The 57,671-nt window shown below is 52.0% G+C and carries 53 protein-coding genes (2 of these 53 cut by a window edge); 30 read left to right on the top strand and 23 right to left on the bottom strand.

The window, feature by feature from the left end; translation table 11 throughout:
* The 5 genes from M0P74_00240 to M0P74_00260 all read left to right on the top strand — a co-directional run.
* Positions 1-293: the 3' portion of a chemotaxis protein CheW gene (locus M0P74_00240; GenBank protein MCK9362022.1), read on the top strand. It extends 211 nt beyond the left edge of the window; the window shows 293 of its 504 coding nt (coding positions 212-504); its start codon lies off the left edge, out of view; the stop codon is at positions 291-293.
* 337 nt (positions 294-630) lie between these two features.
* Positions 631-813, top strand: a complete 183-nt coding sequence (locus M0P74_00245) for a hypothetical protein (GenBank protein MCK9362023.1) — start codon at positions 631-633, stop codon at positions 811-813.
* Positions 810-2,432 carry a methyl-accepting chemotaxis protein gene (locus M0P74_00250; protein MCK9362024.1) on the top strand — a complete coding sequence of 541 codons (1,623 nt, stop codon included), beginning with the start codon at positions 810-812 and terminating at the stop codon, positions 2,430-2,432. Before M0P74_00245 ends, M0P74_00250 begins: the two co-directional genes overlap by 4 nt.
* 196 nt (positions 2,433-2,628) lie before the next feature.
* The gene (locus M0P74_00255) at positions 2,629-3,090 is read left to right on the top strand and encodes a cache domain-containing protein (protein ID MCK9362025.1); all 462 of its coding nucleotides are present in this window, start codon (positions 2,629-2,631) and stop codon (positions 3,088-3,090) included.
* An 84-nt stretch (positions 3,091-3,174) separates the two neighbouring features.
* Complete coding sequence (locus tag M0P74_00260) at positions 3,175-4,692, top strand: methyl-accepting chemotaxis protein (GenBank protein MCK9362026.1); 1,518 nt, start codon at positions 3,175-3,177, stop codon at positions 4,690-4,692.
* Between the two features lie 172 nt (positions 4,693-4,864).
* Here M0P74_00260 and recO read toward each other — a convergent pair whose 3' ends face one another.
* From recO to M0P74_00295, 7 genes are all read right to left on the bottom strand, one after another.
* Positions 4,865-5,638, bottom strand: a complete 774-nt coding sequence (gene recO / locus M0P74_00265) for a DNA repair protein RecO (protein MCK9362027.1) — start codon at positions 5,636-5,638, stop codon at positions 4,865-4,867.
* 51 nt (positions 5,639-5,689) lie between these two features.
* Positions 5,690-6,973 (bottom strand): dihydroorotase, encoded by a 1,284-nt coding sequence (locus M0P74_00270; protein MCK9362028.1) that lies wholly within the window; start codon positions 6,971-6,973, stop codon positions 5,690-5,692.
* 31 nt (positions 6,974-7,004) lie between these two features.
* On the bottom strand, positions 7,005-7,952 hold the full coding sequence (locus M0P74_00275; GenBank protein MCK9362029.1) for an aspartate carbamoyltransferase catalytic subunit: 948 nt from the start codon (positions 7,950-7,952) through the stop codon (positions 7,005-7,007).
* 29 nt (positions 7,953-7,981) lie between these two features.
* The gene (gene pyrR / locus M0P74_00280; protein MCK9362030.1) at positions 7,982-8,518 is read right to left on the bottom strand and encodes a bifunctional pyr operon transcriptional regulator/uracil phosphoribosyltransferase PyrR; all 537 of its coding nucleotides are present in this window, start codon (positions 8,516-8,518) and stop codon (positions 7,982-7,984) included.
* Between the two features lie 268 nt (positions 8,519-8,786).
* Positions 8,787-10,103 (bottom strand): ribosome biogenesis GTPase Der, encoded by a 1,317-nt coding sequence (gene der / locus M0P74_00285; GenBank protein MCK9362031.1) that lies wholly within the window; start codon positions 10,101-10,103, stop codon positions 8,787-8,789.
* A gap of 85 nt (positions 10,104-10,188) precedes the next feature.
* Positions 10,189-10,539, bottom strand: coding sequence for a four helix bundle protein (locus M0P74_00290; protein ID MCK9362032.1), 351 nt, complete (start codon positions 10,537-10,539; stop codon positions 10,189-10,191).
* A gap of 182 nt (positions 10,540-10,721) precedes the next feature.
* Complete coding sequence (locus M0P74_00295) at positions 10,722-11,837, bottom strand: recombination-associated protein RdgC (protein ID MCK9362033.1); 1,116 nt, start codon at positions 11,835-11,837, stop codon at positions 10,722-10,724.
* Between the two features lie 143 nt (positions 11,838-11,980).
* Here M0P74_00295 and M0P74_00300 point away from each other — a divergent pair, with 143 nt between their 5' ends.
* The 9 genes from M0P74_00300 to M0P74_00340 all read left to right on the top strand — a co-directional run bounded on the left by M0P74_00300 (position 11,981) and on the right by M0P74_00340 (position 19,844).
* Complete coding sequence (locus M0P74_00300) at positions 11,981-12,874, top strand: NAD(+)/NADH kinase (protein MCK9362034.1); 894 nt, start codon at positions 11,981-11,983, stop codon at positions 12,872-12,874.
* Complete coding sequence (gene recN, locus M0P74_00305) at positions 12,864-14,543, top strand: DNA repair protein RecN (GenBank protein ID MCK9362035.1); 1,680 nt, start codon at positions 12,864-12,866, stop codon at positions 14,541-14,543. Before M0P74_00300 ends, recN begins: the two co-directional genes overlap by 11 nt.
* Positions 14,544-14,572: 29 nt before the next feature.
* Positions 14,573-15,031, top strand: a complete 459-nt coding sequence (locus tag M0P74_00310; GenBank protein MCK9362036.1) for an N-acetyltransferase — start codon at positions 14,573-14,575, stop codon at positions 15,029-15,031.
* A 622-nt stretch (positions 15,032-15,653) separates the two neighbouring features.
* The gene (locus tag M0P74_00315) at positions 15,654-15,926 is read left to right on the top strand and encodes an HU family DNA-binding protein (GenBank protein ID MCK9362037.1); all 273 of its coding nucleotides are present in this window, start codon (positions 15,654-15,656) and stop codon (positions 15,924-15,926) included.
* Positions 15,927-16,138: 212 nt separating this feature from the next.
* Positions 16,139-17,140 (top strand): tryptophan--tRNA ligase, encoded by a 1,002-nt coding sequence (gene trpS / locus M0P74_00320; GenBank protein ID MCK9362038.1) that lies wholly within the window; start codon positions 16,139-16,141, stop codon positions 17,138-17,140.
* Positions 17,130-17,897 (top strand): segregation/condensation protein A, encoded by a 768-nt coding sequence (locus M0P74_00325; GenBank protein ID MCK9362039.1) that lies wholly within the window; start codon positions 17,130-17,132, stop codon positions 17,895-17,897. The genes trpS and M0P74_00325 overlap by 11 nt, the downstream gene beginning before the upstream one ends.
* A complete protein-coding gene (gene scpB, locus M0P74_00330) occupies positions 17,897-18,436 on the top strand; it encodes an SMC-Scp complex subunit ScpB (GenBank protein MCK9362040.1) in 540 nt (179 codons plus the stop codon). The genes M0P74_00325 and scpB overlap by 1 nt, the downstream gene beginning before the upstream one ends.
* 251 nt (positions 18,437-18,687) lie before the next feature.
* On the top strand, positions 18,688-19,434 hold the full coding sequence (locus M0P74_00335) for an rRNA pseudouridine synthase (protein MCK9362041.1): 747 nt from the start codon (positions 18,688-18,690) through the stop codon (positions 19,432-19,434).
* Positions 19,435-19,562: 128 nt separating this feature from the next.
* Positions 19,563-19,844, top strand: coding sequence for an integration host factor subunit beta (locus M0P74_00340; GenBank protein MCK9362042.1), 282 nt, complete (start codon positions 19,563-19,565; stop codon positions 19,842-19,844).
* A 127-nt stretch (positions 19,845-19,971) separates the two neighbouring features.
* On the opposite strand, the gene radC is transcribed toward M0P74_00340, so the two are convergent.
* From radC to M0P74_00375, 7 genes are all read right to left on the bottom strand, one after another.
* Positions 19,972-20,667, bottom strand: coding sequence for a DNA repair protein RadC (gene radC, locus M0P74_00345; GenBank protein ID MCK9362043.1), 696 nt, complete (start codon positions 20,665-20,667; stop codon positions 19,972-19,974).
* Between the two features lie 44 nt (positions 20,668-20,711).
* On the bottom strand, positions 20,712-22,343 hold the full coding sequence (locus M0P74_00350; GenBank protein ID MCK9362044.1) for a long-chain fatty acid--CoA ligase: 1,632 nt from the start codon (positions 22,341-22,343) through the stop codon (positions 20,712-20,714).
* A 40-nt stretch (positions 22,344-22,383) separates the two neighbouring features.
* Positions 22,384-23,358 carry a hypothetical protein gene (locus M0P74_00355; GenBank protein ID MCK9362045.1) on the bottom strand — a complete coding sequence of 325 codons (975 nt, stop codon included), beginning with the start codon at positions 23,356-23,358 and terminating at the stop codon, positions 22,384-22,386.
* Positions 23,359-23,449: 91 nt separating this feature from the next.
* The gene (locus M0P74_00360; GenBank protein MCK9362046.1) at positions 23,450-24,277 is read right to left on the bottom strand and encodes a metal ABC transporter permease; all 828 of its coding nucleotides are present in this window, start codon (positions 24,275-24,277) and stop codon (positions 23,450-23,452) included.
* Complete coding sequence (locus M0P74_00365) at positions 24,274-25,029, bottom strand: metal ABC transporter ATP-binding protein (protein ID MCK9362047.1); 756 nt, start codon at positions 25,027-25,029, stop codon at positions 24,274-24,276. Before M0P74_00365 ends, M0P74_00360 begins: the two co-directional genes overlap by 4 nt.
* A 13-nt stretch (positions 25,030-25,042) precedes the next feature.
* Positions 25,043-25,885, bottom strand: coding sequence for a zinc ABC transporter substrate-binding protein (locus M0P74_00370; GenBank protein MCK9362048.1), 843 nt, complete (start codon positions 25,883-25,885; stop codon positions 25,043-25,045).
* Between the two features lie 13 nt (positions 25,886-25,898).
* On the bottom strand, positions 25,899-26,384 hold the full coding sequence (locus M0P74_00375) for a transcriptional repressor (protein ID MCK9362049.1): 486 nt from the start codon (positions 26,382-26,384) through the stop codon (positions 25,899-25,901).
* Between the two features lie 167 nt (positions 26,385-26,551).
* On the opposite strand from M0P74_00375, the gene M0P74_00380 reads away from it, so the two are divergent.
* Positions 26,552-30,841 (top strand): acyl-CoA dehydratase activase, encoded by a 4,290-nt coding sequence (locus M0P74_00380; protein MCK9362050.1) that lies wholly within the window; start codon positions 26,552-26,554, stop codon positions 30,839-30,841.
* 72 nt (positions 30,842-30,913) lie between these two features.
* Positions 30,914-31,849 carry a patatin-like phospholipase family protein gene (locus M0P74_00385; GenBank protein MCK9362051.1) on the top strand — a complete coding sequence of 312 codons (936 nt, stop codon included), beginning with the start codon at positions 30,914-30,916 and terminating at the stop codon, positions 31,847-31,849.
* 61 nt (positions 31,850-31,910) lie between these two features.
* Here the strand turns inward: M0P74_00385 and M0P74_00390 are convergent, their stop codons facing one another.
* Positions 31,911-32,654 carry a ribonuclease Z gene (locus M0P74_00390; GenBank protein ID MCK9362052.1) on the bottom strand — a complete coding sequence of 248 codons (744 nt, stop codon included), beginning with the start codon at positions 32,652-32,654 and terminating at the stop codon, positions 31,911-31,913.
* 348 nt (positions 32,655-33,002) lie between these two features.
* Between M0P74_00390 and M0P74_00395 the strand changes: the two genes are divergently transcribed.
* Together M0P74_00395 and M0P74_00400 are read left to right on the top strand one after the other, a co-directional pair.
* A complete protein-coding gene (locus M0P74_00395; GenBank protein ID MCK9362053.1) occupies positions 33,003-33,836 on the top strand; it encodes a type 1 glutamine amidotransferase domain-containing protein in 834 nt (277 codons plus the stop codon).
* The gene (locus M0P74_00400; protein ID MCK9362054.1) at positions 33,833-35,377 is read left to right on the top strand and encodes an MBL fold metallo-hydrolase; all 1,545 of its coding nucleotides are present in this window, start codon (positions 33,833-33,835) and stop codon (positions 35,375-35,377) included. Before M0P74_00395 ends, M0P74_00400 begins: the two co-directional genes overlap by 4 nt.
* 601 nt (positions 35,378-35,978) lie before the next feature.
* Here the strand turns inward: M0P74_00400 and M0P74_00405 are convergent.
* Positions 35,979-36,662 carry a TetR/AcrR family transcriptional regulator gene (locus M0P74_00405; protein MCK9362055.1) on the bottom strand — a complete coding sequence of 228 codons (684 nt, stop codon included), beginning with the start codon at positions 36,660-36,662 and terminating at the stop codon, positions 35,979-35,981.
* A 231-nt stretch (positions 36,663-36,893) separates the two neighbouring features.
* Here M0P74_00405 and M0P74_00410 point away from each other — a divergent pair, with 231 nt between their 5' ends.
* Positions 36,894-37,838, top strand: a complete 945-nt coding sequence (locus M0P74_00410; GenBank protein MCK9362056.1) for a haloalkane dehalogenase — start codon at positions 36,894-36,896, stop codon at positions 37,836-37,838.
* A gap of 149 nt (positions 37,839-37,987) precedes the next feature.
* Here the strand turns inward: M0P74_00410 and M0P74_00415 are convergent, their stop codons facing one another.
* The 5 genes from M0P74_00415 to M0P74_00435 form a co-directional block, all read right to left on the bottom strand.
* On the bottom strand, positions 37,988-38,710 hold the full coding sequence (locus tag M0P74_00415; protein MCK9362057.1) for a glycine cleavage system protein H: 723 nt from the start codon (positions 38,708-38,710) through the stop codon (positions 37,988-37,990).
* Positions 38,711-38,812: 102 nt separating this feature from the next.
* On the bottom strand, positions 38,813-39,508 hold the full coding sequence (locus tag M0P74_00420) for a glycine cleavage system protein H (protein ID MCK9362058.1): 696 nt from the start codon (positions 39,506-39,508) through the stop codon (positions 38,813-38,815).
* A 21-nt stretch (positions 39,509-39,529) separates the two neighbouring features.
* Complete coding sequence (nrfD, locus tag M0P74_00425; protein MCK9362059.1) at positions 39,530-40,873, bottom strand: polysulfide reductase NrfD; 1,344 nt, start codon at positions 40,871-40,873, stop codon at positions 39,530-39,532.
* Positions 40,870-41,751: a 4Fe-4S dicluster domain-containing protein gene (locus M0P74_00430; GenBank protein MCK9362060.1), complete on the bottom strand. Its 882-nt coding sequence runs from the start codon at positions 41,749-41,751 to the stop codon at positions 40,870-40,872. The genes nrfD and M0P74_00430 overlap by 4 nt, the downstream gene beginning before the upstream one ends.
* Positions 41,752-41,895: 144 nt before the next feature.
* Positions 41,896-42,129 carry a hypothetical protein gene (locus tag M0P74_00435; GenBank protein MCK9362061.1) on the bottom strand — a complete coding sequence of 78 codons (234 nt, stop codon included), beginning with the start codon at positions 42,127-42,129 and terminating at the stop codon, positions 41,896-41,898.
* 916 nt (positions 42,130-43,045) lie between these two features.
* Here M0P74_00435 and M0P74_00440 point away from each other — a divergent pair.
* The 7 genes from M0P74_00440 to M0P74_00470 all read left to right on the top strand — a co-directional run bounded on the left by M0P74_00440 (position 43,046) and on the right by M0P74_00470 (position 49,373).
* Positions 43,046-43,900, top strand: a complete 855-nt coding sequence (locus tag M0P74_00440) for an ABC transporter permease (protein ID MCK9362062.1) — start codon at positions 43,046-43,048, stop codon at positions 43,898-43,900.
* Positions 43,901-43,904: 4 nt separating this feature from the next.
* Positions 43,905-45,140, top strand: coding sequence for an ATP-binding cassette domain-containing protein (locus M0P74_00445; protein MCK9362063.1), 1,236 nt, complete (start codon positions 43,905-43,907; stop codon positions 45,138-45,140).
* Positions 45,141-45,144: 4 nt separating this feature from the next.
* A complete protein-coding gene (locus M0P74_00450) occupies positions 45,145-45,600 on the top strand; it encodes an MlaD family protein (GenBank protein MCK9362064.1) in 456 nt (151 codons plus the stop codon).
* 30 nt (positions 45,601-45,630) lie between these two features.
* Complete coding sequence (locus tag M0P74_00455) at positions 45,631-46,227, top strand: ABC transporter substrate-binding protein (protein ID MCK9362065.1); 597 nt, start codon at positions 45,631-45,633, stop codon at positions 46,225-46,227.
* 65 nt (positions 46,228-46,292) lie between these two features.
* On the top strand, positions 46,293-47,318 hold the full coding sequence (locus M0P74_00460; protein ID MCK9362066.1) for a VacJ family lipoprotein: 1,026 nt from the start codon (positions 46,293-46,295) through the stop codon (positions 47,316-47,318).
* A gap of 323 nt (positions 47,319-47,641) precedes the next feature.
* Positions 47,642-48,412: a UDP-2,3-diacylglucosamine diphosphatase gene (locus M0P74_00465; GenBank protein ID MCK9362067.1), complete on the top strand. Its 771-nt coding sequence runs from the start codon at positions 47,642-47,644 to the stop codon at positions 48,410-48,412.
* 64 nt (positions 48,413-48,476) lie between these two features.
* Positions 48,477-49,373: a radical SAM protein gene (locus M0P74_00470; protein MCK9362068.1), complete on the top strand. Its 897-nt coding sequence runs from the start codon at positions 48,477-48,479 to the stop codon at positions 49,371-49,373.
* Between the two features lie 6 nt (positions 49,374-49,379).
* Here the strand turns inward: M0P74_00470 and M0P74_00475 are convergent, their stop codons facing one another.
* Entirely contained in the window at positions 49,380-49,880 is a 501-nt protein-coding gene (locus M0P74_00475; protein MCK9362069.1) for a MogA/MoaB family molybdenum cofactor biosynthesis protein, read from the bottom strand.
* Positions 49,867-51,951 (bottom strand): elongation factor G, encoded by a 2,085-nt coding sequence (gene fusA, locus M0P74_00480; protein MCK9362070.1) that lies wholly within the window; start codon positions 51,949-51,951, stop codon positions 49,867-49,869. The genes M0P74_00475 and fusA overlap by 14 nt, the downstream gene beginning before the upstream one ends.
* Before the next feature lie 250 nt (positions 51,952-52,201).
* Between fusA and secA the strand changes: the two genes are divergently transcribed.
* From secA to tsf, 4 genes are all read left to right on the top strand, one after another.
* On the top strand, positions 52,202-54,727 hold the full coding sequence (secA, locus tag M0P74_00485) for a preprotein translocase subunit SecA (GenBank protein MCK9362071.1): 2,526 nt from the start codon (positions 52,202-52,204) through the stop codon (positions 54,725-54,727).
* Positions 54,669-55,976, top strand: coding sequence for a bifunctional glutamate N-acetyltransferase/amino-acid acetyltransferase ArgJ (argJ, locus tag M0P74_00490; protein MCK9362072.1), 1,308 nt, complete (start codon positions 54,669-54,671; stop codon positions 55,974-55,976). Before secA ends, argJ begins: the two co-directional genes overlap by 59 nt.
* 186 nt (positions 55,977-56,162) lie before the next feature.
* Positions 56,163-57,005 (top strand): 30S ribosomal protein S2, encoded by an 843-nt coding sequence (gene rpsB / locus M0P74_00495; GenBank protein ID MCK9362073.1) that lies wholly within the window; start codon positions 56,163-56,165, stop codon positions 57,003-57,005.
* A gap of 135 nt (positions 57,006-57,140) precedes the next feature.
* Positions 57,141-57,671, top strand: the 5' portion of a protein-coding gene (tsf, locus tag M0P74_00500) for a translation elongation factor Ts (GenBank protein MCK9362074.1). The gene runs 69 nt beyond the window's last position; only the first 531 of its 600 coding nucleotides appear in the window; its start codon is at positions 57,141-57,143; its stop codon lies beyond the right edge, outside the window.

Genomic DNA, 57,671 nt, shown 5'->3' on the forward strand with positions numbered 1-57,671 from the left:
TGCGGCTGAAATTCGCAATGGCGGAGGCTGAATACACGGAGCGCACCTGCATAATCGTGGTCGAGGTATCCGGGGCTGCGGGACGCCTTTTGGTCGGAATCATCGTTGATTCCGTATCGGAGGTCTTAAACGTAAAGGGCGCCGACATTGAAGACACCCCGTCCTTCGGGGCAAAGCTCGATACGGAGTATATCCTGGGTATGGCGAAAATCGGAGGCAGGGTGAAGATACTCCTCGATATTGACCGTGTCTTAAGCAGCGAGGAGTTGGTAATGATGGAAAAGGCCGCGTAAATGGTTAGCGGAGTCTTCCCGCTGGGAACATTACAGGTATTAAGGTTAACTTTTGGATGTAGAGGTAATTGCAAAACTCCCCATTCTTGTCATTCCCGCAACGATTCTGAGCGGGAAAGCGGAGCTTAATGTTCATAAAACGAAGTTTAATGTTCATAATCTGGTTCTAACTGCTTGAAAAACCATATTATGAACATTAAGCTTCGCTTTCCCGATAGAGACATTATGAACATTAAGCTTCGCTTTCGGGAATGACAAATGGTTTTGCAATTGCCTCTGTAGAGATATCATTGTGAAATATCTGCGCTTAAGCAGATACTGAAGAGGGGAGAAAGTCATGAAGAAATACAGCATCAGCGTGAAATTGGGGATAGCGAAGACCTTCGCCCCGTTGAGGATACTACTTGACATCAATAAAGTTTTGAACAGCGGAGAGCTGGACATCATGAGAGGGGCGGCATGGGTTTGCCGTCCTGGCGAGCGAGTGGATAAACAAAGCAAATGGGGAGAAGCGAAATGAAGAATTACAGTATGGGCGTTAAGTTGATGGGTGGATTTATCATTGTCGTCTTGATTGCCGTTTTTGTCGGCATTTTCGGCATCGTCAAGCTCAAACAGGTCGATAAACTCGGTACCGTACTGTTTGAAAACGGGGTAAAACCGATGGGGGAGATCGCCCAACTTTCCACGGCATATCAGCAAACACGCTTCAATGTGCTGGATATTATCCTGACTTCATACGATCTTCGCGATCCGTCAGTCGATATCCAGCAACTTGCCGAGTTGGATTCGGCGATGGATGGTTATGTAAAAAATTATGCAAAGACGCTGGTGTCTGAAGAGGGGAAGAAGGACTTTGCCAATCTGATGGAGGCGATAAAAAAGTATGCCCCGCTGAGGGCAAAAATGATAGAACTCGCCAAAATGGGACATAACCAGGAGGCGGTTGATCTAATGACCGGCGAAGCGGGTGCTGTCGCTAAGCAAATAAGTGATACTATAATTAAAATCAATAAGAAAACCATAGATTCTTCGCAAAAAATATCCGCAGGAAACACCGCCACGGCCAATGCCGCCGTTACGGTGACGATTATCGTAACTGTTTTAGGCACCATCATCGCCTTTTTGTTGGGATTCTTTCTATCACGCTCCATAACCGGGTCGGTGAAGCGGGTTGCCGTGGGACTCTCGGAGGGCTCGGATCAGGTCGCTGCGGCCTCCGGTCAGGTGTCGGCGGCAAGCCAGTCTCTCGCGGAGGGGGCGTCGGAGCAGGCATCGGCGCTGGAGGAGACGTCGGCGTCAATCGAAGAGCTTTCGGCGATGACGTCCCAGAACGCCGAAAATGCCAATCAGGCCAATAACTTGATGGCTGAGACCGGCCGGGTGGTCAATGAGGCGAATGGCTCGATGCAGGAACTGACCGGGGCGATGCAGGAGATCACCACGGGAAGCGAGGACATGGCAAAGATCATCAAGACGATTGACGAGATCGCGTTTCAGACGAACCTCTTGGCCTTGAACGCGGCGGTTGAGGCGGCCCGTGCTGGGGAAGCGGGAGCGGGTTTTGCCGTCGTTGCCGACGAGGTGAGAAACCTCGCGCTGCGCTCGGCGGAATCGGCAAAAAGTACGGCGAATCTGATCGACGAGTCGATCAAGCGGATCAAGAACGGCTCGACGATTGTTGAAAAAACGAACGGGGCGTTCGAACGGGTTTTGAGCGGGGCAAAAAAGGTGGGCGAACTGGTGGGCGAGATCGCCGCTGCATCCAACGAGCAGGCGCAGGGAATATCGCAAATCAGCAAGGCGATCGCCGAGATGGACAAGGTCGTTCAGCAGAACGCCGCCAACGCCGAGGAGTCAGCCTCGGCCTCCGAGGAGCTGAGCGCCCAGGCGCTGCAGATGAAGGAATTTGTCGGCGACATGATAACCGTCATTCAGGGAAACGACGCCAAAGGCGTCAGCGCCTCCACCGGTCATATCGAGACGCTGCACCGGCAGAGAACGGCCCTGACTAACAAAAAGGCCGTGAAGTCAATTGTTTCCAGAAAGACGGGGGAAATATCCGCCTCCGGGGCCAGGATCGTCAACCCCGAGCAAGTGATCCCGATGGGTGATCGCGACGAATTTAAGGATTTTTAGAAGAAACGCAAAATATATTAACAGGAACAGAACTTATCCAATAAAAACGGTTTTTGGATATAAAAATAAAAGAGTGAAGGGGGTGATCTGTTTCAAATGACGAATAGTTGTCCCTGGCGGACACAGTCTTGGGATAAATGAGTGACAGGCAAGCAACTGATTAATGACATCAACATTCACATAAAAAGGAGAGAAAATGAAGAAGACCATTACAGCAATATTTGTGGCAGTTTTCATGTTGGCGGTAAGCCATGTCGCGGTTGCCGCCGAGTTCGGAACGCCGGCGGAAGCGGAAGCTCTGGTCAAAAAGGCCGTAGCCGAGATCAAGGCTGTAGGGAAGGACAAGGCTTTTACGCAAATAAACGACAAAAAAGGGAAATTCACGGACAGGGACCTCTATGTTTTTGTTTATGATATGAACGGCAAGTGCGTGGCCCACGGCTTTAATCCGAAGATGATCGGCAAGGATCTGATCGACATGAAGGACCCGGATGGGGTATTTTACGTCAAAGAGAGAATTGCCATCAGCAAGACCAAGGGAAAGGGCTGGCAGGATTATAAATTTACAAATCCTTTAACGAAGAAAATCGAGGCTAAGCGGGCCTATGTTGAAAAGGTTGACGATTTCATAGTCGGTTCAGGCGCATACAAAAAATAAATTGGCTGGGGAGTAAATTGGCTGGGGAGTCAAGCGGATTTGTTTCTGCTTGGCTCCTGTTAATGCAATTAATAAAGGAAACCAATGATGAAAAGCCTATTGATGAATTTGAAATTGTCGAAAAAGATCATGATTGCGCCGGCGGCAGTTATCGTTTTTCTCCTTATCTCCGGGATCGTATCCTACCTGAGCCTGTCACAGCAAAAGTCCGCTATTGAAGAAATTTTTGGCACGAGGTTCAAAAGCTACCAGGTGAGCGCACGGCTCAGCAAGGATGTCACAAGCGTCCATGCCAATCTTTACAAGGTGCTCAGCTGGGCGACGGCCAATTACGACGTCAAGAAGATCGATACGCTTGGCAGCGAGCAGTTAAAAACATTGGGCGATGCCGTGAAGGAAGTGGAACAGGTTCTGAAAACCGCCCGCCTTACCAAGGATGAAGGTGCTGCGTACAGAACCACCCTGGCTGCTCTGACGGCCTACCAGAAGGATGCCTCTGAAGCGATCGATCTGGCAAGTTCGGATGTGAATTATGCAACCACGTTCATGGAAAAGGCCGAAGACAAATTCCAAATTCTCTATAAGCAGCTAAACAACCTTCTGGAACTGGAAACGGCTTTGGGGAAGGTCACTTACGATGGGTCTCTCAAGAATTTTAACGCCTCGCTCCAGATTTCCGTCTTTGTTCTGGTGATCGCGATCGTCGTCTCGATCCTGTTGAGCCTGCTCATCGCCAGGATTATCACAGCCCCTGTTGATAAAGCGATCGAGGTCATTCAGAAGATCGCGGACGGCGATTTGACTCAGACGATTGAATTAAACTCACACGACGAGATCGGAATGCTGGCCCAAGCGGTCGATACGATGCGCCAAAAGATGGGGGAAGCCGTGGGCGTTGCGGTTGAGACTTCCCAAGCGCTCTCGGACGCGGCCTCAGAACAGGCTGCCTCCATTGAAGAAACCTCTTCTTCTCTGGAGGAGATGGCATCGATGATCAAAAGCAATGCGGACAGCACTGAAACGGCCAACGCGTTGATGACTGGCGCAAAGGAAACTATCGAAAAGGCGGATGGCTCGATGAACCAACTGACGGTTTCGATGAAAGAGATTGCCAGCGCCAGCGAACAGACTCAAAAGATAGTCAAGACCATCGATGAAATAGCCTTTCAGACTAATCTGCTGGCGCTGAATGCTGCGGTCGAGGCGGCCCGGGCCGGGGAAGCGGGAGCGGGCTTTGCAGTGGTTGCGGGGGAGGTGAGAAATCTGGCCCTGCGGGCCGCAGAGGCCGCGAAGAATACCGCCAGTCTGATGGGAGACATTGTGGGGAAAGTACACGGTGGCGAGAAGCTTGTTGCCGCAACAAGTAACGATTTTTTTGCAATGAAGGAGAACTCCAATAAAGTCGTAGATTTGGTGAGCGGAATCGCCTCTGCCTCCAGGGAGCAATCTGTCGGGATTGAACAGATCAACCAGGCCATCTTGCATTTAAACCAGGCCACTCAGCAGAATGCGTCAAGCTCTGAGGAACTGGCCGCCATCATGTCAATCTTTATAACTGATAGCGCCCGCATCCATGAAAAGCGTGAATATTTACCAATCTGATGAGGTAATTGCAAAACTCCCCATTCTTGTCATTCCCGCAACGATTCTGAGCGGGAATCTGGTTCTAACTGCTTGAAAAACCATATTCCCGATAGAGACATTCGGGAATGACAAATGGTTTTGCAATTGCCTCTGATTATGAGATTTTTACCATGGGATTGCATATAACTTGTTATCCCTGCAGGCGGTTTATTTCATTCAGGACGCGCAGGGATTTCAGTTCGCGGCCCAGGATATGGCGGATGAAATGGCTGAGGATGCGGCGGCTCTCCTCCGCGGATTGAGCTGTTAAAAGCAAACGCCCCAGGTTGTCGGTTTCCAGCTCCCGTCCCATAAGCAGGGTTTTAATCGTTCCCAGCGACACGGGGATTGCGTCGGCATTGCCCGTCTTACAGGAGTTGCAGACAATACCGCCTTTTACGGAGTCAAAACGGTAGGTTGTCCCATTTGCAAGCGGCATCCTGCAGCAGAGGCAGTAATCAAGAACCGGGTCATATCCGGCTACTCTCAGCAGGCGGATCTCGAAAAAGCGCAACAGAGTGTCTGAGGGGGACCTCTTTTCCAAAAGAACGAGAAAATCGTGCAGCAGTTGAAATGAACTCTCGCTTTTTTTATTTTCCGGTGTGAACTGATCCATCAATTCAATCAGGTAAGAGGCGGCAAGGGTTTTTTCGAGGTTGGAGCGTATTTCCGGAAAGTGGCAAGACACGTCGCATCCATCGATAAAATCAAGATGCTCGGGGTTTTGTCGTGAAAAGTTTATTTCCGAGCAGGAAAACGGTTCCAGGGCGTTTACGAAGCGTTTTTTGCTGCGGCGCGCCCCTTTGGCGATCCCTTTGATCTTTCCGTATTCGCGGGTATAGAAGGTAACGATTTGATCCGATTCGCCATAGTCGATGGTCTTGAGGACAATGGCCTCGGTGCGGCACTGGATGCGGACATTCATTAATTGTAAATGCCTTAAATAATAAGGTTGTTTTTAAAACACTTAAGCTTCTCAGAGATCACGAAAACGTATTTCGCCGCCGACAATGGTCAGAACGGCCTTCCCCCGAAGCTGCTGGCCCTGAAAGGGGGTGTTTTTACCGCGGGAGCGAAACATCCGGGGATCGACGAGCCATTCCTTTTCAGTGTCGATGACGGTAATATCCGCGTCCGCGTCGGCGGCGAGCGTTCCCTTGGGGATATGCAGAATTCGGGCGGGATTGATCGTCATTTTCTTGATCAATTCCGGCAAGGTGAGGATTCCCTCCTGAACCAGTGAGAGCGAAAGGGAAAGCGAGGTCTCCAGCCCGGTGATGCCGTTTGCCGCGTAGTCGAACTCCAGCTCCTTGTCGGTGCGGGCGTGGGGGGCGTGGTCGGAGGCGATCGTGTCGATGGTGCCATCGTTCATTCCCTCGCGGATGGCTTCCCGATCCTTTGCCCCGCGCAGGGGCGGGTAAACCTTGGCGAAGGTGTCGAAGTTGCGCAGCGCCTCATCGGTCAGCATGAAGTAATGGGGGGCCGTCTCCGCGGTGACGCGGATTCCCCTGGCCTTTGCCTCGTGGATAAGGCGAACCGAGCCCTTTGTGCTGACATGGGCGATATGGATGTGGGCGCCGGTATATTCGGCAAGCAGGATATCCCTGGCGACCATTATCTCTTCCGCCGCCGCGGGAATGCCGACGAGCCCGATTTCCGCGGAGACGGCGCCTTCGTGCATTACCCCTCCCGCCGAGAGGTTGACATCTTCGCAGTGCGAGATGATCGGCATGTCGAGGGAAGAGGCGTATTCGAGGGCTCTGCGCATCAAGGCGGAGTTCATGACCGGTTTGCCGTCATCGGAAAAACCGACCGCGCCGGCTTCCTTGAGATCCCAGAATTCGGAAAGTATTGCGCCTTCGGATTTCAGGCTGATCGCCGCAATCGGATAGACATTCACAAGTCCGCATTCCGCCGCCCTTTTCAGAATGAATTCCGTTGTGGAGCGGTTGTCGTTGACGGGGTGCGTGTTCGGCATGCAGGCAATCGAGGTGAAGCCGCCGGCCGCCGCCGCTTCGCTTCCCGAGGCAATGGTTTCCTTGTACTCGTCCCCCGGTTCGCGTAGATGGGTGTGCATGTCAATCAGGCCCGGAACCAATATTTTCCCGGAAATGTCTATAACGTCAAGTTCTGGATCATTCAGGGCCTGCCCTTCCTCAACCCTTCCGGCGATCTTGCCGTTTTTGATCAGCAGGTTTTGAACCTGATCCACCCCGGTGGAGGGATCGATAACCCGGCCGCCTTTAAGCAATAAGTTCATAAGTTCCCAACCTCTTGAAAAGTATTAATATTCAGGTGTTGCTGCCCCCTGCGAGCAGATAGAGAAGCGCCATGCGCACCGCCACGCCGTTTGTCACCTGATCAAGTATCACCGAGTTTGCGCAGTCGGCCAGATCGGGGGAGATTTCCACACCCCGGTTGACCGGGCCGGGATGCATGATCATGACATCCTTGCGGGCCAGAGAGATATTTCTTTTATTGAGCGAGAAATGCTGCGCGTATTCTCTCAAGGATGGGAAAATGCACTGTTTTTCCCGCTCTGTCTGGATGCGCAGGGCCATTACGACATCCGCGTCCCGGATGGCCTCCTCGATCCGGGTGTGCACCGTTACCCCCATCTTTTCTATATCATACGGAATCATGGTCGGTGGGCCCGCAATAAAGACCCGGGCGCCCATCTTTGTCAGGCCGTGGATGTTGGAACGGGCGACGCGGCTGTGGGCGATGTCCCCTATTATCGCCACCTTCAGTCCGGCGATGCCGCCTTTTCTGCTTTTTATCGTCATCATGTCCAAAAGCGCCTGCGTCGGGTGTTCATGGGCCCCGTCGCCGGCGTTGATAATCGACTGGCGCAGAATCCGGGCCAGCATCTGGGGAGCGCCGGCGGCGCTGTGCCGGATCACGATGATGTCGGGGTTCATCGATTCGAGGTTTCTGGCCGTGTCGATCAGCGTCTCCCCCTTGACGACGCTGCTGGTCGATGCGGATATGTTTACCGTGTCGGCGCTCAGCCGTTTTCCTGCTATTTCAAAGGAGGTTCTTGTTCTGGTGCTTGCTTCGTAGAAGAGGTTGATAATCGTCTTGCCGCGGAGGGTCGGCACCTTCTTGATTTCCCGGGTGGAGACCTCGACGAACGAGTCTGCCGTTTCGAGAATCAGGTTTATCTCCTCTACGGACAGTTCCTTTATTCCCAGAATGTCTTTTCGGTCAAGCTTGCGAACATTAAGCGGCGTTTCCATGTCAAAAGCCTCTAATTAAAGGTTTTTGTTTATTTTATTTCCACTGTAACATTGTCGCTGCCATCCTTCTCGACAAGATGGACGTTGATGGCCTCCCATAACGACGAGGGGAGGCTTTTGCCGACGAAATCGGCCCGGATGGGAAGCTCGCGGTGTCCCCGGTCGATCAGTACGGCAAGCTGGATCATTTTGGGCCTGCCGAAGTCGATCAAGGCGTCCATCGCCGCCCGGATGGTGCGTCCGGTGAAGAGGACGTCGTCAACAAGGACGACTTTCTGGCCGTCTATTGAGAAGGGAATCTCTGTCTTTCCCAAAACCGGTTTCGGGTGGGAGGACTGCAGGTCGTCCCGGTAAAGGGTTATATCGAGGATGCCGAGCGGTATCTCCCTTTTTTCGATCGCGGCGAGCTTATCCTTAAGCCGCCGTGCCAAAAAGACTCCGCGGCTCCGGATCCCGATCAGCGCCAGTTCTTCACCCCCCTTGTTCTTTTCGAGTATCTCGTAGGCGATGCGGGTCAGGGAGCGGTCTATTCCTTCGGCGTCCATAACTGTCTTGCTGTTTTCCATTACTTCCTCACATGATTTAAATGTCTTAAAAACGGTTTACAGTTTACGGTTTACAGTTAAAGACGATAAATATTTATCTTCCCTGTTTAGCCTTGCAACATGAACCTTGTTAATGTTCCTGGTTCAATCTGCACGATTGAACCAGCATGCGGACGCGACGGAGCGCGTCCCTCCAATTTTTATTGTCAATCTCTTGCCGGTTCAGGCTTGCACATCCCGTAAACCGTGAACCGTGAACCGTGAACCGTAAACCGTAAACCGTAAACCGTCATCCATCCTTCTTCCGGAAATAGAGGCGAATCGGGATTTCGGAGAAGCCGAACGTTTCCCGAATCCGGTTGACAAGATAGCGTTCGTAGGAGAAGTGCAGGCTTCCCTTGTTCTGCAGAAAAAGGATAAAGGTCGGCGGTTTTACCGAGACCTGGGTTATGTATTTGAAGAGGCGCGGCTGGTCGCCCATCCCCGGGGGGGGGTGCATTTCGATAATCTGACGCATTTTTCTGTTTAACTCGCCCGTTTCAACTCTCTGGGAATACTGGGCGTAAATTTTCTCGACAAGGGGAAAAATTTTTTCAACCCTTTGGCCGGAGGTAGCCGAGACGAAAATAATGGGGGCAAAATCCAGAAACTTGGCCTTGTAACGGATGTCTTCGGTATATTCGGGAACGCTGCTGTTGTCCTTTTTTATCGTGTCCCATTTGTTGACGACGATAATGCAGGCGGTCCCTCGCTCGAGCACAAGGCCGGCTATTTTCAGTTCCTGATCGCTGATTCCATCTACGGCATCGATCATCAGCAGGGCGATGTCGGCCCGTTCGATTGCCTTGATGGCCTGAACGATCGAATATTTTTCCAGATTCAGGCTGATCCGGCTTTTGCGGCGGATGCCGGCCGTGTCGATCAGCAGAAATTTTCTGCCGTTTCTGGTAAACTCGGTGTCGATGGCGTCCCGGGTCGTTCCAGGCAGCGGATTGACTATCGTTCGTTCATAGCCGAGTATCCGGTTGACCAGCGACGACTTGCCGGCATTGGGCTTGCCGATTACGGCGATCCGGATGACATCTTCATCACTCGGCGGCGGCTCAGTTCCTTTGGGAATGAACTTGACGACGTCGTCCATCAATTCGTCAATGCCAACGCCATGTTGCGCGGAGACAGCGTAAAGCTGCTCGATTCCGAGACGGTAGAAGTCGGCGATCAGGGTTTCGTACCGGGGGCCGTCGATTTTATTGACAGCGTAAAAGACCAGCTTGTCCGTTGTTCTCAGCAGTTTTGCGATCTCCTGATCTGCGGGCGCAAGGCCGTCCCGGCTGTCCATCAAAAAGATGATGATGTCGGCTTCCTCAATGGCAAGCATGGTCTGCTCGCGCATCTGGGTCAGAATCTCCGTAGTCGAGGCGGGTTCAAAACCGCCGGTGTCGATCAGGATGAAAGGGTGGTCCAGCCAGTTGCAATCGGCATAGTTTCTGTCGCGAGTGGCCCCCGGTTCGTCGATAACGATGGCCTTCCCCCGGCGATGCAGGCGGTTGAACAGGGTTGATTTGCCGACGTTGGGTCGGCCAATGATCGCGATTACTGGTTTCATAGTACGGTTCACAGCTCACAGCTCATAGTTTACGGTTGCCGGTTGCCGGTTTACGGTTGCCGGTTGCCGGTTGACGGTTTACGGTTCAGAGTTTTTTCAACGAACCATGCAATGATTGAAGCATTTTCGATATTGATTTCAACTCTTGAATTAATTCTTCAGCATCTGAATCAGAAAATATATGAACCTCACGTGAAATATAAATCTGTGTTCTCAGTTCCGCAGCCGATCCTTGTGCAATATTTACAAACCTTTGGAAATCCGGGATGCTCTTTCTTTCGCTTCCTTCCGCTATATTTGATGGAATAGATATGGATGAGCGCAGCATTTGATCTCTTATTCCATAATCGCGGCAATCTCTTAATAATTTATAAAGACGTACTGATAATCTGCAAGACATTTTCCAAACTTCTAAATCTTCAAAAGAGGATCCCACAAGCTTCCGCTCCCTCGCGCTTTTTCAACCGTCAACCGTCAACCGTCAACCGTTAACCGTCAACCGTCAACCGTCAACCGTCAACCGTTAACCGTCAACCGTCAACCATCAACCGTCAACCGTCAACCGTTAACCGTTAACCGTCAACCGTCAACCGTTAACCGTCAACCGTCAACCGTTTTTCACGGTTGGGAAATCCATTTTTCCAGCCGTTCCTGCTCCTTTGCCCAGTCTGCTGTTTGCCGCAGATTCAAAAACGAGTGGAAAAGGTTGTCCATTGTTGCCGCGGCCTTTTCAATCAGATAAATCCTCTCCAGGATTTGTCCCTCCCGGTCTTCCTCATCGTCCTCGGAAAGGGCGGGGAGCTTCATCGACTGAAAATGAAAACGGTCGGCCTTGAAGGTAAATTCCCACTCATCCTGGTCATGGGAGACCCGGAGCCGGGCCGTGGTGATCTTCTTTCCCTGCCGAAGCGCCTCTTTTCCCTCTTTAAGGTCGGCGTGCAGTCCCTGACAGATAATCGTTTCGGCGTACTCGCCCTCTCCTGATTCCAGAACCAGCCGCCGCAGAAAAATTATCTCGTCTTCCCCGCCGGCCGCGTTGCCGATAATGCCGTTTCGCTCCTCGCTTTTAAACCAGAGCCAGGTGAGAAACTCTCTGCCGATGGTCAGTGGATCGATGCCCGCCGGAAGCGATGGCGACGGCGCATCAAGGGTTTGAGACAGTGCGGGCGTTTCTTTTTGGGTAAGGCTTTTTTCTTCGCTGTTCCAGGGCGCATGGGGAAACAGCGACAATCCAAATGATTCCCGAAACATTTCCTGTAGTTCGCTGCCGATTTTGTCGGAGAGGGTGCAGAAAGTCAGCAGCCGGTCGGAGACCGACCAGCAGATTTCATAAAAGGCTGGGACAGGCAGGGTTTTTGCAAGCAATTCAAGTCTGACCGACTCACGGATCGCCTCGCGCTGTTCCCGGTAAAGCTTTTGCTGCCCACTTTCGGCAAGCGCTTTTCGCTCGGCCTCCATTACCCGGATTCGGAAGAGCGAGGGGGGAACAGACTTGCGGTCTATCCGGAGTGAAAAGAGCATGTATTTGCCCTGTGCATAAGCTGCGTAGGGGAAATCGGTGTCAAGACAGTTTTCAATCGCAATCCAGCCGGCTATCTTTTCGTCCGCCGTGCGCCAACTGTCCTGAAAGGCAAAGCGTTTTATCCGTTCGTCAAAGAAATCATTAAAGCCGTCCGGCAGCGGACCGGTGATACGATACCGTGAAAAAGTTACTGTTCCCTTCAAAAAACCCATAAACGTCTCCTCTATTTGCAAGGGACACTAACCTACTTGTCGGGATGATGTCAAGGTCTGTCTGGCGGAATTTCGATAATGCGGTTGGACAAAAGCGTTGTATTATGGTAGGAAAGCGCCCGAAATTATTTTATGGGAATCCGATGACTATAAATAAGGTGGGAATAATCGCGAATACTGCCAAGGAAGGGTCAAGCGGTTATACGGTCGATCTGCGGAAATGGCTGCTCAAACGCGGTCTGGAGGTTTATCTCGAAGAGGGAATTGCCGCGGAAATAGGCCTTCTGGAACCTGAGAAAAGCAGGCTTTGGCTGCAGGCGGATCTGATCGTCGTGTTTGGCGGCGATGGAACGATACTGCGGACGGCCCGTTTGCTGTCGGAACACGATATCCCCATTGTCGGCGTCAACCTCGGCGTTTTTGGGTACCTCACCGAGGTGAACCTCGACGAGATGTACAGCGCGCTGGAGGAGATTCTTTCCGGAAGATTTCAGATCGAAACGCGGATGATGCTGCATGCGGAGATTCTGAAAGGCGATGCGCTTTTGCACGGGGGCTCGGTGCTCAATGACGTTGTCATCAATCGGGGCAATCTTTCCCGACTGGTGGAGCTGGAGACGTCGGTTGACGGCAGTTATCTGACGACCTTCAAGGCGGACGGCCTGATTGTGGCAACCCCGACCGGCTCCACTGCCTACTCTCTTGCCGCGGGGGGACCAATTGTTTTTCCGGAGCTGGGGTCCATCATCATAAATCCCATCTGTCCCCACACGCTGACAAACAGGCCGGTGATCCTGCCGGAAGATGCTGTCGTGGAGGTGATCCTCAATACCCAGGAATCGGGGGCGACGGTCACCATGGACGGGCAGATATCTTTTCCGATAAATTATAAGGACAGGGTTTTAATTAAAAGATCAGAACAGGTAACGAAACTGGTTTCCTCTCCCCAGCGAGGCTATCTGGAAATTTTGAGGACTAAATTGGGATGGGGCGGCTCCCAGACAGGACTCTCCCGCAAAGAAACCGATGCTATCTGAGTTGAATATCCGCGATTTCGCCATTATCGACGAACTGCAGGTGAGATTCACCGAAGGTCTGACCGTTATTTCCGGGGAGACGGGGGCGGGGAAGTCGATTCTTATCGGTGCGGTGGGGCTCCTTCTGGGGGAGAGGGCGAGCGCCGACATGATCCGTTCCCTGAAGGACGAGGCGGTTGTCGAGGCTCTTTTTGATATTCGCGGGCAAAAGACCCTGCAGGCAAGGATTAGCGAAATGGGGTTTGGAGAAGCAGACGAGATAATTATTCGTCGGGTGGTTTCCCGTTCCGGAAAGAACCGTGTTTATATCAACGGCCGGATCGGGGCGCTGTCTTCGCTGGCCGAAATCGGGGAATCGCTGATCAATATCTGCTCTCAGAATGCCCATCAAACGATCCTGCAGACGGATAACCAGATAGATATACTTGATGAATTTGGCAGCCTTTTGCCGCTACGCGAGGAATATCGAAAAATCTACGACTATTATCGCCTGCTGGGAGGCGAATTGCGTCTCCTTGAGGAGAAACAGGGCAAGCGGGCCGAGCGGGAGGAACTGCTGCGCTATCAAATTGAGGAGATCGGCCGCGCCGAGATCCTGGCCGGCGAAGATGCGGCCCTCTCCGAGGAAAAGAATATCCTCATCAATATTCAGAAGCTTTCGAATCTGTCGCAGTCAGCTTATGAATCACTTTATTCTAAAGAGGAATCAGTGCTTGCCGGGCTGCACGAGGTAGTTGCCGCGGTTAAGGAAATAAGAAAGATCGATCCTTCCCTGGGATTGTCAGGGCAGGAAATGGATGAATTTTATTACCGGATTGAGGAGGCGGCCCTGACGCTTCGCGATTACGCCAATCATCTTGCGTTCGATCCACTCCGGCTGGAGGCGATTGAAGAGCGACTGGAGCTTTTGGGGAACTTGAAAAGGAAATACGGGGGAACCCTCTTGGCTGTTTTGGAAAAATTTGGTGATGCGAAGAAGGAGATAGAAGCGATTTCGACGGTGGAGGATGAGATAACAGTACTGGCGGGCCGCATCGCTGAGGAAAAGAAACGGTTATGGGCGGCGGCGGCGGAGCTTTCCGCGCAGAGACGACAGGCCGCGTCGGTATTGATGAGTTCAGTCGAGGATGAGATCAGATCCTTGAGAATGGACAATGCCAGATTTGCGGTTGTTTTTCATGAACGCGAAAAAAGTAACGGTGAGGACGCTCCCCATGAGAAGGGGAACGATTTCCCGGAATTTTACCTGGCGGCGAATGTCGGCGAAGAGCTGAAACCACTGCGGAATGTGGCATCCGGCGGAGAGCTTTCCCGGATCATGCTCGCCTTTAAAAAGGTTTTGGCGACGACCGGTTCAGTAGGAACGATCGTTTTCGATGAGGTGGACAGCGGAATCGGCGGGGCGACAGCGGAGATCGTCGGCAAAAGACTTCAGGAAGTTGCCCGTAGTCATCAGGTCATCTGTATAACGCATCTCCCCCAGATTGCCTGCCGCGGGGAGCGTCATTATCTGGCAGCCAAACATGTTATTGAAAACCGAACGAGTACCAGTGTCTCCATTCTTTCTGATGATGAACGCGTCGAAGAGATAGCCCGAATGTTGGGCGGGGTGGAGTTGACTAAAAAAACGAGAGAGCACGCCCGGGAGATGCTTTTTACCGCCCGGTAAATTATTGAAAAGATGACAAGGGATGAAAAATGCTTAGAAAAGCGCGCATAGGCGACGTAAAGACCATTCACAGGCTGATCAATATCTCCGCCGGCAAGGGGGAGATGCTGCCCCGTTCGCTAATGGACATATACGGAAGCCTGAGGGATTTTTTTGTCTATTACAACGAAAGAGACGGTGAGATTGTCGGCACCTGCGCAATGAACATAACCTGGGAAAACCTCGCCGAAATTAGATCCCTTAACGTTGCAGAAGAGCGGAGACGAGAGGGGATTGGACGCAAACTGGTCGAAGCCTGCATATCCGAGGCGGTTACGCTGGAACTCTATCGGATATTCGCGCTTACATACCAGCGGGAGTTCTTTCTGAAGCTGGGTTTTCAGTATGTAGATCGCGATACCCTGCCGCAAAAGGTATGGTCGGACTGTTTGCGTTGTCCCAAATATCCCGATTTCTGCGATGAAATATCAATGATATTGGAGCTTTGACATGTTTGAACGGCTGTATCGAACTGTGCTGCGGCAGCGTTGGGGAGGTAGAAAGGGTCTCTTCAAAAGGGGAAATCTATTTTTTCCTTGCCGAAATTTCATCGACCTTGCGGTTTGGGGCCTGTCCACAAATAACCTGAACATCTTGCATCTCATCTTTGGGCCATCTTTGGCTGTGGCTCAATCACAAAATCCTCAACGTAGCGCTGCTACGTCTGCGGTTTTGTTCACTCGCCGCAACCAAATCCAACCCAAATCTGAGCGCAATTTTGCCCAGGTTATTTGTGGACAGGCCCTTATTGACTAAGTTGCAGGGAGATATTTGGCGCAACCGACGAAATATTTATTAAAAAATTCATTTTTTTCTTGATTCCTGTATCTCTTTGTGTTAGCAGGCAGGCAAACTATCAGCATTCTTTCGTTCCTTTTTTTATTGAGATAATAAGAGTTTGAAATTTGGGCTTGTTACAGCACAGCATTTGAAACGTTTCCCTGCTTATTTTAGCAGGCAAGGATGGTTCAGGGCGTTAGTCTTACAAGCGCTTCGCGGCAGTTATTAACCCACCAGAGGGGTGGTGACATTGTAATCCATCAAACCATTATTGAAAGGGGGAAAACAGGGATGACAAAAGCGGAATTGATTGCGGTAATAGCGGAAGAGGCTGAAATCACCAAAGCTGCGGCGGCAAAGGCTCTTGAGGCCTACGTGGGAACGGTAGCAAAGGAACTCAAGAAAAACGGCAAGATCGGACTGGTCGGATTTGGCGCTTTTTCGGTTGTCAAGAGGAAGGCGCGCGAAGGCAGAAACCCGCAGACCGGCAAGAAGATCAAGATCCCGGCCAAGAAGGTGGTTAAGTTCAAGGTTGGCAAGGATCTGGCCAGCAAAGTAAAGTAGTTTTCGTAACTAAAAAAAATTAAAAGAGGCTCCCATCGCGGCAAGGGGGCCTTTTTTATTTGGGGACAGATTTGCAATCTGTCCCCATTCATTGACACGACCGGACATTTCTGCTATGAACCCCACGGTTTTTAATCATTTTGATAGTATTTCCCCAGTGTTCATCGGCGATTATCAGCGAAAGGGAAACAGCTAACACAAAGGAGGTTTTTTTGTCTCGGAAAAGAATATTGAGCGGCATGCGGCCTACAGGGAAACTTCATCTCGGCAATCTTCACGGGGCGCTTGCTAACTGGGTAAATTTGCAGAATCATGGCGATTACGAATGTTTTTATTTTGTTGCCGATTGGCACGCGCTTACCAGCGACTACGCGACGACCGAAAATATAAGGGCCAATACAATTGATATGGTTATCGATTGGCTGGCCGCCGGCCTTGACCCGCGCCTAAGCACGCTGTTCATCCAGTCCTCGGTCAAGGAACATGCGGAACTCTTCCTCCTTTTATCCATGATCACCCCGCTGGCCTGGTTAGAGAGGAATCCCACCTACAAGGAGGTCAAGGAAGAGCTTGCCCAAAAGGATCTTTCGACATTCGGCTTTCTTGGATACCCGGTCCTGCAGGCAGCGGATATCATCATGTACAAGGCTTTCGGCGTTCCGGTCGGCATCGATCAGCTTCCCCACGTCGAGCTGACCCGCGAGATCGCCCGCCGTTTTAACTTTCTCTATGGCGAGATATTCCCGATTCCGGAGCCGCTCATGGCAGAGGTGCCGAAGCTTTTGGGTACGGACGGGCGAAAGATGAGCAAGTCTTACGACAACTCGATATTCATGAGTGACAAGGGCGCGGAGCTGAAAAAGAAGGTTGCGTCCATGTTCACCGATCCGCAGCGGCAGCGCAAAAGCGATCCCGGGCGCCCTGAACTCTGCAATGTTTATACCTTGCACGGGTTATATTCAGCGCCAGCAGAGGTGCTGGAGATAGCTGCCGCCTGCCGAAGTGCCGCCATTGGCTGCATCGAATGCAAAAGGCGGCTGGCTGAGGCTATCGCCGATGGCATGGGGCCCATTCACGAAAGACGGGAACACTATCTTGCCCACCCCCAAGAGGTGCGGGAAATTATTGAGGACGGCAACATTCGGGCAGGTTGCATCGCCGCTTCGACCTTGGCCGAGGTGCGCGAAGCCATGAAGATAAAACATGAGTTATGAGATCAAACTCGATGTCTTTGAAGGTCCGCTCGATCTTTTGCTTTATTTGATCCGGAAGAACGAGATTGACATCTACAATATCCCGGTAGCCCTCATTACCAGTCAGTATCTCGGATATCTTGGCGAAATGCGTTCCCTGAATCTCGATCTGGCCGGAGAATATCTGGTAATGGCGGCGACGCTTGCCCATATCAAATCACGGATGCTGCTGCCTGTGACAGATGAGGGCGGCGATGAGGAGGAAGGGGGGGAGGACCCCCGCGCGGAACTGGTCAAACAGCTTCTGGAGTATCAGGTTTACAAGGAAGCTGCCGGGCTTCTTTCCGCCCGGCCTCTTCTCGAAAGGGATGTGTTTAAACTGGGCGCTTATCCGGAGATGCTTCCCGCTCCGGAAAAAATGGAGATGGGCGTGCTGGAGGTCGATCTTTTTGAACTTGTGGAGGCTTTCCGCCGGATTGTTGCCGGTCTCGAAGTCGGGGAAGGGCTCGAGTTCAGCACCGAAAAACTTTCTCTGGCCGAGCGGATCAACGAAATTATGGAGATTCTGGCTAGGGAGGGGCAGATTTCCTTTTCTGAACTGGTCATAGACAAAACCCATAGAAAAATGGTAGTTTATACATTCCTTGCCATTCTGGAGCTTATAAAATTACGGATGGCAAAGGTGCGCCAGGCAGCGCCGTTTGGCGAGATAAGGCTTTTTCTGGCTGTCAAAGAGGAACTGGAAGCACCGAAGATGTTGGAAAATGCCGAGGTGTGATGGAAGAGAAAATCGCTATCCTGGAGGCGTTGATTTTTGCCTCGGAAACACCCCTTGCCGTCGAGAGGGTCGTCGAGATTTTCCCCGCTCTCAAGAAGCCTGAAATACTCAGTCTTTTTCAGGAACTGGCGGGGGAATATGAGAGGCGGGAAGGGGGCATCTCGCTTCAGGAGGTGGCAGGGGGTTTTCGTTTTCAGACAAGAATAGAAATGGCGCCCTGGGTCGGTAAATTGAAGGTGGTTCGTCCCACTTCCCTTTCTCCTTCCGCTCTGGAGACCCTGGCGATTATCGCCTATCGGCAGCCGGTTATGAAAGTGGAAATAGACCGGATCAGGGGCGTTGATACGGGCGGTGCACTGAAGGGGCTTTTAGAAAAAAAACTGGCAAGGATAGTAGGGAGAAAGGACGTTCCCGGAAAACCAATTATTTACGGAACATCGAAGAAATTCCTTGAGGTATTCAATTTGAAGGACCTTGCCGAATTGCCGACGCTTCGGGAAATGAAGGATTTTCGCCCTGCCGGGGAAACCGAAGGTTAGGGGTAAAAGCTCAGGCGGAAGACGGAACAAAGGGCCTGTCCACAAATAACCTGGGCAAGATTGCGCTCAGATTTGGGTTGGATTTGGTTGTGGCGATTGAACAAAACCGCAGACGTAGCAGCGCTACGTTGAGGATTTTGTAATTGAGCCACAGCCAAAGATGGCCCAAAGATGAGATGCAAGATGTTCAGGTTATTTGTGGACAGGCCCAAAGGTAGCGGTAGCGGGTTTTTGAGGGAAGGGTGTTCATCATGGAAGAACGATTGCAGAAGATTCTTGCCGGCGCCGGTGTCTCATCGCGACGCGCGGCGGAAAGAATGATCTCCGATGGCAGAATATCGGTAAACGGCGTAGTTGTACGCCAACAGGGAACGAAGGCTGATGCCGATCGTGATGAAATACGGGTGGACGGCAAGCTTATCTCCTGCGAAACGGAAAAGGTGTATATCGTTCTGAATAAACCGAGCGGGTATGTCACCACCCTGAGCGATCCGGAGGGAAGGCCGATCGTGACGGATCTGCTCAGTGGGGTTGCCGAGCGGGTGTTCCCGGTGGGACGTCTCGACTATGACTCAGAGGGGCTGCTCCTTTTGACCAATGATGGCGATTTTGCCCAGTGCCTTCAGCATCCCCGCTTCAAGGTTCCCAAAACCTACCGCGTCAAGATCGAAGGGCGTCTGAACAGGCTTGAACTGCAAAGCCTGGAAAAGGGAATGGAGCTTCCCGATGGGAAGTTTGCCCCGTCATCAGTCATTATGGAAAAGGTCAATCCGAAAAGCACCTGGCTGCTGCTTACCATCCATGATGGAAGAAATCGTGTAATAAGACGGGCCTTTGATTCGCTTGGCCATTCCGTTACCCGTCTGATCCGCGTCTCTTTTGGCGATCTTACCCTCGATTCTCTCGGCGAAGGCGAGTGGCGAGCCCTGCGTCATGGAGAAGTAGGACAGTTGATGGCCCAGTCCCAAGCGCAAAAAAACAGCAAAAAATTAGCTTGACATTAACTGTAAAATAAATATAGTCCCCGAAAAACAAAGGTGTTTTACCAATTTTGTTTCAGCCCGTCGCAAATCGGGTTTATTATCAGGGCGGGTGCCGCCGGCAGCAATAATTTAAGGAGGAATTAATGAACAAATCAGAGCTTATCGAGGCGCTGAGCCAAAAGGAAGAATTAACTGAGAAACTGGCAATGGACGTGGTTAATCTCGTTTTCGACGGTTTTTCCGAGGAATTGGCGAAGGGCGGAAGAATTGAGATCCGGGGTTTCGGCAGTTTCGTTGTCCGAGAGTACGACGCTTACACCGGCAGAAATCCCAAGACAGGGAAAAGCATAAAGGTTTCCCCCAAGAAGCTGCCTTTCTTTAAAGTCGGCAAGGAACTCAAGGAAAGGGTTGACGGCAGACGTTAATTCTTTCGCAGGTTATTCATAATTTTTACAGATAGCTTAATGCAGGCAAGCCGTGATTGTTACTGGTCACCGGCTTGCCTTTGTGTTGCAGCTTAGGCGTGTCTTTTGCTTGACGTCTGTAACCGGTTCAGGTCAGCATTCCCTCTTCGCGAAAACTGAAGAAGCGGTCTTCGCCGACTATGATATGGTCGTGAACGTTGATGTCGAGCAGCCGCGCTGTTTCACTGATTGTTTTGGTGATGCGCAGGTCTGCCTCCGAGGGGCGCACATGTCCTGACGGGTGGTTATGTACCAGGATGATAGCCGAGGCCTTTTTCCGGAGGGCATTTTCCAGCACCTGTCGGGGATATACCGTTGCCTGATTAACCGTTCCTTTCTGCAGCGTTTCAAATTCTATTATCTGGTTTTGCACATCGAGATAGATAACGCAGAACTCTTCGTCTCTTTTGCCTCCCAAGATCGTCCGGCAGAAGTTGATAAGCTCGGAGGTGCAGGAAATCTGCGGCTTCTCTTTGGCCTTCTGCTGCAAATACAAGGCGGAACCCTCCTTAAGCAGTTTAAAAAGGATTGCCGTATGGTCGCTTATGCCGTCAATCTTCTTCAATTCCGCTGGCTCCGCATCAATAATCCCTTTCAGGGAGCCGAACCGCGACAAAAGCTCCTTGGCGAGCGGTTTTATGTCACGGCGGGAAATCGCATAGGTGAGAAGCAGCTCCACGACCTCGTAATCGTGGAGTGCCTCTATCCCCGCCTTTATATATTTCATTTTGAGCCGCTGGCGATGGCCGCTGTTGTAATCTTTTTCATCCACGGTATTTGTCATTGTCCTGTATCGTCACCTCTTGAAAAATGGGTCAACCCTGCATACTATTCCGGCGGAAGCATGATCCGGCCTGTAGCAACCATTTCCCGAAGCTCTTTTTTGCTGAATTTTCCGACGCTTGTTTTAGGGATAACGTCGAGGAAGGCAAAATGGTCGGGGATCCACCAGGATGCCTTGACCTTATCCCGCAAGAATTCCCTGAGCTCCTCTGCGGTTGCGGATTGCCCCGCATTCAGGACAACGCAGCCCAAAGGGCGTTCAACCCATTTGCTGTGGGGGATGCCGATTACGGCGGCCTCGGCTACCGCCGGGTGGGCCATTATGAGATTTTCCAGGTCAACAGAGGATATCCACTCGCCCCCGCTCTTCACAAGGTCTTTTGTCCGATCAACGAGGTAAACGTAGCCATCTTCGTCTATCGTTCCAATGTCGCCGGTGTGGAACCAGCCTCCCTCAAAAACTTTCTTCGATATCTCCGGCGCCTTGTAGTATTGGTCAGCTATCCATGGCCCCCGCAGGAGGATTTCTCCCCACTGCTTTCCATCATTTTTTACCTCCTGACCGGTTTCGTTGACTATTTTCATCTCCAGACCGGTTGCCAGCAGACCGGCGCTTGATTTAACGCTGTAGAGTTTATCCATAGGAAGGTTGGTCATCGTGCTTTTCGGTGCGGCCACCATTGCCAACGGTGAGGCCTCGGTCATGCCGTAGGCCTGCATGATCGGAAAGCCGTACTTTTCATTCAGCGTTTCCATGAGAAAGCGGGGACACGCAGAGCCACCGGAAACAATGGTCTTGAGTGACGAGAAATCGTATTTCCCGCCATTTTCAAGATAGTTGTAAAGCATAAGCCAGATGGTCGGGACCCCAGCCGTGAAGGTTACCTTTTCATCGGCGATGGCTTTGCAGATTGCCTCCATGTTGATCGTTTCCCGCCCCGGGAGAATCTGCTTGCAGCCGAAACCGACACAGGCAAAGGGGCCTCCCCAGGCGTTGGCGTGGAACATGGGAACTATATGCAGAGCGCAGTCGCCTTCTGAAACGCGAAGCGTTACCGCTGCGGCGTAGCTGTGCAGCACGAGAGCCCTGTGGGAATAGACAACTCCTTTGGGATCTCCGGTAGTTGCCGATGTGTAACAGATCAGCGCCGGGTCATGTTCGCTCAAATTATCGGGGAAATCATAGCTGTCCGGAAAAGGGGCGATGAGATCGTCGTATAGATGGACCGGCGAGAGGCTGGTTTGAGGCAGCTTGCCTGTCTGTGAAAGGATGACGTAATGTTTGACAGTTGTCAGCTGATCCTTGATGGCGTCAATGATAAATACCAGGTCCTCGTCGATGAAGAGCACCTTGTCTTCAGCGTGGTTGATAATGTAAACAAGATGCGGAAGGGGAAGGCGAAAGTTTGTTGTATGCAGAACAGCCCCACTGCAAGGGACGCCGAAATACAATTCGAGGTGACGATGGGTGTTGAGCGCAAGACTTGCCACATGGTCGCCGCGTTTCACCCCGAGCTGCTGAAGGGCGTGCGCCAGGCGGCAGGTGCGTTTAAAGAAATCCGCATAGGTATAACGGAATATTTTATTGCCGGGATAAATGGACACCACTTCCTTTTTGGGAAAAAATTTTGCCGCATGTAAAAGAAAGGTCCTCAGTAACAACTGATAATCCATCATGGCTTTCTCCTCCTCCCTACAGAAAATTTTCGTCACTGTTTCATCTGTTCGCCTTTTTGAAATTAGCCCTTTTCAGCAGATCCAGCCAGATAATATATACTATCATTGACGCAGTGCAGACGGCCGCAGGAATGGCGGCCTCCTTCCCAAACAGTGTCAGGGCAAGGCCGCCCGCCATGCCCTGATTTTTCAGGGACCCGAGCAAGACGAGGCTCGTGCGCGTTGGAGCGGAAATTTTTAAAAACCCGCCAATCCTTTCTATCAGAAAGCCGAGGATAAAGTTTGTTGAGAAGGGGATGACTGCTACGGCCAGTAAAACGGGCTGGAGGCTGAGGAAAACGGCGCTGTTTAATCCCACCAGCGTGTACATGACCAGGAAGAAACTCCAGTTCGTTATTCCGCCTGCCCAGGGGGATATTTTTTTGCTCCAGCCCCTCCAGATCAGAAGGCGCGAGATGATGAGCGGCAGGATTATCAGTTCAAGTACGACCACCAGCAGTTTGAGCGGCGCAAAAGCCTCCGGACTGAGCAGCGTAAAGGCAATCAGCGGCATGACAACCAGCCCCCCAAGGTAGGCGCCGGCTGTCCCTATTAAAGATAAATCGCTGTTTCCCTTGAGAAAACCAGAAAAAGGTATAACCGCCACGGCGGGGGGGACTGCTGCGAGCAGGACAGTGCCGGCCCAGAGTTTTTCATCCTTCAGCAAAATGGCGCCGAGCCCGATAATAATGCCGCTCAAGAGGATGTAGTTCATGAGGATGCCGATAAAGGCGGGTAAAAGGAGCGTGCGGGGCCGGCGGAAGAGGTCATTGCCGATTTCCATGGTCGATAGGATCATTGTCAGGGCGAGCGCCGGCAGGATCAGTTGACTCGTTGTCTCGGAGGCACCGGGCAAAAACAGCCCCAGAACCAAAGCTGCAATAAAGATGAAATTTCTATTTCGTAACAACCCGTTCAGGGTGATCATGGGCGCGCCTTTATCGACGATGTCTTTGGCAACTGTGGTTATCTGCAAAGGGCTGATTATTAATTACAAACAGATATTTGAATTAAAGTCAAGAAATCCCCGCTTAGCCTCAGTGGGACCGAGGGGGATTCCCGATTTCTTATTGAACATAAGCTGATTTGCTTCGTTTCGCTATCCCTTTCACACTCTTGACGATGGCCAGCAATATCCCGCTGGTGAGGATAATCGAGGCGCCGGAGGGAAACTCAAGGGAGTATGAGATAAAAAGGCCGAGCAGACAGCTTGCGATTCCGAAGAAAATGGCAAGGACAATAATTTTGCGGAAGTTCATGGACAGCTCGGAGGCAATCGCAACGGGGATGGTCAAGAGAGCGATGACGAGAAGAATGCCGACGACCTGGATCAAGGTCACGATAGTGAGGGCGGCAAGGACGGTAAGGCCGGTTTTCAGTCCTTGAACAGGCAGATGTCTGGCCTGGGCGAATTCCTCATCGAGGGCGATGGCGACAAAACCTTTGTAGAAGATCGCGACGGTTATAACGACGATAAAAACGATGATGAGCATGATAGCTACATCCGTTCGGGGAACGGTCAGGATGTTTCCGAAAAGGAAGCTCAGCAGATCGGGGGCGTAGCCGGGGGTCAGATGGACAAAAACAATGCCGATGGCGACGCCTACGGCCCAAAATATCCCGATGAAAAGGTCGTTTTGACTGAGTTTCTTCTCTTCGAGCGAGCTCAGAAAGAGAGCTGCCGCAAGTACGAAGACAGTTGCCCCGTAAATGGGCCTTATCCCCAGCCAGTAAGCGATGCCGAGTCCGCCGAAGGCGGTGTGACTGAGCCCGCCGCTGATGAAAACCATCCTCCGGGCAACGATAAAAGGGCCGATCAGGCCGCAGGCGATGCTGGCCAGGATGGCGGCGAAAAGCGCGTTTTGCATGAACTCGTAGGATAAGATGTCGGTCACGTTTTTTTCACCTCCTGATGAGAGGGCAGGAGCGTATGGGGGATTCCGTGTCCCAGCAGTTCCACCGGGCAGCCGTAAACCTTCTCCAGAGTCGTTTCGCTCAACTCCCCCCGTTCATGGCAGTAGATGTTTGTGTTGAGACAGGCTATGTGTTGATAGATATTTGCATACGGGGTCGGGTCGTGGGTAACGACGACGATGCTCATTTCCTGCTGCAATTTTCCAAGGATGTCGATCAGGTCTGTCTGCGAGGCTATGTCCAGGGCGGTTGTCGGTTCGTCGAGGAACAGGGCGATCGGGGCGGCGACGAGGGCGCGGGCGATCAGAACCCGCTGCAACTGGCCGCCGGAAAGGTCGGTGATGTTGTCGTTCAGTTTATCATCAAGAGAAAGTTTCTGCAAAATGCTTCTGCTTTTTTCAATGCTTTCCCGGGAGCTTTGCTTCAGATAGTTGTCCCCGTGGATACAGCCGGTGCGGACCATGTCCAGAACGGAAATAGGAAAGCTTCGGTTGAATCCCGTCGTCTGAGGGACATAGCCGAGGCGATTTTTGGCATCGCCGCGGAAACTTATTTTTCCCGACCAGGGGGTGAGAATGCCGAGGATCAATTTCAGCAGGGTTGACTTCCCCCCCCCATTCGGGCCGATGATGAGGATAAAATCTCGTTCCCATATCTGTAACGACACATCCTCCAGTACGGCTCTTTTCCCGTAGCCATAGGCGACGTTCTCAACCTTAATGATGCTTTCCATTACAATTGCGCCCCTATTTTGTCAGAACGTGCGTCAGCGCGCCGGTGAATGTTCTCAACTCGCTTGGCCAGTTGCGCCCGAGCGGATTCACCTCGAAAATCCTCCCCCCCAGCTCACGGGCAATAGTTCGGGCGTTCCTGGCGTCAAAACCTTTTTGAACCAGCACGTCGCGCATGCCCTTTTTTCGCGCGAGATCGATAATGCCGCGGATGCGGGCGGCATTGCCCGGTTTTCCCTCTTCTTCAATCGGAATCTGAACGAGGTTGTATTCGTCGGCAAAGTATCCCCAGGCCGGGTGGTAAACCATAAAGCTGTAGCCGCCCTTGCCTTGCAGCGACTTTCTGATCCCTTGATCCAGACGGTCGATCTCCGCAAGAAACTCCGCCAAATTTCTTTCATACTCATCCTTGTGGGAAGGGTCATAGATTACAAGGGCTTTGGCAATATTAGCGGCGGCGATTCGCACCGACGCCGGCGAGGTCCAGGTATGCGGGTCGCCCGTGCGCAATTTCAACCCTGCGGAGGAGTCAATTATGGTCAGGTGGGGATTGCGATCAAGGAAGGTCAAGAGGAATTTCTTCTCGAAGGGGAAAGTCGGCGCTCCGACCTTTACATACATTCGTGAGTGGGAAAGGTTGATGAGCTGCCGGGGGGTTGGTTCGTAGGTGTCCGGATTCGCGCCGCCGGGGATCATGATATGAGTAGAGACGTGATTTTTCCCAATCCGTTCCGCGAAATAGGCCTGCGGCGGGACGCTGACGGCGATGTCGATCTTTTCGGAGGCGGCGAAGGCGGGGAATGTTACAAAAAACATCAAAAATGCCGTAATAATGATGGGAAATTGTTTTTTCATCATAGCCTTTCCGTTGTTACATTTGACGCTCAGTATGGTCAGCAGGAATGGATGCAAGCGTGTTGCTATTTTCTGCCTGTTGGCAGGGCGCGCAAATCCCCGTCAGTTGCACGTCGATTTTCTCGATAGAAAAATCGGCGGGCTGGGCCAGCCAATCCCAAGCTTGAGAAAGGGTTAACGAAGGCAGGCAGATGATGCGCCCGCAGCTCCGGCAGCGGAAATGGGGGTGAACCGGATTATGGGCGCAGGCCATTTCATAAGAGCTGATTCCATGTCCGTTTTCTATTTCCCTGATGATGCCGCTGTCACGAAGGGATGAAAGGATGCGGTAAACGGTAACCCGGTTGATCCTGATTTCCCCGGTCGTTTGCTGGAGGATTTCATTTGCGTTGAGCGGGTGGTCAGTGCCGAGCAGCGATTCCAGAACGGCCATTCTCTGCGCTGTCTTCGCAAGTCCCGAATTTTTTAGGGTTTCAGAAGCGTCGCACTGTTCTGTTCTCATCGCATTTTCCCCTTCCAGTTTAATCTTTCACAACCATTTATCATGAATGCAACCTATTTGCAAACAATAGAATTTTGTTTGTTGACAATGTCGGAAACGGGGATTATATCCACTTTCCAATAAGCGGATTGCGAACGGGGTCGGGCGGGTAAAAAAGGCGAAACGGTATGGCGGAAATATACAAAGCAGGAATAGATGCCGGTTCTACAACGGTAAAGCTGGTCGTCTGCGCTCAAAACGGGAGCATCTTATTCTCCCGTTATCGCCGCCACCATTCGTTGACGCTGGGGACGATAGCGGAAATGCTGATTGAGGCAAGGCAGGAGCTGGGAAATATCGTCCTCGATGTTGTTCTTACCGGTTCCGCCGGGATGGGGGTTGCCGAGTCTTTTCAGCTTCCCTTTATACAGGAAGTTGTCGCCTCGACAAAAATTGTCCAGCGCCGCTGGCCGGATGTCCGAACGCTGATAGAGATAGGGGGCGAGGATTCGAAAATCGCCTTTTTTGACAATCGTTTTCAGCCGGACATCCGCATGAACGGAAACTGCGCGGGCGGAACGGGCGCCTTTATCGAGCAGATGGCTGTGCTGCTGAATGAGCCTCTGAACAAACTGGACGAACTGGCCCAAAAAAGCGGCGCACTCTATCCGATAGCTTCCCGCTGCGGGGTTTTTGCCAAGACCGATGTTCAGGCCCTCTTGAGCAATCGCGTTTCCCGGGAGGATATTGCCGCATCGGTGTTTCATGCGATGGCGATTCAGGTGATCTCCTCCCTTTCCCGGGGGCATGACATTGAAAGCAAAGTGCTTTTTGCCGGAGGACCGCTGACCTTCTTTCCTTCTCTGCGGGCGGCCTTTATCCGCCTGCTTCAGCTTGATCCCGAAAAGGATATCGCCGCGGGTGAACATCCGGAACTGATGGCGGCAGTGGGGGCGGCTCTTTGCCATGCGGGAGAGGGTCTTGTGATCGAAATTGAAAAATGCCTTCAGCTTATCCAAAACGGGACAATGAAGGGGTGCAAGGAGGATCAGAAAAGGCTCCCGCCCCTTTTTTCCGATCAGCGGGAGGTGGAAATCTGGGAGGAGGAGCATCATCAAAAACGCGTTTGCCGGGTAGATGTTTCGGAGCTGAAAGGGGTTGCCTGTTTTCTGGGGATCGATTCCGGATCAACGACAACGAAGCTTGTCCTGATTGACGATAAAAGGCGGGTCGCCCTCACCTGGTATCAGTTGAATGGGGGCGATGCCATCGGCGCCGCCCGCCGGGGGCTCTTATTTTTCCGGGATGCCTGTCGCGAGGCGGGCGTTGCCCCTTTTGTCGCCAGGACCGCCGTTACCGGGTACGGAGAGGATTTGATCAGGGCGGCGTTTGCCATCGATGACGGCGTGGTGGAGACGGTTGCCCACTATCGCGCGGCCCGCCATTTTCTGCCCGAGGTCTCATTCATCCTTGACATCGGCGGTCAGGACATGAAGGCGATTTATGTGCGCGACGGGGGAATAGCCGATATTCAGATAAACGAGGCGTGCTCATCGGGCTGCGGTTCTTTCATAGAAACGCTCGCCAATTCCCTGAAGATCAGCGTCTCCGATTTTGCCGGAGTTGCCTGCAGGGCAGAGGCGCCCTTTGATCTGGGGACGCGCTGCACGGTTTTTATGAACTCGCGGGTAAAACAGGCCCTGCGCGAAGGAGCCACCGTTGGGGATATTTCCGCGGGACTCGCAAGTTCGGTGATCGGCAATACCCTCTACAAGGTTCTCAAGCTGCACGATCCCTCGGCGCTGGGCGATAAAATAGTCGTACAGGGAGGGACATTCCGCAATCCGGCGGTGCTGCGAGCGTTTGAGCTGGAGATCGGCCGGCAGGTGATCCGCCCGGATATCTCCGAGGCGATGGGGGCCTATGGCGCCGCCTTGACGGCCTTGCAGGACCGTCTTGCGGAACCGACGCGGGCTTCCACATTTCCGGGGCTGGACGCCGAGACACAGGAAAACATCATCGGGAAAAAGGAGTTACGGTGCAGCGGCTGCGAAAATAACTGCAAGGTTGCCCGGATAACTTTCAGCGGCGGGCGGAACTATTTTACCGGCAATCGCTGCGAACGCCACTTCAGCAACAAGGGCGCCGGGGGAAGGCAGGGAGAGAATCTCTTTATCGACCGCCTGAAGCTGATTTTCGACCAGCCCCTCCTGCCGGAACAGAAGCCGCTTCTGACCTTTGGCATTCCCCGCGCCTTGAACATGTTTGAAAACTTCCCCTTCTGGGCTAATTTCCTGACCGCCTGCGGCTTTAAGGTTGTCCTTTCCGCCCCGTCCGATACGAAGCTGTTTGAACGGGGGATACGAACGGTCATGTCCGACAATATCTGTTTTCCGGGGAAGCTTGCCAATGGGCATATCCTCGATCTGATAGAAAAAAAGGTTGAGCGAATTTTCTACCCGATCGTTGTCTTCGAGGCGAAGGAGGATGCGGACACGCTGAACAGTTTTAATTGTCCCGTTGTTACCGGATATCCGGATGTTATCCGCAGCGCGATCGACCCGGAGGGGCGATATGGACTCCCGCTCGACTGTCCTGTGGTCAGTTTCAGGTCGCGGGAGCTTCTCGAAAAGCAGCTTTACTCGTTTTTCAAGGGTTACGGGATCGCCAGAAAAACAATCTCCGCGGCGGTAACGAAGGGCAGAGAGGCGCAGCAACGGGTGCGGGAGGAAATGTCCCGGCGGGCGGTCGCCTTGATCGAGAAGGCCCGCGCGGAAAAGCGTTTTGCCGTGGTCGTTGCCGGCCGACCCTACCATGCCGATCCGCTGGTAAACCACGGCCTTCCCGAAATGCTCGCGGGGATGGGGGTGGATGTTATCCCCGAGAGTGCGGTTCCAGTTACTAAAGACGGTCATATACTTAAGGATATTAGCGTCTTGAGCCAGTGGGAATACACCAATCGTATCCTTGCCGTCTCCCGGTTTGTCGCCGCCAATCCCCATCTCGAACTGCTTCAGATCACCTCGTTCGGCTGCGGCCTTGATGCTATTTCCACCGACGAGGCGAGGGATATCATTACTGAAAAGGGGAAGGTTTATACGCTTATCAAAATGGACGAGATCTCTAATCTCGGGGCGGTAAGGATTCGTCTGCGCTCCATGCTCGATATAGCCAAAGAGAGGTCGCAAAGCTCAACGCCGCATGCATTGCCGCCCCTTTCCGCCGAGCGGGTTGAAGGAAAGGAAGCGGAAAGGACGATTATTGTCCCCTGGTTTTCTCCCTTTTATTCGCCGGCAATTCCGGCTATCTTTGCCTCGCTGGGCTATAAGGTGGAGCTTCTCGCCCCCCAGGAGCGTTCCTCGGTGGATGTAGGGCTCCGGTATGTCAACAACGACGTCTGCTACCCGGCGCTGATCGTTATCGGGGATATTGTCAAGGCCCTGCAATCAGGCAAATGGGACCCCACGAAAACTACCATATTGCTTACCCAGACCTTTGGGCAGTGCCGAGCGTCAAGCTATGTGCCGCTTGCCCGGAAGGCCCTTATCGCGGCAGGTTTTGGCGAGGTGCCGGTTATTTCCCTTTCCGAGAGCGATGCGCTTATTCATGCGGGCATCCCGATCGATCAGAAAAGACTGGTAAAACGACTGGCGCTGGGGCTGATGTTTGCCGATCCCCTGTCGAAAATGGCCCTGGCAACAGCGCCGCGCGAGCTCCATCCCGGCTCGGCCATGGTCCTTCAAAAGAAGTATCTTGACGAGTTGGGCATCCTTGTAAGCCGGGAAGACTTCGGACTTCTCCTCGCCATGCTGAAGGCGGCCATCCGCGATTTCAATATGATTCCGGTTCATGATGATCCGATTCCCGTAATTGGGCTGCTCGGAGAGATATTCGTCAAACACAATGAATTTTCCAATAACAACATCGTGGACTGGTTCAGAACAAAGGGGGTCGAGGTGGTCGTCCCCCCGCTGCTGAGTTTTTTCGAGCAGCGTTTCGTAAACGAGGAGTTCGATCAGCAGGCTTTTATGAAAAGCTCTCTTCGGGACCGAGTCGTTCTGGGTCTGCTGGGTAGGTATATAAGCGTTTACCTTCACCGCGTGGAGCGGGCCATGAAAGGATTCCGTTATTACCGGAGAACTTATGACCTCAAGGAACTGGCGGCTGATGCGGGCAAGGTGACAAGCCTTGCCAACCAGGCCGGCGAGGGGTGGCTGCTGCCGGCTGAGATCATCGCGATGGTGCGGCAGGGGATTGATCATATCGTCTGCCTGCAGCCGTTCGGCTGCCTGGCCAATCACATCATCGGCAAGGGAGTGGAAAAAAGGCTGAAGAAGCTGTATCCGCAGCTCAATCTGCTGTATATCGACATGGACCCGGGGACAACCGAGGTGAATATTCTGAATCGCCTCCACCTGATGGTGATGTCCGTTCAGGCGGAAATGAAGTGGCCGCGGCTCAAGGCCGAGGGGGAATAATTGACGGCAGAAATTATTACTTTCGCTGTTTGCCATGATGTTTATTGATCGCACGATTCTTTTCTGGATAATATGACAAAAAAAATCGGCATAGCCCTGGGAAGCGGTTCCGCCCGGGGGTGGTCGCATATCGGCGTATTGCAGAGCATCGTCGAAGCGGGAATTGCGGTCGATTTTGTCTGTGGTACGTCGGTCGGCGCCCTTGTTGCCGGTTCGTTTGCCGCCGGCTTTCTCGAACCTCTCGACCGCTGGGCAAGGCGGCTTTCGTGGTCGCATATTGTTGGTTTCATGGACATGAAGATTCCCCGTTCGGGGCTGATCGAGGGAGAAAAAATATCCGGATATTTACGTGAAATGATTACCGATCCCCTGATCGAGAATCTTCCTGTACCCTTTGCCGCAGTGGCGACCGATCTGAAAACCGGCAGGGAGGTGTGGCTCCGGGAAGGATCTTTGATAGAGGTTGTCCGGGCCAGCATCTCGCTTCCGGGAATTTTTACCCCCTGCGGGCGCAACGGACAGTGGCTTGTTGACGGCGGATTGGTGAATCCGGTCCCGACTTCGCTTTGCCGGGCGATGGGGGCCGATATTGTCGTAGCCGTTGATCTTAATTCCGATATCATGGGGAAAAAGAGGATACAGCGGATGGCTGCTCCCCCGGAAGGAGAAGGAAAGGGTGTTTCTCTTTCCGAACAGGGGCGGTGGGCCGATTTTCTCAAACAGGTGCAACTGAACGGCAAGTTAAAGCTTTTCGGGCAGATGTTTCAGGAGCAGCCGGACCGGAGCCCGACGCTCTTCGACGTCTTGGCCACATCCGTTAATATCATGCAGGACAAGATAAATCAGCAGCGGCTCCTTGAGGATCCGCCGGACCTCGTCATCCGTCCCAAACTTTCCGACATCGGCCTGATGGAGTTCAATCGCGCTGCCGAGGCGATTGATGAAGGCAAAAGGGAGATGGACATGAATATTCCGGCTCTTCGTGAGCTGATGGTAAATGCTGAGTGACGGGAAGTTTTAAAAAACTGGACATCAACGGGGAAAAAACGGGGCGAAAATGCTCCGACGGTCAAATCGTTATCTCCAGTCCGTCCGTTGCGGCGATTGTTTGCGGAAATATTGCGGCGGCGGTTCGCCTTGCATCGTCTCGTTCTTCAAGGGTCTGATACAAAAAAGCGTCGAAGTGGGTGAGGGCGAGGCGTTTCGCCTTGGCCTCGGCGGCGATTCGGGCCGCCGTCTCCGGGTTCAGGTGCGGCCAGGCCTCATTCGCCTGTCCCCTTTTAAAGGCGCATTCGGTGATCAGCATATCGGCGTCAGTCCCTATCCGGACCGCATTTTCGCAATAACCGGTGTCGGAGCAATGGCCGATTGTTACCCCCTCAACTTCCAATCGGTAGCCAAGCGTCAGGGATGCGTGCCGGAGCGGCAGCGCCTGGACAAAGAAGGGAAGGGAGGATGACTCTTCCGGCATTTCCAATATGTCCGAGGGATAGGGCAGTTGCGCAAGCGGCATGGTGAAAGGGGCATTGAGCAGGGTGTCGAGAATCCGGTTTGTGTTTTTTGGCCCGCAGATGGTGAGTTTTTCCCGGAAATTAAATTTCCCCAGGATGTGCAGCCCCGCCAGATGATCGAGGTGAAAGTGGCTTATGAAGATAAAAACAGGTTTTCTGCCGCTGATGTAGCGGTCAACTCGCTGAATGCCGTTCCCGGCGTCGAAGATGATATCAAAGTTTTTGGTCTGGACAAGGGTTGAAAGTGTGTTCCCCGTCTTTGTATCGTACCAGCCGTTTGTCCCTAAAAAGACGATCTTCATTTTCATTCTCCGCATCTTTGTCTATGAGCGCCGGGGGAAGTCCGCCATTAAATTGATCTGCCGGCAACGATAATTTATCCTGCCGGCGAATGAACGGACGAAGGAGCGAACTGCTTTCTCTGGCGGCGGGTGGGACATAGCACAATTTAGGGAAGGATGTCTATTTCAACGCAAAAATTATAACCGCCAGATCATATATTTTAACAGACGTTAAATAAATATTGACAGGGGATAGCGGGTAGGATACAAAAAATCAAACAGTCGTAAAATAGCCCTCTCCAAGTTATCAGTCTTAGTTACAAGCTTGTTTAGACGGCATTATAAAATGAATGAAGGGAAAGGCAGCCTATGAAAAAAATATTGGTTATAATCTTGATAGTATTGGTCGTTTTGGGACTGAGCATATGGCTATTTCTGCCCGCAGGGTTGCGCGCCCTGGGACTGCATCCGGATTACCTCGGTGAAAAATACCAACTTCCCGGCGGCAGGGCCCTGATCATCACAACCAGTCAAGATCAGCTTGGACCAAACGGGGCGAAAACCGGCGTCTTCGGGTCGGAGATGACTGTTCCTTATTATGAGTTCACTGAAGGCGGGATGAAGGTTGAAATAGCCAGTGTCAAGGGGGGGGAAATCCCCATTGATCCCCTGTCTTTTAAATGGCCTATCAAAACAGCCGCTGATGCCCGCTTCCTGAATGATCCAGAGTTTCAGCGGAGGGTCAAACAGTCCCTTCCGCTCGCCACAGTTGATTTCACCGGTTACGATATCATCTATCTTGCCGGCGGGTGGGGAGCGGCTTATGACCTGGGCGCTTCCGCAGCGCTGGGCCGAAAAATCAGCCAGGCCTATTCAGCCGGCAAGGTTATAGGAGGGGTTTGTCACGGTCCGCTTGGTCTGCTTTTGGCGACGGATCAAAACAATTTTCCCCTGGTAAAGGGACGTCATCTTACCGGAGTGACGGACAAGCAGGTCAGGGAACTGGGGATTACCATGACGCCCCAGCATCCGGAGCGGGAACTGCGGGCGGCCGGAGCGCTCTTTGAGGGCCGGACGGCCTTCCGGGATATGTTTGCCAATCACTCGGTGGTGGACGGCCAACTGGTAACCGGTCAAAACCAGAATGCCAGCGCGGAAGTGGCCAATAAAATGATGATGACCGCCAAAGGAAAAATTCGATGAACGAACCACTACCCATCTCTTCAGGAGAAAAAGTTTCTCGCTTTATCATCGGTCTGATCGGACTGTTCTTTTTGTTTCTCGGCATCGGGTTTTATACGTTTCCGGAGCTGCTGGCCGCGGCATTTTTTATTCAGCCGCTTTCCCTGCAGGGATTAAACTCGCTAAGAGGAGATTTCGGCGGTGTTTTTCTGGGAATGAGTTTTTTTTGTTTTTTTGGGGCTGCAACCGGCCGACGCCGCTGGCTTGTTGTTACGATCATTTTTCTGCTGCTGATAGTTTCCGGACGTCTGCTCAGTTTCGCTCTGGACGGCTTTTCGGCAGCAGGGCTTCAGTCGGTGATAATTGAGATCGTTTTGCTGATTGTTTTGACGGCCTCGACCGTCATGATTCCCCCCAAAAATGAATCTGATAAAAGCCATCAGGAAGAGATAAAACTTCGCAACAGCAGATACACCCGACGTCAGACCCTTAAAATAATTGAAGTTTCCCTGGCAGCTCTCATTGCCGCGATCGTAACCGGCCTGATTTTCTCCCGGAGAAAGATCGGATTGTCCCTGGTAAACGAGATTGCCGCCAAATTTATCACCAAAGATCCCCTGCGCGACCTGCCTGACGGTCTTCATGTCATTCTTTGCGGATCCGGATCCCCAATGCCCGATGCAAGACGGGCATCAGCCGGCACGGCCGTTATCGCCGGGAAAAATCTTTACGTGGTCGATGCCGGCCCGGGCAGTGAGAGAAAACTGGAGCTCATGAGAATAAATCCCGGGGGAGTCAAGGCCGTTTTACTTACCCATTTTCATTCCGATCACATCGGCGACCTGGGAGAACTGATGCTGAAGAGATGGTCATCCGGTTCAGCGAAAAATCCTCTTGATGTGTTCGGTCCGACCGGCGTCGAGACAGTGGTTAATGGGTTCAATCTGGCCTACGCGCTGGACTCCGGATACCGGATCGCCCATCACGGTGCGGCAATCTGTCCGCCCGCTGGCGCCGGAGGCACGGCCAGAACATTTAATTTCCCGGCGGGGAAAAATGAAACCGTCATTATTGAAGAAAACGGCGTCAGGATAACCGCCTTCGCGGTTGATCATCGTCCGGTAACGCCGGCAGTCGGCTATCGTTTTGATTACAAGGGCCGCTCCGTCGTGATCAGCGGCGATACGGTTCCGTGTCAATCGCTTCTCAACCAGGCCAGGGGGGTTGACGTGCTGGTGCATGAGGCCCTCCAGCCGGCCATAAACAATATCCTGAGGGACGTGAACAGAAAATTCGGCAGGTTCAACCTGGCAAAAATAATGAGTGATATAAATGGCTACCACACATCGACAGAGGATGCGGCCAAAATCGCCGGAGAGGCGGGAGTTAAACATCTGCTTTTGACCCACATCCTGCCGCCTCTTCCTGTTTCCGATCTGGAGGAGGCGTTTCTGGGTGACGCCGAAAAATTTTATAAAGGCCCGATTACCATCGGTGAGGACGGCATTTCTTTGAGCCTGCCTGCCGGAACCAAGGATATTATCAAACGGGCGCTCTTGTAAGCATTGTCCATTTTTGCCCTTCGTTGCGTCCGATACGGGCATGGTGGTTAATTGGCCCAGTAGGTATATTCCCCTTTCCCGCTTTTCGGAAGGCCCAGGGGCGCATCGATGTAGATGCGTCCTTCTATTATAATTTGCGCCGCCATTGTCGCTTGTGAACATCACGATGGTGTTTCCGTTGAGTCCTTGCGCCGTTAATTCCGCAAGCACCCTGCCGATTCCCCGGTCGAGGGACTTGAGCATCGCGGCATAGACCAGTAAACGATGATCCCTGATGTCCGCAAGCGAGTAGTAATCAGCTTTCAAGGCCTGAAGCGGCGTGTGCGGAGTGTTATAGGCCGGGTACAGGAAAAACGGCCGCTCCTTGTTGGCCGCAATGACCTTGACTGCTTCGTTCGACAGATAGTCCGTCATATATTCGGGGGGGGGTGAAGCGCTTCGAGCCGTTGCGAGTAATTGCAAAGGGAAGATTGATGAACTCGTCAAAAGTCAGAATTTTCCGGAAACAGCTTTCTAACATACTTATATTATTAAGTTCCAAATTTAAAAATTGGCAATTTTATGGTTTTTTACGAGGCCATTAAACTTCGTTTTGTGAACATTAAGCTTCGCTTTCATCATTTACTTGAGCGCCGCCGCGGATTAATTGTTTCAGGAGTGGCAAAAACAGGGCGGTCAGATTTTCTTTCACCCATTTTTTGTACTCGGGGCTGGAAGGGGCAACCCCGAGCACGCCGGCATGGAAGCTGCCGGCACCCAGGTAATTTATCGCCAGTACGTTAAAATTGTGGGCGAAGTTTTCGATATTCCGATCTGCGGCACGTGCTGAAGATGTTTCTTTAAAGAGTGGAATCCATTGCACAAAGAATTCCTGTAGCACTCGGTAACAGGGAACAATTTGAGATTCCCCGACCTGAACCTGGTTGAGCAGAAGAATCCTCTGGGCCTCGGGGTGCGCCAGGTTAAATTCTATCAAACGGTCAATGTAAACGGACAGTCCCCGGTCCGCGCCCATTCCGGCGGTTTCCTTAAGCCACTTCGCATTTTCTTCGTAATATTCTTCAGAGATATCGACAAGAACCGCCTCAAAGAGCGCGGCCTTTGTCGAAAAATAGTACGCAATGAGCGGGTAATTAAGACCGGCGTCGTTGCCGATCATTCTTATGCTCGCCGTGTGGTAAGGATGCTCCGAGAATATCTTCCTTGCGGAACGAAGTACTCTCTCGACGGTATCATTTTTTTTCGTTTTGTCCGGCGTCTTATTGCCGGATTTGTCCTTTTTCAATGAATTTCTCCTGTTCTGATGGGCATTCGCAATTATTTATGGCTTTTCGAAAGGCTATGTTTATCAATTAAAATAAACGCATGTCAAGTAAATTTAACGATTGTTAAATAAATATTGACAGCGGACAGGGGATTGGATAGGAGAAAAAACCAGCAGCCGTCAAATATCCCTGCCCTGCCAGCATCCTTAATGTTGAGCGGCAGGAAAGGCATTTAATCAGGAGGTGTACAGATGAAAATTCTACGAACGCCCGAGGAACGATTCAAGAATCTCCCCGCTTATCCTTTCGAACCCCAATATGTCGAGGTTCCTGACGGGGAGGGTGCAACCCTGAGAATACATTATGTAGATGAGGGGCCCCGGGATGCCGGGATTGTTTTGATGATGCATGGGGAGCCCTCCTGGTCTTTTCTCTATCGGAAGATGATTCCCGTCCTTGTGAGAGCAGGCCAGCGGGTGATTGCCCCCGACCTGGTCGGTTTTGGCAGGTCGGATAAGCCGGCCAGCCGCAATGATTATACGTATGAGCGCCATGTGAACTGGATGCTTTCGTTGCTTTCGGGCCTCCGACTCAACAGGATAACGCTGGTCTGCCAGGATTGGGGGGGGCTTGTCGGGCTTCGTCTGGTTGCGGCGAACCCGGATCTCTTCGAGCGGGTTGTCGCCGCCAATACGGGCATGCCCACGGGAGACAATCAAATATCCGCCGCCTTTCTGGAATGGCAGAAATATTCACTGAAAGTTCCCCAGTTCGATGTGGGAGGCATCATGAAAATGGCCAATTTGACGGCAGGCCCGGACAACCCTCTGCCTATCCTTTCCGACGAGGTTGTTGCCGCCTACAATGCGCCTTTCCCCGATGAGTCGTACAAGGAAGGCGCGCGCATCTTCCCGTCGCTGGTCCCGACAAGACCGGACGATCCTTCGTCGTTGGCCAACCGCAAGGCATGGGAAGTCCTGGCCACTTTCAACAGGCCTTTCCTGACGGCATTCAGCGATGGCGATCCCATCACCCGCGGTGGCGAGCACATTCTGCAACAGAGGATTTCTGGGGCTCAGGGGCAGCCCCATACGACAATTAAAGGGGCTGGGCACTTTCTTCAGGAAGACAAGGGAGAGGAGTTTGCCGGGGTCATTGTGGATTTCATCGCCAAAACCCCGACGCGGGTTCATTAACCTAAAAAAGAGAAGCTGCTGGAACTGGAACTTGCTCAGGCGGCTAAGGATCTCTGGGGCGATTATGAATAAAAGGGCAATTAGTTGGTGGATTCTGGATCTGCATCCCCCTTGCCTCTCCCGCTAAGGAAAGGCAAGGGATGCGATTTTTATGAGGCTTTATGCCGGGAAACAACTGAATCCAGAATCTGGACAAGCTGTTTTGAATTGATCGAACGGAGCAGGTCTATCAGGTTGGTTACCCGGGCGCCTCCATCCTGCATGGTGGGGCCGACTTGGGACGAGCTCATTTTCATAAGCGAGCATACCCTGTTGGAGATATCGTTTTCCTCCCGGTGTTTCCAGAAGAGCGCTTTTCTCCCGAAAAAGAGTTTTTTAAAATCGTTTTCGAGATTGTCCGGTTTGATCGTAACGAGCCAGCCATTTCCCTGCGGATCGGAGGTGAGCAGCCCCGGGTTGTTTTTAAGACGGTAATTGGTCGCGATAATGATCCCCGAAACGGGAGAAATCACCGGCAATACGTAATCTCCCTGAATAATGTGGGCAAAACATTCTCCAGCGCCGGTGAAAGAGCCCTCCGCGGGCAGGATTACCAACTGCACGTTGGAGATAAGCATCGTGATAAGTGAATCCAAACCGATCCGCACCTTTTCCTGGGTTTCCACCTTTACCCAGCAGTGATCAGGATGAAAGAGGAAGGAGCCGTTGTCGAGCTGGTATGACGGATCGTCGAAAAACGACCCCTCCTCTTCTATTTCCGATGATTCGGAAAAATTGCTGTCCCCCCCGTTTTTCATTGCGCGGTCGAAAGGGCAGGTCTCGCAGTGGTCGTTTCTGTCGCACAGCTTGTAGGATACGAGCCCTGTTTTCATCCAGACGCATTTGTTTTCTTCTGCTGGAATTAGGGGATAACTTTTGCACTTTGAGCTCATTGAATCCATCTCTGCACCTTTTATTCCTTCAAGCATCTCTATTTAAGAAACCAGGAAGAAATCTTTTACCAGCTTATCCCAGTTCTCCGGATCCATGTTTCTGGCAATGCCGTCCACCGGCACACCACCATCCTGAGAAAGTGCTCCCAGGTTGTAATTTCCCCGGGCCAGAAGGCTGTCTCTGACGCCATCCATCCATTTTATGGCCAGATCTCCGGTCAGAAGATTTTTCAGGTTGGATGAAACCCTCGGGGATTGAACCTTGATCAGCCAGGACTGCCCATAAGGATCGCTGTTTACCCCGGCGGGAGATTTCAGCAGGGCTTCGTTTACGGCAACTATTTTACCGTCAACGGGGGAGAGCATATCAATCAGTTTTGAGCCTACCTGCACGCTCCACCCCTTTTCTCCCTGGGCGACTTCGGCGCCAACCTGCGGAAGATTGATTGAATCTATTTTGCCGAGCATTTTCTGTGCGAAGTCATCCATTCCCACCTTCATGATGTTTCCTTCCTCGGGCGTCGCCCAGCTATGCCCCTGGTGGAAAAACATCCCCTGAGCCGGCATGCTGAACCAGTTGCCGATTGCCGAAACGGCGTTGGCAACTCCTTGGTAAACCGCCTCAACGGGTCCTTTCAAAAAATTCCAGAACACAACAAAGGTAGCCAGCACCGCGATTATCACCAGATATTCAATGCCCTTGGTGGCGAATATGTCAACGTAGGTGAACCCTTCCATTATATAATCCCCCTTTCTTTATCAGGAACGTTTAGTGTTTTTGTCTTGTTCAAGCAGCACACCGCCGTCGGCCATCGTGACACCCAGGCCCGGGGCAAGCGCGGGAGCATTGGCTTCAGCTTCCATTTCCCTATCCTGTTCCACCGCCCATTGCGGGGAGTGCTTCAATATCGGCAGCCGATTTACGAGCCATCGGAAAACCCAGACCATCAAAAGGACGATCGACGCGGTAATGGTTACCTCCATCCAGGTCGGGATATACCGTTCACTAAAAGGCAGGTACCATTTGAAGGCAAGTATCGAATAGTCGATCCGGTTGAAGATCACCCCCGCCATGGTAATGTAGGCGGCAACCCGGATAGGCGTTCGGTTGACCTTTTTTACGCCCCAGGTGAACAGGGCAATCGGGAGAAGCAGGAAGCCGAACATTTCCGTCAGATACCAGTAGCCCATTCCGGTATTCAGAAGATTCCAGTGCTGGCCGTGAACCAGCAGAATCACCTGCAGGAAAAAGTAAACGAACATGCCGACCGCGCAGGCCTTGCCCAGGTCGATCTCGATATTTTTCCATGATTCGCGATACTCCTCGTCAACCCGATCCTTGCCGAAGACGCGGAAGCTCAAATTGCCGATGAAGATGACTACGGAAAGCCCGGCGTAAATACTCGATACAAAAAACAGCAGTGGGATGAATTCATTGTACCACAAAGGATGGACCTTCCATTTGGCCATCAGAAACAGCGCGCCTAAGCCGGACTGATGCAGCGTGGAGAGCGTAACCCCGAAGATGACTGCGCCGAGGCTTACCGACATGAAGAACTTGCGCATCTTTCTCAACCCCAGCCATTCAGCGAAAGCCGGAGCCAGCTCAAAGAACTGCGCGATCATGTAGAGCAGGAAATGCCAGGCGATCAGAAACAGGACGGAATTGACGCCGAACTTGTTGCCAATGATCGGATTATAGATTTGCCACCAGCGTCCGCAATCGAGCAGAATTGCCCCAGCGTAGAACATATACGCCAGAAACCCATTCAGAACAGCCAGCCTGACTATGGCGTGATACTTTTCGCCTCCCAGCACGTAAACGACAAAGGCGCTTACATACGCCCCTCCGGCGAAGGCAACCCCGACCATCACGATGAACCCGATCCAGATTCCCCAAGGGTATTCAGGGACTTCATGCACTACCGAGCCTAGCCCCATCGCGAGCCGGTAAATAACCAAAATGATGCCGGCAAAAATTATGGCGCCGGAAATGATATTAAACGGGGTGAGAACCTTCCCTTTCGGTTTGAATTCACCCTTCAAAAAAGTCAGAAGTTCCTTGAAGCTCTTTGTTTCCCGGTTAGTCGCTAAGCTGTTCATCTCATCCCTCCCTCTTCAACTTTTACTTTTGCCTTGCGTTTAGTTATCGTAGCTATCGCGCTCATAAAGGCGGGCCACAAAAGAAGTATGACAGGCACACTGTACAGGAAGCCTTTTGTATATTCGGGATAAGCTGTTGTTCCAATGTCGTTTCTGAATCCGATCTGCTCGAAAGGCACCGACGAGATGTACATATAACCGGTGCCGCCGGCCTCGTTTTCGCCGTAGATGTGGTGGTAGTAATTCTTTTCGTCGCCGTAAATGCGTCGGTTGGCTTCGTCGATCATCTCTCTTCTCGTGCCGAAGGTAAGTGCGTAGGCGGGGCACGCTTCCACGCAGGCAGGCTCCAGACCTTTCTGCGTCCGGCTGTAGCACATGTCGCATTTGTGCAGTTCCGGGAAGGCCGAATGTTCAAATTTCGGAATGTCGAAGGGGCAGGACGTCATGCAGTAACGGCAGCCGATACAGTTGTCATTCCAGGTGACGGCGCCTTCATCATGCTTTTCCATCGCCTTGACGGGACATGCCGAAACGCAGGCGGGCTGGTTGCAGTGCATGCACTGCTTCTTGACAAAAACCTCTCCTTTATCTGTTTGAAAATGGTTTACTGCCTCAAGCTGGTGCGCATTGGTGGTCCTTCTTTTGTCGAAAACGGAAGAATCGTCGATATTGGGAACTTGCAGGCCATGCGCCTCGGCGCACGCCTTTTCACAGCTCCTGCAACCTACGCAGCGCGTCGTATCGACGAGCACTCCTACAAATTCTTTATCCGATACCGGGGCGCTTGCCTCCGCCTTTACCGGCAACAATGTGCCGGCCGCGCTTACGCCGATGCCCGCACCCACGCCTTTTAGAAAAGTCCTCCTGTCGATTCCCATAATCACTAGCTCCTTTTCTTCTCAATTTTTTCTGTCGCCCCGTTTATGCCGGAACGCTTCAAGATTCTTTCCTCGCCTTTTCCGCCGTCTGCCTCTCCTTTTCTTGTCGAATCCGACAGGCGGCATCCTGTAAATGAACACATTTTATTTTTTCTCTTTCTCTTTCTCAATTGCAGCGCCGCCGTCGGCCATTGTTACGCCGAGCTGCCCTTTGAAAGCCACGGCATTAACCTCGCCGTTCCTTTCCCTGGTCCTCGTTAAGATGTCCATCCCCCTGGATATCGCAACATATCCTACAGACGTCATGGCGCCTATAATCCAAAACAGGGGCATGATTAAACCTAACGCTAAAAGAATGATGATGACTGCTGTACTCATGGTGTCCTCCTTTTCTATGATTTCTCATTTTTGAGTGTCAATGTGCGTCCGCCGCTATTGAATTTTCCGTTCGACCCTTTTAGGCTTTGCTCAATCTCTATTCACCGTTACTTTTACCCTTTGCTTTCTGTTAAACAACATTCATGCCAGAAAATATAAACTTCTGATAATAATTAAATTATAATGTCTAAACAGCAACTTATATTAATGCATAACTACTGGTAGAAGAACGCCGGGGAAGAGACATGCCAGATACTGTTAATTATATTTACATGCCCATGTATAAAATATTAACAGTATTTGTAAGCATCAGGGATAACAGGGTAATTATAAATATTATTAATTTCCCTTAAATATCAATGTATTAAATAAATAATTTATTGTATCAAAATAAAATGTTGTTTTATGTCGTGTGGTTGGTAAGAAGAAGCCGTAGTTTCTGGAGGGGGCCAGCTGCTGCGTTACCGTAAAAATGTGTTAAATATATTAACACTCGCTTCTCAGGCGCACCGGGCAGAGATGTTCAATCTCTCCAAGCTTTCTGGCTGATGGTGCGATCCCAGCGGTATAATAAGCTGTTATAATAATTATTAACATCAACATCATACGGCTATTTTTTTCATATTGCCAGCCGGAAGGAACGGGAACTGCCGGTCGTTTAGAGCCATCTGCAAATTACAGATGTCATTTACGATTGACATTTCCTGCGCGACTGATAATATACCGCCAGGCGAAATCGGCGACGGATTTTTGATATTAGCCTCAAAGCCCAAAGCAGGGCACAAAATAAGGGTGAAATTGCCACCCGGCAAAATGATTGGCAGGGAATATTGGGGTGTTACTTTAGGCAAACCTTTTATTAAATCGGCTCTGTACATGTATTTAAAAACAGATTGCCAATGATGGATTGCAAGTTATGCTGAATAGAGAAGACATTCTAACGCCTGATAATTACGATGACCGTCCGGCGATCGTTAAACTGCTGACGTCCCCTTTTACCGCGCTTGGCAGGAAGGCAATTCACCTGGTGAATAGTCTGGGCGCATCGGGAATCTTTCTCTTTTTGGCTTTTACCGGCATTTTCCGCCCGAAGCAACTGAGCAAAATCCTCCATCAGATTTACTATATAGGCGCAAGATCCTTTGGCATTATCGCCCTTGTCAGCCTTTTTACCGGGATGGTGCTGGGACTTCAGTCCTACCACGCGCTTGTTCAATTTGGCGCCGAGGGGGCGCTGGGCACCCTGGTTTCGCTGACGCTGATCAGGGAATTGGGGCCGGTGCTTACGGCGATCATGATAACCGCCCGGGCCGGTTCGGCCATCACCGCGGAAATAGGGATTCAACGTATTTCCGAACAAATTGACGCCCTTTATACCATGCGGATCGATCCGCTGCGCTTTCTGGTCAGCCCCCGCATCGCCGCCGCCATTATCAGCTTTCCCCTCCTTACCGCGATATTTGATGTAGTCGGAATCTTTGGCGGCTATATCTCCGGGGTTCTGCTGATGGGAGCAAATTCAGCTTCTTATATTTATCGAATTCAGTCCAATACGGATATTGGCGATGTTGCCGACGGATTCATAAAGGCGATCGTCTTTGCCATCATCGTCTCCACGGTAAGCTGTTACCAGGGCTATTTCGCCCACATGCGCACTGATGGTCATGGCGCCAAGGCTGTTGGCCTTTCCACTACGGCGGCGGTCGTTCTGTCCTGCGTCTTGATCCTGGTTTCCGATTATGTAGTTACCTCCATTCTGATGGCTGGTTAGGATAATGGCTGCCCCTTTCATAGAATTCAGGAATATAACCAAGAGATTCGGTTCGCTGGCCGTTCTGGAAGACGTCAATTTCCAGATTTACGAAGGCGAGGTAACAACAATCATCGGACTCAGTGGCTCGGGGAAAAGCGTCTTGCTGAAACATATAATTGGGTTGCTCAAGCCCGATAGCGGCATTATCTTGTTTGAGGGCAAACCCCTCAACGAGATGAGCAAGGGTGAACTGAAGAAGACCCTTTCCCAGGTAAGCTATATGTTTCAGGGGAACGCCCTTTTTGATTCAATGACTGTTTACGAAAACATCGCCCTTCCCCTCCGGGAAACAACGAATATGACAAAGGCCGAAATAGACAAAAAGGTCTCGGTCCGAATAGAGCAGACGGAGCTTACGGAAGCTGCTCAACGTTATCCTTCCGAGCTTTCCGGGGGGATGCAGAAGCGCGCCGCCTTGGCGAGGGTTCTGGTGACAGATCCGAAGGTCGTTCTTTTTGATGAACCTACAACCGGCCAGGACCCGGTGCGGAAAAACGCCATTTTGAGCATGATCGCCCAGTATCAGAGAAAATTTGGCTTTACCGCGATCCTTGTCAGCCACGAGATTCCGGATGTCTATTTTATCTCCAACCGCATTCTTGCCCTTTATCAAAAGAAGATCGTCTTTCAGGGTTCCCCCGAGGAGTTTGAGGATTTCGACCATCCCTTCCAGACGGAGGTTATTCGAAGCCTGGAGGGGCTTCAACATGAACTGACGGGCATGTATTCAAAAAGGCAGTTCAAGATGCAGAATCATGCGCGGATGAAGCGAACCGGGGAAGGGGACATATACGCCGTTCTTGTGCATACGTTGAGGGAAGATGATTCGACTGGCGGGAAAGAATCTCATGAGGAGGTTCTGAAGGGGATCGAACACTGTGTAGCTGAATACTTCACCGCCGCGGGAGGTTTTTCCACCCGTCTTAAAACGGACGAATTTGTTACGGTTCTTCCCTATTCCAATATAGCGGAGGCGGAAGACCTTGCCCGTGATTTTGTTGACTCCCTGAAGGTAAAAACGGGCGGGCGGGGGGGTGTAAGCGGCGCCGGACATGAACATGACGGCAAGGGCGGGAATTTTGCGCTGCTTACAGGCATAGCGGAGGGATTCCCTGCTGATGAGATAGAAACCGTTATAGCGTCTGCCCGGTCTCAACAAAAAGAAACAACGCGTCTTCACTGTGATGCGAGGAGGTAGTTTTATGAAGAAATACACAATGGAAACGACGGTCGGCATTTTTATTGTTCTGGGCTTGATCATGATCGCCTATATGACAGTAACTCTTGGACATGTATCATTTTTTGCCGATGAGACATATCCCCTTTCGGCCCGTTTTGCATCCGTTACCGGGTTGAGAAAAGGCAGCCCTGTCTATATGCTGGGGCTCAAGGTCGGCCAGACGGAGGATCTTTCCATCGATCAGAAAAATCAGAAGGCGATTGTAAAGATTCAGATTAATAAAGAGATACAGGTATATGACGATGCGATTGCCTCAATCAAAACAGAGGGTCTTATCGGCGACAGTTATTTGAGTATCGATCCGGGAGGTTCAGGGGAGCTGCTCAAGAGCGGCGGGGTGATCATTGAAACGCATCCGCCATTGGATATCGCCGATTTGATCGGGAAGTACGCCTTTGGCGATGTCAAGAAAAAATAGCGATAATAGGCAGATAAGGGAGAGAAGGCGATGAAAAGATTTGCTTTGATATTGTTTGGCATAATTGTCATCCTGTTTTTTTCATTTGCGGCGTATGCCGGGGCGCCGTTGGAAAAGCTCCGGAAGGATGTAACCGATGTACTCAATGTTTTAAAGGATCCAGCGAGAAAAGCGGAGTTTGCCAAAGATATAAAGAGTGACAAAATATTGCCTATTTACGCAACGATGTTCGATGATGTTGAACTTTCCAAAAGGGCGCTGGCAAGAAACTGGAATAATCTCAGCGTCCCCCAGCGTCAGGAATTTGTAAAGCTTTTCCGGCAGGTGCTGGAGCGGGCCTATGGCGATAAAATTGTCTCCTATAATGACGAAAAGGTTCTTTTCGACCGGGAGACGATGCTCTCCGCAAATATTGCCGAGATTCAATCAAGGGTTGTTACCGCCTCCAAAGAAATCCCCGTTAACTATATGATGATCCAGAAAAACGGCGTCTGGAAGGTTTATGACGTGATTGTCGAGAATGTAAGTCTGGTGCAGAACTATCGAACCCAGTTCAACGAGATTCTCGCCAAAAACACGACCGACCAGCTTCTGGAAATTCTCAGAAAAAAGATTAAGGAAAAATAGCAGAAGAAGAACGTAATTTTTATTTATACTATAAATTCCAATGTCTTCAGAGGATCATTAAGCTTATGAAAATAACTGCATTTCCTCTATTACTGCTTGTTTTTCTCGCCATCGGCTGTGCCCACAGCCCAGTGCCCACTGCTTATCCAAACCAATCGCCTGCTCAACCAAAGATAGAGCAATCGCCGACTCCTGCCGCCAATTCAGAGGCCCCCTTTCAGGAATCAACCGGAGCAGCGGTTCTGTCGGCGCAAAAACGAGAGAGCGCTGAGACCGTTTCTTCAAACAGTGTCGGAGGCGGTTTCCCAAGTAATTCCAGCAGCGCCGATGCGGAGCTTGAGGGGGACTATCAGGAGCCGGAGGAGTTGCGCAAGCCGGGTGATTATCAGAATACAGATAATTCCGAAAAGAACGGCCAAGGGGAAAACGGCGAAAGATTAACCATTGCCGATCCGCTCGAACCTTTTAACCGGGCGATGTTTCAGTTCAACGACAAGCTTTACTTCTGGGTGCTCAAACCGGTAGCCCAGGCTTACAAAAAGGTGGTTCACGAGGATGTCCGGGTGGTTGTCAAAAACTTTTTCTCGAATGCGGCCTTTCCGGCGCGTTTTGTAAATTGTCTGCTGCAGGCGAACCTTACGGGAGCCGCAAGCGAGGTCGGCCGCTTTGCCCTGAACACCCTGGTTGGATTTGGGGGCATGTTTGATCCCGCTTCCGACAAGGGGATAAATCTGGCGAAACACGGCGAGGATTTTGGGCAGACGCTGGGGTTATATGGAATCGGACACGGTTTTTACATCCATTGGCCCATATTCGGACCCTCGAGCCCCCGCGACACGATTGGGATGGCCGGGGACGGATTTCTCAATCCCTTTTCCTATCTCGATCAGTGGTACGAGTCGGCAGGAGTGGGCGCTTATGACAGGATTAATGACACCTCTTTCAGCATCGGCGATTACGAGACGCTCAAGCAGGCGGCTATCGATCCTTATGTGGCGGTGCGCGACGCCTATGTCCAGTACCGTTTCAACAAGGTGAAGCGCCGAGATGGATTCTACGCCCCTGCAAGCGGCGGAGAGCCCGAGCGTTAGCTGAAATTGACATTATTCAGATAAGTGCCGAGCAATGAATTTCTCCCTGAACGTGATTTTTGCGCAATGACTTTTTCGCGGCCGCCCGCGCTGAGTATCCAATAAGGGGAGGCTTGTCAATGAATTTCAGTATTGCAAATGCTCAGGGGGCCCGCCTTCCGAAGGGCAGCCTCCGCCCTTCGGAAGGAATGGTTCGGTTAATGACAAAATAATAATCTGCCGCCTTGAACAGAGGTCGCGAATCTGATAGGGAAGCAAACCATGGAGGAATATTTTTACCTGAAAAAAGCTTCTGTAAATCCTGCCTGGCCGGGTGGAAACCAATGAAGGCGATTTTTTTGGCCGACGCGCATCTGAAGAGCGCCGCGGATGAAGGATATAAAAAATGCCTGCATTTTTTCGATGGTTTGCATGGGCGGGGAGCGTCGCCTGGGGCGGAACGCGCAAACGGCAATAATGTTGATATAATTGTTATTGCTGGTGATTTTTTTGACTTCTGGTTCGAGCGCAAGGGCCGCATTTATCAGGAATTCCAGCCGATTGTGACAAGCATTAAACGGTTGAAGGAAGAAGGGGTAAGAATCTGCATCTGCGAGGGCAACCACGATTTTTTTCTCGCTGATTTTTTTGCCAGAAGACTCGACATTGAGGTTTATCCCGATGCCCTGGAACTTGCAATCGACGGTCTGCGGGTCTTTGTTGCTCATGGCGATACCGTCGATCGGGAAAACCGCCGATATCTCGCCTTGCGGGGATTTTTCCGCAGTGCCTTCACCTATCGCCTGCAGCAAATAGTCCCGCTGTCGCTGCTCTTTGCCATCGCAAGGTTAAGCTCCGGCCTGAGTCGGGGAATTACAGTCAGCGCCCAGGAACAGATAGTCGGAAAAATGCGCCTTTTTGCCGAAGAAAGATTCAGGGAGGGATTCGACGCCGTTATTATTGGTCACTCCCATGCCGAGACATTGGGGCAGGAAAAAGAAAACGGAAAGCAACGAATTTTTGCAACCCTTGGCGACTGGATAACGCTTTCCACATACCTGATCTGCGAGGACGGCCGTTTTTCCCTGGAGCGTTTCGACCGGCGGGAAGAATGATGGGTTTACAACAAAGTTTTTTTGATTACGTCGTTATTTGCGTCTGTCGCAAAGGGGAAGAAGAATGGCTTTAGTTTCCAAAGAAGAGGGCATGCACTACGAGGGGTATTGCATTCGGCCGCCCAGCGAGGCCGACAGCATCCTGCTGCAAGTCACGCTGGGGTGTTCCCACAATCGCTGCACCTTTTGCGGCTCCTATGGCGACAAATGCTTCGCGATCAAGGACGACAAGATCATCCAAAGCGATATCCGCTATGCTGCCCGGTACATGCAGGGCCAGGAGCGGCTCTTTCTGATGGACGGCGACGCCCTGATCATCCCCCAGAAAAAGCTGCTGGGAATCCTGGAGAAGATCGCGATGGATCTGCCCTGGGTGAAACGGGTCGGCGCCTATGCAAACACCAAGGGAATCAAACGGAAATCTGTCGAAGAGCTGAAAGAACTGCGGCAGTTGAAACTCGGCATCCTCTATTACGGCGTTGAAACGGGCGACGACGAAATCAGGTCGGCCATCGATAAAGGCTCAACCGCCGCCCAGTGCATAGAGATGGGGCAACGGGTGAAGGAGGCGGGCATCCTGCTTTCGGTTACCGTTCTGCTCGGGATCGGCGGCGCTCGCCTCTCACTGCGCCATGCGCGGGCCACAGGCGAGCTTTTGAGCGCCATTGATCCAGATTATGTCGGGGCCCTGACATTGATGCTTACACCCGGAACGCCCCTGTACGAGGATTTTCAGCGCGGAACCTTCACGCTCCCCGATGAGGCCGGAATGTTGCGGGAATTGCGCGAAATGATTGCCCATACCAACTTGACGAACGGATATTTTTTCTCCAACCATGCCTCGAATTACCTGCCCGTGAAGGCCCGGCTTCCCGAAGGCAAAAAACAGGCCCTGGCGCTGATCGATGCGGCTCTGCGCGGCGAGATCGGCCTGAAGCCCGAGTGGATGCGGGCGCTGTAACAACACTCACGTCGCGCAGTCGCGGGTGTCGCCTTGAATCTTTTCAATCGCATGATTCAGGGCCGGCAGTACGACGTTGAGATTTTCGCGGGCGCCGCGCGGGCTGCCGGGAAGGTTGATGATCAGCGTCTGGTTGAGGATGCCGGCGATGGCGCGCGAAATCATTGCGTGGGGGGTGACAAGACCGCTTTGCCGGCGCATCTCTTCCGCCATGCCGGGGATCTCCCGTTCGATAACTTCGCGGGTGGCATCGGGGGTTACGTCCCGGGGACTGACGCCGGTGCCGCCGGTCGTCAGGAGCAGATCGATTTTATTGCCTGCGCAGAACTCCACAAGCGTCCGGCGGATAATCTCCTTTTCGTCGGGGATTATCCGCCGGACGACTATTTCTATCCCGATTGACTCGAGGATGCGGGCAATCTCCGGGCCGCTTGCGTCTTCTCTTTCACCGCGGGAGCCCCGGTCGCTGACCGTTACCACCGCGGCGCGGTATCTAATCTCGGGCATCGTTTTTCTTAGCTTCCGCAATGATCTTTTCGGCTATGAACGAGGGAACCTCCTCGTAGTGTGAATGGGTATAGGTGAAGTTGCCGCGGCCGCTTGTCATTGAGCGGAGATCGGGGGCGTAGCGGAGAATCTCCGCCAGCGGCGCCTGCCCCTTGATGATCTGGTTATGGCCGAGGGAATCCATCCCGAGCACCTTGCCGCGCCGCGAGTTCAGATCGCCGATCACGTCGCCCATGTATTCATCGGGAATCTCGATTACAATATTGACGATGGGTTCCAGGAGAATCGGCTGGCAATCGAGCACCCCCTTCTTGAAACCGAGCGAGCCCGCAATCTTAAAGGCCATTTCCGAGGAGTCAACCGTGTGATACGACCCGTCCACCAGCGCCACCCGGAGGTCAACTACCGGGTAGCCGGCGAGGATGCCCTCTTCCATCGCCTCCACGATCCCCTTTTCCACAGCGGGACGGTACTGCTGGGGCACCACGCCGCCGAAGATCTTGTCGGCAAACTCAAAACCCGCCCCCCGGGGCAGAGGTTCGATCTCCAACCAGGTGTCGCCGAACTGGCCGCGACCGCCGGACTGCTTTTTGTAACGGCCCTGTATCCTTGTCTTGCCCTTGATGGTTTCCCGGTAAGGAACTTTGGGCGTCTTCAGGGTGACCTCGAGACCGAATTTGCGCTTCATCTTCTCGACGGCGACCTCGATATGGATCTGCCCCATGCCGGAGAGGATCATCTCGTTGGTCTGATCGTTTCTGTTGAATGATAAAGTCATATCCTCGTCGATCAGACGGTTTATCGAGGTGCTGAGCTTGTCTTCGTCGCCGCGTGATTTTGCCTCTACTGCAAAAGAGATAATCGGGACAGGCGGGATCATGCGGGGATAAACAATCGGCGCTTTTTCAGCGCACAGCGTGTCCCCCGTTGCCGTTTCCTTCAATTTCGCAACTGCGGCGATGTCTCCCGGGACCAGGCTTTCGGCCGGCTTCTGGGTTTTTCCCTCCAGAAAGAAGATGTTGCTGATCCTTTCCGTCAGATTGCGGGAAACATTATAGAGCCCCTGATCGGCGCTGAGGGTCCCGGAATAGACGCGAAAGAGGGTAAGGCGGCCGGCAAAGGGGTCGGCAATCGTCTTGAAAACGAAGGCCGAGAAAGGGGCGCTTTCTTCTGGCGCACGGACTTCCTGCTCTTCGCTTCCCGGTTTTGTGCCGTAAATGTTGCCCCGATCGACGGGAGAGGGGAAATAATGGACGATTGCATCGAGGAAGGGGTGGATGCCGATATGCTTCAGCGCCGAACCGCAGTAAACAGGGATCAGCGAGCCTTTCAGGATTCCTTTTTTGAGACCCTCTTCCATGTCCTCGGGGCTCAGTTCTCCGCTTTCCAGATATTTGTTCATGAGGCTGTCGTCGGTCTCGGCGATGTCTTCAGTGAGTATTTCCCGGTACTTCTGCACTGTGTCGGCCATATCGGCAGGGATATCGACTGCCTTTACTCCCTTTTTCTGCTCGTCGTACTGCAGTGCCTTCATTATCGTCAGGTCAACCACACCGGTAAAGGAGTCTTCTTTGCCGATCGGCAGCGCGCAGATCGTGATCTTGGCGCCGAGACGGTTTTTGACGCTTTCAACCGCCTTGAAGAAATCAGACCGTTCCCGATCCAGACGGTTGACGAAGACTACTCGGGGAAGGTGAAACTCGTTTGCATATTCCCACACCTTTTCCGTCTGAAATTCGACGCCGCCCACGGCATCAATAAGCACCACCGCCCCGTCTGCCACCCGGAGGCAGCTTTTCGTGTCGAAGGCGAAATTGGAATCACCCGGCGTGTCAATGATGTTTATCCGGCTTTTGTTCCAGTCGATACTGTTGGTTGCGGAGTTGATGGAGACATGCTTTTTCTGTTCTTCCGGTTCATAATCCATAACGGATGATCCGTCATCAACACGGCCGGGTCGGTCGGTTTTCCCGGACAGGTAAAGGAATGACTCGCATAATGTTGTTTTGCCTGTTCCGCCATGGCCGACGATGGTCATGTTTCTTATAGATTTTGATTCGTATTTTGACATGGACGCTCCTTTCAGATTATCTTTGATGCGACTGATATGCGGATGCGTTTATTAGCGTAACCGTAATTGCAAAGTCAAGATAAATCTGGAATAAAATAGTCGCTTGACTTTGAGGGGCAGTATGGTATCTTCAGCCGGCAGTTAACTGATGATATTCTGGCTGATTATCGGGAATATGGAGCTTTATAAAGAAATGAATTTAATAGTCAACTGACCGGGGCTGGGGTCGGTTTTTTTTTGAAAGGATGTTATGCTTGGTCTGGTTCTGAAAAAAATTTTCGGCAGCAAGAATGAAAGGGAGATAAAGCGGCTTTCGCTTATCCTGGATGAGGTAAACCGCCTCGAACCGTCGATCAAGGCCTTGAGCGATGAGGAGCTGAAAGCCAAGACTCCCTATTTTAAACAAAAGCTGGAAAGCGGGACGGAGCTCGAAGACATTATGGTCGAGGCTTTTGCCGTCGCGCGCGAGGCTTCCTGGCGGACGCTCGGCATGCGGCCCTTTGATGTCCAGATTATCGGGGGCCTGACGCTGCACGAGGGGAAGATTGCCGAGATGAAAACCGGCGAGGGAAAGACGCTGGCGGCGACTCTGCCCATTTACCTGAACGCCTTGACGGGCAAGGGGGTTCACCTGGTTACGGTCAACGACTACCTTGCCCAGCGGGATGCGGCCTGGATGGGGCCGATCTACAACTTTCTGGGAATGAACGTGGGCGTAATCGTCCACGGAATGGACGACGCTGAGCGGCGCGCTGCTTATCATGCCGATATCACGTACGGAACAAACAATGAGTTCGGCTTCGACTATCTGCGCGACAACATGAAGTTCAACATCGAGGAATTTGTGCAGAGGGATTTTAACTACGCCATTGTTGACGAGGTGGACAGCATCCTGATCGATGAGGCGAGAACGCCGCTGATCATCTCCGGGCCCTCGGAGGAATCTACCGATAAATATGCGCGGGTAAACGGGATAATCCCCAGCCTGCGCAAGGAAAAGGATTATGTCGTTGACGAAAAGAGCCGCACGGTCGTGCTCACGGAAGAGGGGGTGGCCAGCGTCGAGAAGAGTCTCAAGGTGGAGAATCTCTACGAACCCGGGAATATAGACCTGCTGCACCATGTCAACCAGGCGCTCCGCGCCCACACCCTTTTCAAACGGGATGTTGATTATCTGGTAAAGGACGGAAAGGTTGTCATAGTCGATGAGTTCACCGGCCGGGTAATGCCGGGCAGGAGATACAGCGATGGACTCCATCAAGCGCTCGAGGCCAAGGAACATGTAACTATCGAGCAGGAAAACCAGACCATGGCGTCTATTACCTTTCAGAATTATTTCCGCATGTATGAAAAATTGGCGGGCATGACCGGAACGGCGGACACCGAGGCGGAAGAGTTCAGCAAGATTTATAATCTGGAGGTTCTTGTCATCCCGACCAATATGCCGATGATCCGCGAGGATTTCTCCGATGTTATATACAAGACGGAAAAAGAGAAGTTTAATGCTGTTATAGAAGAAATAAAGAATCTGCATGAAGCAAAAAGGCCCGTTCTGGTCGGGACAATTTCCATTGAAAAATCGGAATTGCTCAGCAAGTACCTCACCCGTACCGGCATCAAGCACCATGTTCTCAACGCGAAGAACCATGAGCGGGAGGCGGAAATCGTCGCTCAGGCCGGGCAGCCGGGGCAGGTAACCATCTCGACCAATATGGCGGGCAGAGGCACCGACATCAAGCTGGGCGAGGGAGTCGCCGACTTGGGCGGCCTTCACATCCTGGGGACGGAAAGACACGAAAGCCGCCGGATAGACAATCAGCTCCGGGGACGTTCCGGACGGCAGGGCGACATGGGTTCTTCGCGTTTCTATTTGTCTCTGGAGGATGATCTGCTCCGGATTTTCGGCGCCGAGAGGATCTCCGGCGTTATGGAGAGGATAGGGATGGAAGAGGGGGAGCCTATCGAACACAAGCTCATTTCCAGGGCGATCGAAAACGCCCAGAAACGTGTCGAGGGACAGAATTTTGATATCCGTAAGCATTTGCTGGAATATGATGACGTGATGAACCGACAGCGCCAGGTGATCTACGAGCAGCGCAAAAGGGTGCTCAAGGGCGGGACGCTCCGGGAAGACATCAAGCAGATGATCCGGGAGATCGCCGATGAGATGGCCCCGGTTTACATCGATGAAAAGCGTCATCCGGAAGAGTGGAATCTGGGAGGATTCGACGACGAAATCTTCCACCGTTTCGGGCTGAAGCTTAATTTGGCGGAAACCGGCAGAGAAGCGGGGCCGGAGGCGCTGCAGGGGATGCTCGTTACGGCTCTCGAAGAACATCTGAAAAAAAAGGAGAACGATTTCGGTGAGTCCCTGATGGATTATCTGATGCGGGTGATCATGCTGCAGGCGATTGATTCCCAGTGGAAGGATCATCTGCTGGCGATGGACCACCTGAAAGAGGGGATAGGGCTCAGGGGCTACGGCCAGAAGGATCCGGTGCGGGAGTATCAGAAAGAGGGATACGACATGTTCATGGAGATGATCGGCCGGATCAAGTATGAAAGTGTCGAGAAGCTCTGCCTGGTGCAGGTCCGTCGCGAGGAAGAGGTAGAGCGGATTGAGGAAAAACAGCGCCGGACCTACAGGCTTTCCCGGGGCGAGGATGAAGCGCAGGCCGCCACTCCCATCAAAAGAAGCAAGCCGAAAATCGGGCGCAATGACCCGTGTCCATGTGGAAGCGGCAAAAAATACAAGAATTGCTGTGGCAGGGGCTGAAGAGGCTCTGGCGCCGGCAGCGTTACGGCAGATGGTTGGTGACGAGGTTGTTATGAAAAAGGTGCAAGAATGCAAGGTTCCGGGATTTCTTGCCAATGGAATCCCGGTTGGCATCAAGGAAAACGGCGAGCGGGATTTGTCGCTGATTTTTTCGCGGCAACCGGCAACGACGTCCGCGGTTTTTACGACGAACTGTTTCAAGGCTGCCCCGGTGCAAGTCGATATGGAGAGAATCCGCTCCGGGAAGATTCAGGCGATCGTCATCAACAGCGGTGTCGCCAATGCCGCAACGGGCAAAGAGGGCATAGACGATGCGCTGGCCGTTTCCCGGGCTCTCGCCGCAGAACTTGCCATTGATGAAGAAAAGATTTTTGTTGCCTCCACCGGCGTCATTGGACGCCGCTTGCCCGTAGGGAAGATCGTGGGCGGAATTAAGGACTTGGTGGCCGGTCTTAATGAAAATGGCATTGCGGACGCGGAGGCGGGAATCATGACGACAGACCGGTTTCCCAAAATTGCCTTTCGCCGCGGCACGATAGGAGGGTGTGAGATTTCCCTCTGCGGGATAGCCAAAGGGGCCGGGATGATCCAGCCCAATATGGCGACGATGCTGGCCTTTGTCATGACCGATGCGGCAATAGAAAAGGACGCACTTGATGCCCTGTTTCACCGCGCAGCAGCAGGCACTTTTAACGCTGTGACGGTTGACGGCTGTATGAGCACCAATGACACCGCCGTCATTATGGCCAATGGAGTGGCGGGCAACAGGCCCTTCAAAAAGGGGTTGCACTCGGCCGCGCTCTTCGGGGAGATGCTTGCGGATTTGATGCTGGAGCTTGCCAAAGGTTTGGTACGGGATGGCGAGGGCGCCACAAAGATGATTGAGATAAAAGTAACCGAGGCGCTTACGCAGAAAGATGCCGAGAAGGTCGCCTACGCCATTGCCAATTCCAATCTGGTGAAGACGGCATTTTTTGGAGAGGACCCAAACTGGGGGCGGATTATCTCCGCGGCGGGAGCGGTTGGCGTAGATTTGCCCGTTGAGCAGGTGAAGTTGTTCCTGGAGGATGTCCCACTTTTTGCAGAAGGCACAGGAGTGTCAGGAAGGGAAGATGAAATAGCGGAAATCATGAAAAGGCCGGAAATAAAAATCGGTATCTCGCTGGGGATGGGCAAAAAATCGTGGCGGGTTTGCACATCCGATCTTTCCTTCGACTACGTAAAAATCAACGCGCATTACCATACTTAACTGCAAGCGGTCATCTGTCAGACGAAAGCCGACAGCTTATTTCACCTTGCTTATTTTTAATCTTTATGTTATCAGCCGCGCAAATTCGCACACCCCCGGATTGTCGGGCGTTGCCTTTATTAAAGTAAAGGTTCCCGCCAAGATGATGGTGGTGGAGGGAAAAAACAAATTGAGGAGGATTTTACAGTGGCGAGTATTTCAATGAAGTTGTTGCTTGAGGCGGGGGTTCATTTCGGTCATCAGACCAACAAATGGAATCCCAAAATGAAAACGTACATTTTCGGCGCGAGAAACGGGATCTACATCATTGATCTGCAGCAGACGGTCGGGCTTTTTCAGACGGCGTACAAGTTTGTTGTGGAGACTGTTGCCGAAGGTGGGGAGCTGCTCTTTGTCGGCACCAAAAAGCAGGCGCAGGAATCGATCCAGGATGAAGCCGCGAGGTGCGAGATGCCATGCGTCAATCAGCGCTGGCTGGGCGGCATGCTGACCAATTTTGTAACGATCAAAAAGAGCATTGATCGTTTGAACGAACTTGATCAGATGTTCGAGGATGACAGCATCAAGGCTTTTCCAAAAAAGGAAATCCTCGGCATGCAAAAGGACAGGGATAAGCTGATCAAGGTTTTAGGCGGGATCAGGAAGCTGAAAAAATTGCCCAAATGCCTGTTTATTGTTGATCCCAAGCGGGAGGATATCGCCGTGACCGAGGCGAGAAAACTGAAGATACCGATTGTGGCGATGGTCGATACCAACTGCGATCCTGATCTGATCGATTACATAATCCCCGGGAACGACGATGCGATAAGGGCGATTAAACTGTTTTCCGCCAAGATGGCCGATGCCGTCATAGAAGGCAAAAAACGTTTTGAGGAGCGGCTGCAGGCCCAAAGCGACAAGGAAAGGGTCGCGGCGGATGGACCTATAGTCACTTACATAAAAGATGAGAACGATGTTCCTGAAACAGTGGAAAGCAAGGGTTTGGAGGCGCAGGAAAAGGGCGCCGGGGACCTGGAAGCCGCCCGGTAAATAGTTAACGGTTGACGGTTAACAGTTGACGGTTAACCGCCGGCAAATATTGAGGTCTTCAATTCAATGCAAACCGGAACCCGGAAACCGTCAACCGGAAACCGTAAACCGTCAACCGTAAGCAAGGAGGATAAAGTGGAAATAACATCAGCGATGGTGAAGGAACTCCGGGTAAAGACAGGCGCCGGGATGATGGATTGCAAACAGGCGTTGACTGCGGAGAATGGAGATTTTGAAAAGGCCATTGATTTTCTTCGTAAAAAAGGGATGTCTGCCGCAACGAAGCGTTCTTCCAAGGCGGCGAAGGATGGAATGGTAGCCTCGTACATCCACATGGGGGGCAAGATAGGGGTTATGGTGGAACTTAACTGCGAGACAGACTTTGTCGCGAAGACCGATGACTTCCAAACCTTGGCGAGGGACATTGCAATGCACATCGCGGCTTCCAATCCCCGCTACATACGCTCGGAGGAGATACCCGCGGAGGCATTGGAACGGGAAAAGGATATTTACCGCAGCCAGCTTGCCGCAGAGAAAAAGCCCGAGAAAATGTGGGAAAAAATCATGGAGGGCAAACTGAAAAAGTACTATGAAGAGGTTTGCCTGCTCAATCAGAAGTTCATAAAGAATACCGATGTTTCGGTTGAAACCCTGGTCAACAACATG

This window comes from Syntrophales bacterium, from assembly GCA_023229765.1.
GTDB lineage: Bacteria > Desulfobacterota > Syntrophia > Syntrophales > UBA5619 > DYTH01.

What these genes read in the sequence shown, in the direction of transcription:
- M0P74_00245 (MCK9362023.1), top strand. Translation starts at nt 631, where the DNA reads ATGAAGAAATACAGCATCAGCGTGAAATTGGGGATAGCGAAGACCTTC.
- M0P74_00420 (MCK9362058.1), bottom strand. Translation starts at nt 39,508, where the DNA reads ATGGAAGGGTTCACCTACGTTGACATATTCGCCACCAAGGGCATTGAA.
- der (MCK9362031.1), bottom strand. Translation starts at nt 10,103, where the DNA reads ATGAAACCAGTAATCGCGATCATTGGCCGACCCAACGTCGGCAAATCA.
- M0P74_00410 (MCK9362056.1), top strand. Translation starts at nt 36,894, where the DNA reads ATGAAAATTCTACGAACGCCCGAGGAACGATTCAAGAATCTCCCCGCT.
- M0P74_00415 (MCK9362057.1), bottom strand. Translation starts at nt 38,710, where the DNA reads ATGAAAACAGGGCTCGTATCCTACAAGCTGTGCGACAGAAACGACCAC.
- secA (MCK9362071.1), top strand. Translation starts at nt 52,202, where the DNA reads ATGCTTGGTCTGGTTCTGAAAAAAATTTTCGGCAGCAAGAATGAAAGG.
- M0P74_00255 (MCK9362025.1), top strand. Translation starts at nt 2,629, where the DNA reads ATGAAGAAGACCATTACAGCAATATTTGTGGCAGTTTTCATGTTGGCG.
- M0P74_00450 (MCK9362064.1), top strand. Translation starts at nt 45,145, where the DNA reads ATGAAGAAATACACAATGGAAACGACGGTCGGCATTTTTATTGTTCTG.
- M0P74_00365 (MCK9362047.1), bottom strand. Translation starts at nt 25,029, where the DNA reads ATGGAAAGCATCATTAAGGTTGAGAACGTCGCCTATGGCTACGGGAAA.
- radC (MCK9362043.1), bottom strand. Translation starts at nt 20,667, where the DNA reads ATGACAAATACCGTGGATGAAAAAGATTACAACAGCGGCCATCGCCAG.
- M0P74_00275 (MCK9362029.1), bottom strand. Translation starts at nt 7,952, where the DNA reads ATGGAAACGCCGCTTAATGTTCGCAAGCTTGACCGAAAAGACATTCTG.
- M0P74_00260 (MCK9362026.1), top strand. Translation starts at nt 3,175, where the DNA reads ATGATGAAAAGCCTATTGATGAATTTGAAATTGTCGAAAAAGATCATG.
- recN (MCK9362035.1), top strand. Translation starts at nt 12,864, where the DNA reads ATGCTATCTGAGTTGAATATCCGCGATTTCGCCATTATCGACGAACTG.
- M0P74_00375 (MCK9362049.1), bottom strand. Translation starts at nt 26,384, where the DNA reads ATGAGAACAGAACAGTGCGACGCTTCTGAAACCCTAAAAAATTCGGGA.
- M0P74_00440 (MCK9362062.1), top strand. Translation starts at nt 43,046, where the DNA reads ATGCTGAATAGAGAAGACATTCTAACGCCTGATAATTACGATGACCGT.
- M0P74_00435 (MCK9362061.1), bottom strand. Translation starts at nt 42,129, where the DNA reads ATGAGTACAGCAGTCATCATCATTCTTTTAGCGTTAGGTTTAATCATG.
- argJ (MCK9362072.1), top strand. Translation starts at nt 54,669, where the DNA reads ATGACCCGTGTCCATGTGGAAGCGGCAAAAAATACAAGAATTGCTGTG.
- fusA (MCK9362070.1), bottom strand. Translation starts at nt 51,951, where the DNA reads ATGTCAAAATACGAATCAAAATCTATAAGAAACATGACCATCGTCGGC.
- M0P74_00250 (MCK9362024.1), top strand. Translation starts at nt 810, where the DNA reads ATGAAGAATTACAGTATGGGCGTTAAGTTGATGGGTGGATTTATCATT.
- M0P74_00385 (MCK9362051.1), top strand. Translation starts at nt 30,914, where the DNA reads ATGACAAAAAAAATCGGCATAGCCCTGGGAAGCGGTTCCGCCCGGGGG.
- pyrR (MCK9362030.1), bottom strand. Translation starts at nt 8,518, where the DNA reads ATGGAAAACAGCAAGACAGTTATGGACGCCGAAGGAATAGACCGCTCC.
- M0P74_00465 (MCK9362067.1), top strand. Translation starts at nt 47,642, where the DNA reads ATGAAGGCGATTTTTTTGGCCGACGCGCATCTGAAGAGCGCCGCGGAT.
- scpB (MCK9362040.1), top strand. Translation starts at nt 17,897, where the DNA reads ATGGAAGAGAAAATCGCTATCCTGGAGGCGTTGATTTTTGCCTCGGAA.
- nrfD (MCK9362059.1), bottom strand. Translation starts at nt 40,873, where the DNA reads ATGAACAGCTTAGCGACTAACCGGGAAACAAAGAGCTTCAAGGAACTT.
- M0P74_00460 (MCK9362066.1), top strand. Translation starts at nt 46,293, where the DNA reads ATGAAAATAACTGCATTTCCTCTATTACTGCTTGTTTTTCTCGCCATC.
- M0P74_00430 (MCK9362060.1), bottom strand. Translation starts at nt 41,751, where the DNA reads ATGGGAATCGACAGGAGGACTTTTCTAAAAGGCGTGGGTGCGGGCATC.
- M0P74_00390 (MCK9362052.1), bottom strand. Translation starts at nt 32,654, where the DNA reads ATGAAGATCGTCTTTTTAGGGACAAACGGCTGGTACGATACAAAGACG.
- M0P74_00350 (MCK9362044.1), bottom strand. Translation starts at nt 22,343, where the DNA reads ATGATGGATTATCAGTTGTTACTGAGGACCTTTCTTTTACATGCGGCA.
- M0P74_00335 (MCK9362041.1), top strand. Translation starts at nt 18,688, where the DNA reads ATGGAAGAACGATTGCAGAAGATTCTTGCCGGCGCCGGTGTCTCATCG.
- M0P74_00340 (MCK9362042.1), top strand. Translation starts at nt 19,563, where the DNA reads ATGAACAAATCAGAGCTTATCGAGGCGCTGAGCCAAAAGGAAGAATTA.
- M0P74_00380 (MCK9362050.1), top strand. Translation starts at nt 26,552, where the DNA reads ATGGCGGAAATATACAAAGCAGGAATAGATGCCGGTTCTACAACGGTA.
- M0P74_00325 (MCK9362039.1), top strand. Translation starts at nt 17,130, where the DNA reads ATGAGTTATGAGATCAAACTCGATGTCTTTGAAGGTCCGCTCGATCTT.
- M0P74_00455 (MCK9362065.1), top strand. Translation starts at nt 45,631, where the DNA reads ATGAAAAGATTTGCTTTGATATTGTTTGGCATAATTGTCATCCTGTTT.
- M0P74_00315 (MCK9362037.1), top strand. Translation starts at nt 15,654, where the DNA reads ATGACAAAAGCGGAATTGATTGCGGTAATAGCGGAAGAGGCTGAAATC.
- recO (MCK9362027.1), bottom strand. Translation starts at nt 5,638, where the DNA reads ATGAATGTCCGCATCCAGTGCCGCACCGAGGCCATTGTCCTCAAGACC.
- M0P74_00475 (MCK9362069.1), bottom strand. Translation starts at nt 49,880, where the DNA reads ATGCCCGAGATTAGATACCGCGCCGCGGTGGTAACGGTCAGCGACCGG.
- M0P74_00395 (MCK9362053.1), top strand. Translation starts at nt 33,003, where the DNA reads ATGAAAAAAATATTGGTTATAATCTTGATAGTATTGGTCGTTTTGGGA.
- M0P74_00400 (MCK9362054.1), top strand. Translation starts at nt 33,833, where the DNA reads ATGAACGAACCACTACCCATCTCTTCAGGAGAAAAAGTTTCTCGCTTT.
- M0P74_00370 (MCK9362048.1), bottom strand. Translation starts at nt 25,885, where the DNA reads ATGATGAAAAAACAATTTCCCATCATTATTACGGCATTTTTGATGTTT.
- M0P74_00300 (MCK9362034.1), top strand. Translation starts at nt 11,981, where the DNA reads ATGACTATAAATAAGGTGGGAATAATCGCGAATACTGCCAAGGAAGGG.
- M0P74_00310 (MCK9362036.1), top strand. Translation starts at nt 14,573, where the DNA reads ATGCTTAGAAAAGCGCGCATAGGCGACGTAAAGACCATTCACAGGCTG.
- M0P74_00445 (MCK9362063.1), top strand. Translation starts at nt 43,905, where the DNA reads ATGGCTGCCCCTTTCATAGAATTCAGGAATATAACCAAGAGATTCGGT.
- M0P74_00295 (MCK9362033.1), bottom strand. Translation starts at nt 11,837, where the DNA reads ATGGGTTTTTTGAAGGGAACAGTAACTTTTTCACGGTATCGTATCACC.
- M0P74_00270 (MCK9362028.1), bottom strand. Translation starts at nt 6,973, where the DNA reads ATGAACTTATTGCTTAAAGGCGGCCGGGTTATCGATCCCTCCACCGGG.
- M0P74_00470 (MCK9362068.1), top strand. Translation starts at nt 48,477, where the DNA reads ATGGCTTTAGTTTCCAAAGAAGAGGGCATGCACTACGAGGGGTATTGC.